This is a genomic window from Burkholderia sp. 28_3, assembly GCF_003253915.1.
Taxonomy (GTDB): Bacteria; Pseudomonadota; Gammaproteobacteria; order Burkholderiales; family Burkholderiaceae; genus Burkholderia; species Burkholderia cenocepacia.
In genome coordinates this window covers 513342-570042 of the sequence record NZ_QKZF01000001.1, presented here as the reverse complement: position 1 = coordinate 570042, position 56701 = coordinate 513342, and the positions used below count along the sequence as shown (strand labels likewise).

50 protein-coding genes and 1 pseudogene (2 of these 51 only partly in view) are annotated in these 56701 nt (G+C 68.6%); 31 read left to right on the top strand and 20 right to left on the bottom strand.

Annotated features, from left to right (window positions below; translation table 11 throughout):
* The 3 genes from DFS13_RS02680 to DFS13_RS02670 form a co-directional block, all read right to left on the bottom strand.
* Positions 1-213, bottom strand: the beginning of a protein-coding gene (locus tag DFS13_RS02680; RefSeq protein ID WP_077187037.1) for an NADH:flavin oxidoreductase. 1023 nt of this gene lie to the left of the window's left edge; the window shows 213 of its 1236 coding nt (coding positions 1-213); the start codon lies at positions 211-213; the stop codon falls past the left edge of the window.
* Between the two features lie 201 nt (positions 214-414).
* The gene (ribBA, locus tag DFS13_RS02675; RefSeq protein ID WP_109342477.1) at positions 415-1539 is read right to left on the bottom strand and encodes a bifunctional 3,4-dihydroxy-2-butanone-4-phosphate synthase/GTP cyclohydrolase II; all 1125 of its coding nucleotides are present in this window, start codon (positions 1537-1539) and stop codon (positions 415-417) included.
* Entirely contained in the window at positions 1536-2474 is a 939-nt protein-coding gene (locus DFS13_RS02670; RefSeq protein WP_060266085.1) for an alpha/beta hydrolase, read from the bottom strand. The genes ribBA and DFS13_RS02670 overlap by 4 nt, the downstream gene beginning before the upstream one ends.
* A gap of 282 nt (positions 2475-2756) precedes the next feature.
* Between DFS13_RS02670 and DFS13_RS02665 the strand changes: the two genes are divergently transcribed.
* Positions 2757-3947, top strand: coding sequence for a LuxR family transcriptional regulator (locus DFS13_RS02665; RefSeq protein ID WP_012493335.1), 1191 nt, complete (start codon positions 2757-2759; stop codon positions 3945-3947).
* A gap of 185 nt (positions 3948-4132) precedes the next feature.
* Here DFS13_RS02665 and DFS13_RS02660 read toward each other — a convergent pair whose 3' ends face one another.
* Positions 4133-4807 carry a cation diffusion facilitator family transporter gene (locus DFS13_RS02660; RefSeq protein WP_069352223.1) on the bottom strand — a complete coding sequence of 225 codons (675 nt, stop codon included), beginning with the start codon at positions 4805-4807 and terminating at the stop codon, positions 4133-4135.
* A gap of 407 nt (positions 4808-5214) precedes the next feature.
* On the opposite strand from DFS13_RS02660, the gene DFS13_RS40735 reads away from it, so the two are divergent.
* Together DFS13_RS40735 and DFS13_RS02650 are read left to right on the top strand one after the other, a co-directional pair.
* Positions 5215-5538 carry a hypothetical protein gene (locus DFS13_RS40735; protein WP_241308664.1) on the top strand — a complete coding sequence of 108 codons (324 nt, stop codon included), beginning with the start codon at positions 5215-5217 and terminating at the stop codon, positions 5536-5538.
* Positions 5539-5817: 279 nt separating this feature from the next.
* On the top strand, positions 5818-6747 hold the full coding sequence (locus DFS13_RS02650; protein WP_111441346.1) for an alpha/beta fold hydrolase: 930 nt from the start codon (positions 5818-5820) through the stop codon (positions 6745-6747).
* Here the strand turns inward: DFS13_RS02650 and DFS13_RS02645 are convergent.
* The 4 genes from DFS13_RS02645 to DFS13_RS02630 form a co-directional block, all read right to left on the bottom strand.
* On the bottom strand, positions 6722-8314 hold the full coding sequence (locus DFS13_RS02645) for a S41 family peptidase (protein WP_241308665.1): 1593 nt from the start codon (positions 8312-8314) through the stop codon (positions 6722-6724). The two genes, DFS13_RS02650 and DFS13_RS02645, sit on opposite strands and share 26 nt — an antisense overlap.
* A gap of 2 nt (positions 8315-8316) precedes the next feature.
* Entirely contained in the window at positions 8317-8688 is a 372-nt protein-coding gene (locus DFS13_RS02640) for a DUF4156 domain-containing protein (protein WP_034202340.1), read from the bottom strand.
* 170 nt (positions 8689-8858) lie between these two features.
* A complete protein-coding gene (locus DFS13_RS02635; RefSeq protein ID WP_034202339.1) occupies positions 8859-9506 on the bottom strand; it encodes a response regulator transcription factor in 648 nt (215 codons plus the stop codon).
* Positions 9503-10960 carry a HAMP domain-containing protein gene (locus DFS13_RS02630; protein WP_111441344.1) on the bottom strand — a complete coding sequence of 486 codons (1458 nt, stop codon included), beginning with the start codon at positions 10958-10960 and terminating at the stop codon, positions 9503-9505. Before DFS13_RS02630 ends, DFS13_RS02635 begins: the two co-directional genes overlap by 4 nt.
* A 289-nt stretch (positions 10961-11249) precedes the next feature.
* Here DFS13_RS02630 and DFS13_RS02625 point away from each other — a divergent pair, with 289 nt between their 5' ends.
* Positions 11250-12269: a DNA-binding protein gene (locus tag DFS13_RS02625; protein WP_111441343.1), complete on the top strand. Its 1020-nt coding sequence runs from the start codon at positions 11250-11252 to the stop codon at positions 12267-12269.
* 83 nt (positions 12270-12352) lie between these two features.
* Here DFS13_RS02625 and DFS13_RS02620 read toward each other — a convergent pair whose 3' ends face one another.
* Positions 12353-13924, bottom strand: a complete 1572-nt coding sequence (locus tag DFS13_RS02620; RefSeq protein WP_077021089.1) for a hypothetical protein — start codon at positions 13922-13924, stop codon at positions 12353-12355.
* A gap of 304 nt (positions 13925-14228) precedes the next feature.
* Between DFS13_RS02620 and DFS13_RS02615 the strand changes: the two genes are divergently transcribed.
* The 7 genes from DFS13_RS02615 (at position 14229) to DFS13_RS02585 (ending at position 22281) form a co-directional block, all read left to right on the top strand.
* Complete coding sequence (locus DFS13_RS02615) at positions 14229-14849, top strand: TetR/AcrR family transcriptional regulator (RefSeq protein ID WP_111441342.1); 621 nt, start codon at positions 14229-14231, stop codon at positions 14847-14849.
* 234 nt (positions 14850-15083) lie between these two features.
* Complete coding sequence (locus tag DFS13_RS02610) at positions 15084-16142, top strand: NADP-dependent oxidoreductase (RefSeq protein WP_111441341.1); 1059 nt, start codon at positions 15084-15086, stop codon at positions 16140-16142.
* Positions 16143-16235: 93 nt separating this feature from the next.
* The gene (locus DFS13_RS02605; protein ID WP_006482784.1) at positions 16236-16535 is read left to right on the top strand and encodes a putative quinol monooxygenase; all 300 of its coding nucleotides are present in this window, start codon (positions 16236-16238) and stop codon (positions 16533-16535) included.
* Between the two features lie 150 nt (positions 16536-16685).
* Positions 16686-17141 (top strand): (2Fe-2S)-binding protein, encoded by a 456-nt coding sequence (locus DFS13_RS02600; protein ID WP_060266106.1) that lies wholly within the window; start codon positions 16686-16688, stop codon positions 17139-17141.
* A 1-nt stretch (position 17142) separates the two neighbouring features.
* Entirely contained in the window at positions 17143-19362 is a 2220-nt protein-coding gene (locus DFS13_RS02595) for a xanthine dehydrogenase family protein molybdopterin-binding subunit (RefSeq protein ID WP_006494851.1), read from the top strand.
* 15 nt (positions 19363-19377) lie between these two features.
* Entirely contained in the window at positions 19378-20682 is a 1305-nt protein-coding gene (locus tag DFS13_RS02590) for a cytochrome c (protein ID WP_006482794.1), read from the top strand.
* 153 nt (positions 20683-20835) lie between these two features.
* Complete coding sequence (locus DFS13_RS02585) at positions 20836-22281, top strand: NAD-dependent succinate-semialdehyde dehydrogenase (RefSeq protein WP_060212434.1); 1446 nt, start codon at positions 20836-20838, stop codon at positions 22279-22281.
* Between the two features lie 200 nt (positions 22282-22481).
* Here DFS13_RS02585 and DFS13_RS02580 read toward each other — a convergent pair whose 3' ends face one another.
* Together DFS13_RS02580 and DFS13_RS40730 are read right to left on the bottom strand one after the other, a co-directional pair.
* Positions 22482-23249 (bottom strand): glycosyltransferase family 25 protein, encoded by a 768-nt coding sequence (locus DFS13_RS02580; RefSeq protein ID WP_012493339.1) that lies wholly within the window; start codon positions 23247-23249, stop codon positions 22482-22484.
* 230 nt (positions 23250-23479) lie between these two features.
* Positions 23480-23761 carry a hypothetical protein gene (locus DFS13_RS40730; RefSeq protein WP_230626806.1) on the bottom strand — a complete coding sequence of 94 codons (282 nt, stop codon included), beginning with the start codon at positions 23759-23761 and terminating at the stop codon, positions 23480-23482.
* Positions 23762-23937: 176 nt separating this feature from the next.
* Between DFS13_RS40730 and DFS13_RS02570 the strand changes: the two are divergent.
* Positions 23938-24426, top strand: a pseudogene (locus DFS13_RS02570) (helix-turn-helix domain-containing protein); the annotation flags it as partial.
* A 309-nt stretch (positions 24427-24735) separates the two neighbouring features.
* Here DFS13_RS02570 and DFS13_RS02565 read toward each other — a convergent pair.
* Both DFS13_RS02565 and DFS13_RS02560 read right to left on the bottom strand, forming a co-directional pair.
* Positions 24736-26166, bottom strand: coding sequence for an amidase (locus DFS13_RS02565; RefSeq protein WP_006492282.1), 1431 nt, complete (start codon positions 26164-26166; stop codon positions 24736-24738).
* A 162-nt stretch (positions 26167-26328) separates the two neighbouring features.
* Positions 26329-27348 carry a helix-turn-helix transcriptional regulator gene (locus DFS13_RS02560; protein ID WP_006494845.1) on the bottom strand — a complete coding sequence of 340 codons (1020 nt, stop codon included), beginning with the start codon at positions 27346-27348 and terminating at the stop codon, positions 26329-26331.
* Here DFS13_RS02560 and DFS13_RS02555 point away from each other — a divergent pair.
* From DFS13_RS02555 to DFS13_RS40190, 6 genes are all read left to right on the top strand, one after another.
* Complete coding sequence (locus tag DFS13_RS02555; protein WP_226245068.1) at positions 27332-28432, top strand: helix-turn-helix domain-containing protein; 1101 nt, start codon at positions 27332-27334, stop codon at positions 28430-28432. The two genes, DFS13_RS02560 and DFS13_RS02555, sit on opposite strands and share 17 nt — an antisense overlap.
* A 110-nt stretch (positions 28433-28542) precedes the next feature.
* Positions 28543-28989, top strand: a complete 447-nt coding sequence (locus DFS13_RS02550; RefSeq protein ID WP_006484235.1) for a VOC family protein — start codon at positions 28543-28545, stop codon at positions 28987-28989.
* A gap of 43 nt (positions 28990-29032) precedes the next feature.
* Entirely contained in the window at positions 29033-29611 is a 579-nt protein-coding gene (locus tag DFS13_RS02545) for a hypothetical protein (protein ID WP_111441340.1), read from the top strand.
* Positions 29612-29831: 220 nt separating this feature from the next.
* Positions 29832-31043: a porin gene (locus DFS13_RS02540; protein ID WP_077021125.1), complete on the top strand. Its 1212-nt coding sequence runs from the start codon at positions 29832-29834 to the stop codon at positions 31041-31043.
* A 406-nt stretch (positions 31044-31449) separates the two neighbouring features.
* Positions 31450-31941, top strand: coding sequence for a peptidoglycan-associated lipoprotein Pal (gene pal / locus DFS13_RS02530; protein WP_006492284.1), 492 nt, complete (start codon positions 31450-31452; stop codon positions 31939-31941).
* A 135-nt stretch (positions 31942-32076) separates the two neighbouring features.
* Positions 32077-32238 carry a hypothetical protein gene (locus DFS13_RS40190; RefSeq protein WP_034202328.1) on the top strand — a complete coding sequence of 54 codons (162 nt, stop codon included), beginning with the start codon at positions 32077-32079 and terminating at the stop codon, positions 32236-32238.
* 91 nt (positions 32239-32329) lie between these two features.
* Here the strand turns inward: DFS13_RS40190 and DFS13_RS02525 are convergent, their stop codons facing one another.
* The 3 genes from DFS13_RS02525 to DFS13_RS02515 are packed head-to-tail and all read right to left on the bottom strand — an operon-like array spanning position 32330 to position 37163.
* A complete protein-coding gene (locus DFS13_RS02525; protein WP_062885519.1) occupies positions 32330-33589 on the bottom strand; it encodes a cytochrome c in 1260 nt (419 codons plus the stop codon).
* Positions 33586-34290 (bottom strand): (2Fe-2S)-binding protein, encoded by a 705-nt coding sequence (locus DFS13_RS02520; protein WP_006483632.1) that lies wholly within the window; start codon positions 34288-34290, stop codon positions 33586-33588. Before DFS13_RS02520 ends, DFS13_RS02525 begins: the two co-directional genes overlap by 4 nt.
* Positions 34287-37163: a xanthine dehydrogenase family protein molybdopterin-binding subunit gene (locus DFS13_RS02515; RefSeq protein WP_069353974.1), complete on the bottom strand. Its 2877-nt coding sequence runs from the start codon at positions 37161-37163 to the stop codon at positions 34287-34289. Before DFS13_RS02515 ends, DFS13_RS02520 begins: the two co-directional genes overlap by 4 nt.
* A 465-nt stretch (positions 37164-37628) precedes the next feature.
* Between DFS13_RS02515 and DFS13_RS02505 the strand changes: the two genes are divergently transcribed.
* The 3 genes from DFS13_RS02505 (at position 37629) to DFS13_RS02495 (ending at position 40987) form a co-directional block, all read left to right on the top strand.
* Positions 37629-39179 carry a sensor domain-containing diguanylate cyclase gene (locus DFS13_RS02505; RefSeq protein WP_012493342.1) on the top strand — a complete coding sequence of 517 codons (1551 nt, stop codon included), beginning with the start codon at positions 37629-37631 and terminating at the stop codon, positions 39177-39179.
* 253 nt (positions 39180-39432) lie between these two features.
* On the top strand, positions 39433-39708 hold the full coding sequence (locus DFS13_RS02500) for a hypothetical protein (RefSeq protein ID WP_006483627.1): 276 nt from the start codon (positions 39433-39435) through the stop codon (positions 39706-39708).
* A gap of 247 nt (positions 39709-39955) precedes the next feature.
* Positions 39956-40987 carry a succinylglutamate desuccinylase/aspartoacylase family protein gene (locus DFS13_RS02495; RefSeq protein ID WP_006483634.1) on the top strand — a complete coding sequence of 344 codons (1032 nt, stop codon included), beginning with the start codon at positions 39956-39958 and terminating at the stop codon, positions 40985-40987.
* A 58-nt stretch (positions 40988-41045) separates the two neighbouring features.
* Here DFS13_RS02495 and DFS13_RS02490 read toward each other — a convergent pair whose 3' ends face one another.
* Positions 41046-42113, bottom strand: coding sequence for a hypothetical protein (locus tag DFS13_RS02490; protein WP_372496225.1), 1068 nt, complete (start codon positions 42111-42113; stop codon positions 41046-41048).
* A 240-nt stretch (positions 42114-42353) separates the two neighbouring features.
* On the opposite strand from DFS13_RS02490, the gene DFS13_RS02485 reads away from it, so the two are divergent.
* From DFS13_RS02485 to DFS13_RS02455, 7 genes are all read left to right on the top strand, one after another.
* Positions 42354-43277 carry a recombination-associated protein RdgC gene (locus DFS13_RS02485; protein ID WP_060211129.1) on the top strand — a complete coding sequence of 308 codons (924 nt, stop codon included), beginning with the start codon at positions 42354-42356 and terminating at the stop codon, positions 43275-43277.
* Between the two features lie 472 nt (positions 43278-43749).
* On the top strand, positions 43750-44310 hold the full coding sequence (locus DFS13_RS02480; RefSeq protein WP_006494834.1) for a GNAT family N-acetyltransferase: 561 nt from the start codon (positions 43750-43752) through the stop codon (positions 44308-44310).
* Positions 44311-44376: 66 nt separating this feature from the next.
* Positions 44377-45330 carry an ABC transporter substrate-binding protein gene (locus DFS13_RS02475; protein ID WP_006483635.1) on the top strand — a complete coding sequence of 318 codons (954 nt, stop codon included), beginning with the start codon at positions 44377-44379 and terminating at the stop codon, positions 45328-45330.
* A gap of 53 nt (positions 45331-45383) precedes the next feature.
* Positions 45384-46433: an LLM class flavin-dependent oxidoreductase gene (locus DFS13_RS02470; RefSeq protein ID WP_062910467.1), complete on the top strand. Its 1050-nt coding sequence runs from the start codon at positions 45384-45386 to the stop codon at positions 46431-46433.
* Between the two features lie 10 nt (positions 46434-46443).
* Positions 46444-47796, top strand: a complete 1353-nt coding sequence (locus DFS13_RS02465; protein ID WP_006494832.1) for an LLM class flavin-dependent oxidoreductase — start codon at positions 46444-46446, stop codon at positions 47794-47796.
* A gap of 62 nt (positions 47797-47858) precedes the next feature.
* Positions 47859-49658 carry an amino acid ABC transporter permease/ATP-binding protein gene (locus DFS13_RS02460; RefSeq protein WP_080431207.1) on the top strand — a complete coding sequence of 600 codons (1800 nt, stop codon included), beginning with the start codon at positions 47859-47861 and terminating at the stop codon, positions 49656-49658.
* A 34-nt stretch (positions 49659-49692) separates the two neighbouring features.
* Positions 49693-50625: an ABC transporter substrate-binding protein gene (locus DFS13_RS02455; protein ID WP_006494830.1), complete on the top strand. Its 933-nt coding sequence runs from the start codon at positions 49693-49695 to the stop codon at positions 50623-50625.
* Positions 50626-50702: 77 nt separating this feature from the next.
* On the opposite strand, the gene DFS13_RS02450 is transcribed toward DFS13_RS02455, so the two are convergent.
* A complete protein-coding gene (locus DFS13_RS02450; RefSeq protein WP_006494829.1) occupies positions 50703-51797 on the bottom strand; it encodes an LLM class flavin-dependent oxidoreductase in 1095 nt (364 codons plus the stop codon).
* Positions 51798-51869: 72 nt separating this feature from the next.
* Positions 51870-52838 (bottom strand): ABC transporter substrate-binding protein, encoded by a 969-nt coding sequence (locus DFS13_RS02445; protein WP_060211131.1) that lies wholly within the window; start codon positions 52836-52838, stop codon positions 51870-51872.
* Between the two features lie 300 nt (positions 52839-53138).
* On the opposite strand from DFS13_RS02445, the gene DFS13_RS02440 reads away from it, so the two are divergent.
* The 3 genes from DFS13_RS02440 (at position 53139) to DFS13_RS02430 (ending at position 56380) form a co-directional block, all read left to right on the top strand.
* Positions 53139-54056 carry a serine aminopeptidase domain-containing protein gene (locus DFS13_RS02440; RefSeq protein WP_006483051.1) on the top strand — a complete coding sequence of 306 codons (918 nt, stop codon included), beginning with the start codon at positions 53139-53141 and terminating at the stop codon, positions 54054-54056.
* Positions 54053-54484 carry a MarR family winged helix-turn-helix transcriptional regulator gene (locus DFS13_RS02435; RefSeq protein ID WP_006483055.1) on the top strand — a complete coding sequence of 144 codons (432 nt, stop codon included), beginning with the start codon at positions 54053-54055 and terminating at the stop codon, positions 54482-54484. Before DFS13_RS02440 ends, DFS13_RS02435 begins: the two co-directional genes overlap by 4 nt.
* Positions 54485-54934: 450 nt before the next feature.
* Positions 54935-56380, top strand: a complete 1446-nt coding sequence (locus DFS13_RS02430) for a sialidase family protein (RefSeq protein WP_060211132.1) — start codon at positions 54935-54937, stop codon at positions 56378-56380.
* Between the two features lie 70 nt (positions 56381-56450).
* On the opposite strand, the gene adhP is transcribed toward DFS13_RS02430, so the two are convergent.
* A protein-coding gene (gene adhP, locus DFS13_RS02425) for an alcohol dehydrogenase AdhP (protein WP_006483046.1) crosses the window boundary here: on the bottom strand, positions 56451-56701 show its 3' end. 778 nt of this gene lie beyond the right edge of the window; the window shows 251 of its 1029 coding nt (coding positions 779-1029); its start codon lies off the right edge, out of view; its stop codon occupies positions 56451-56453.

Sequence of the window (56701 nt, the reverse complement as noted above, 5' to 3'; positions counted from 1 at the left end):
CGTGCGACCGTCGTCGCTGATCGCGCAGTATGCGACGGTCGTCAACGCGGCGCCGCCCTCGGCGATGCGCTCGTGAAAGCGGACGAGCGCTCGCGACGGCACGCCGTTCGGCGTCATCCCTTCGTTGGTGGCGGACTTGATCAGGCGGTTGCGCAGCGTCAACGGGCCGATCTGCAGCGGGCTGAACGCGGTGGTGAGGTCAGCTGATTCCATGGGGCGGACGAAAGGATGGGCACGGCGACCATTGTGCGGCGGCGGGACGGGCGCGCATCGTCCGGGTGGATGAGCCGCGGTGCCGCGCGGCGGCCCGCCGCGATCCCGTCGAGCACGCACGGTGGCTGGCAGGCATCGACGAAACACCCTTCCACGGCAACGAACGGCAGCGTGCCGCGCCCCGGCTTCCCGCGCCGACCCTCACGCCGCCCGCAATGAATTCGCCGGCATCGCCCGCGCGCCTTCCGGATCGTCGTCGCCGAGCGGAATGAACGCCATGATCTCCAGGTCGTGCCCCGACAACGCCGGCAGCCGGAACGGGCTCGACAGCACGTTCAGCCGCCGCACGCCGACGTCGCGCAGGATCTGCGACCCGATTCCCGTCACGCGTCCGTCGCGGCGCGCCGTACCGGCCGGCATCCGCGGCGCGTCGCCACGCAGGTCGCAATCGAGCAGCACCGCCACGCCGCAGCCGGCCGCATCGATGCGCTGCAGCGCGGCGTGCAGCGGCCACGAATGCGCGGAGGGCTCCGCGTCGAGCAGGTCGAGCAGCGAATGGCATTCGTGCACGCGCGCCAGCACGGGCGTCGCCGGATCGGGTTCGCCCCGCACGAGCGCCAGATGCGGCGCGCCGTGCACGGCGTCGCGATACTCGATCGCACGGAACCGTCCCCACGGCGTATGCAGCGGTCGCTCGCCGACGCGTTCGACGAGCGACTCATGCTCGCGGCGGTAATGGATCAGGTCGGCGATCGTGCCGATCTTCAGCCCGTGATGCGCAGCGAACGCCTTCAGCTCCGGCAGCCGCGCCATCGTGCCGTCGTCGTTCATCACCTCGCAGATCACCGACGCGGGCGTGAGCCCGGCCAGCGCCGCGAGATCGCAACCGGCCTCGGTGTGCCCGGCGCGCACGAGTACGCCGCCCGGCCGCGCGGCGATCGGAAACACATGGCCGGGCTGCACGAGATCGTCGGGGCGTGCGCCCGAACGCACGGCCACGCGGATCGTATGTGCGCGATCGGCGGCCGAAATGCCGGTCGTCACGCCTTCGGCCGCCTCGATGCTGACGGTGAACGCGGTGCCGAACGGCGTGCCGTTGTGGTCGGCCATCGGCGGCAACCGCAGTTGCGCGCAGCGTTCGGCGGTCAGCGTCAGGCAGATCAGCCCGCGCCCGAAGCGCGCCATGAAATTGATCGCGTCGGGTGTCACGTGATCGGCGGCGATCACCAGGTCGCCTTCGTTCTCGCGATCCTCTTCATCCACGAGCAGGACCATGCGGCCCGCGCGCAACTCGTCGACGATCTCCAGCGTGCCGGCGAGCGTCATGACGCCTCCGTCGCGTCGAAGGCGCGGCGCAGCGCGTCGGCGCCGAACGTCAGCACGTGCTCGGCCGCGTCGACCGCGCCGAGCATGCTCGCGAAACCGTGCAACTGGCCCGGCCAGCGCACGAGCGTCACCGGCGTGCCGGCCCGCGCGAGACGCAGCGCATACGCTTCGGCCTCGTCGCGCAGCGGATCGAATTCGGCGCTGACGATCGTCGCCGGCGCGACGCCCGCGACATCCGGCGCGGCGAGCGGGCTCGCGAGCGGCGACGCGCGATCGGCGCCGTCGTCGAAGTAGTGGCCCTTGAACCAGCGCATCATGTCGGCCGTCAGGAAATAGCCGTTGCCGAGCGATTCGTACGACGGATGCTCGGTCGCGCAATCGACGACCGGATACAGCAGCAACTGGTGCGCGATGGCGATGCCCGAGCCGCGCAACTGCAGCGCGGCGACCGCCGCGAGATTGCCGCCCGCGCTGTCGCCGGCGACCGCCACCGCGCCGGCGCGGGCGCCGAGATCGCGTGCACTGGCCGCCGCCCAGCGCACGGCGTCGCACGCATCGTGCGCGGCGGCCGGGAAGCGCGCCTCGGGCGCGAGCCGGTAGTCGACCGACAGCACGAGCGTGCGCGCCCGATGCGCGAGGCTGCGGCACAGGTTCGCGTGCGAGTCGATGCCGCACGACACGAAGCCGCCGCCGTGGAAAAACACGGTCAGCGGCAACGGCCCGTCGACGGCGGGCCGATACAGCCGCGCCGGCAATCGACGGCCCGCTGCCGGGATTTGCCAGTCCGCTTCGGCGGCGACGGCATCGCCGGGCGCGAACGCGCCGCCGGCGGCGAGGCTCGCGCGGTACGCGGGAACGGTGAGCTGCGCGAAATCGATCGCGGGGGCGTGGGCGAATGCGGCGAGCAGCGCCTGCGCCTGAGGGTCGAGCGGCATGGGAACTCCTGTCTGAATCGGATGCGGTCTGAATCAGGTAAACCCGTGTCGCGGTTTTCCCTGAGTCCGCGCCGGACGCTTGCCGGCACGGCCTGACGGGCATTCCAGCGCAGCGGGCAGGGCGCCACATCATCCGATCGGACGATGGTTTGCCCGCCCGGATGGCCAATTCTCGCCATTCAGTGAATCTCCCGATGACGCCGGAATTTAGACGCGTCTTAAATCATGGCGGCGCGGCTCGGTCGCACCGCAAACATGTCGTATGGAGGATGGAGCGTGCTGATGGAGACGAGATGGGCTCCGCAAGAGAGCCAGGCAACCAGTGACGAGGCCGACATCGGCGTCGCGGATTTCAGCGAGCTGATGGCGCGCATCTACCAGGGTCCGCTGGAGACGCCGCCGTGGGCCGGCGCGCTCGAGCTCGTCCGTCGCTGGCTGCACGCGAACTACGTGACGCTGATCCTGCGCGCGGCCGCGAGCGATCGCCGCGCGCCGCTGTCCGTGCACGCCTCGGAATTCGGCCCGGTCGTTCCGGGCGACGGCGAGGCGTCGTACAACAACTACTACTATTCGCTCGACCCGTTCGTCGGCCTGCCGGCCGATCGCGTCGTCACGGTCGACGACGTGTTCGGCGACACGGGCTGGCTGTCGAGCGAGCTGTACAAGCAGTTCCTGAAGCCGCAGGACGTGCGCTATATCCTCGGCGCGGACCTGCGCACGCCGTCGGGCGTCGAGTGCCGGTTCCGCGTGTGCCGCAACCATGCGTCGAAGCAGTTCTCCGCGCGCGACAAGGCGGTCTGCGCGCTGCTGCTGCCGCACCTGAAGCGCGCGGTGGAACTGCATTCGCGGCTCGATTCGGCGGAGGTCGAGCGCTCAATCTACGCGAACGCGATCGACCGCATGCAGGTCGGCACGATCGCGCTCGACGAGAACGGCACGATCATCGACATGAACAGCGTCGCCGACGAGATCCTCAAGCAGAACAACGGGCTGACGATCGCGCGCGGCACGATCGAGGCGACCGACGCGCAGGAGAACCGCACGCTGAAGCGGCTGATCCGCCACGCGGTGATGGGGCATCACGGCACAGCCGCGGCAACCGTCGAGGCGATGCCGATCACGCGCAGCTTCGACAAGCCGCGCCTCGGGCTGCTGGTGCGCACGGTGCTGCTGTCCGACTGGTCGGAGGACAACCGGCGCCGGCCGGCCGTCACGCTGTTCCTGCGCGATCCCGATCGCAAGCCGCAGGGCGCGCAGGAAATCATCCGCAAGCTGTTCGACCTGACGCCGGCCGAGACGTCGCTCGCGCTGCTGCTCACCAACGGGCTGACGCTCGAGGAAGCCGCGGACGAATCGGGAATCAGCAAGAACACCGCGCGTACGCACCTGCGCGCGATTTTCTCGAAGACGGGCGTCACGCGTCAGGCGACGCTGGTGCGGATTCTGCTCGGGAGTGTCGTGCCGCTCGGGTGAGTGGTGTAGTCGATGCCGACCGAGCGGCAACGGATGCGTTCGCCCGGCAGTACATCGGCATCGATCGATACGTCACCGGCGTCGCGACGATGGCGACTTGACGCAAAAGAGGCTCGCACCGCGCGAGCCTCTTTTTCATCCCGTGCCGTCGCTCATGCGTATCGATTGGGCGACGGGTCGTGCGGCTACCCGAGTTCACGACCCCGCGTCGAGCGATTCGCCCAATCGGCCCATGCCGGCCACTGCGCGCAGCCGCGCCGGATGAAGGCGACGCCGGTGCGGATCACGAGCGCGCCGATCGCGAGCGCGGCCAGGTCGTCCAGGCGGCCGAAGCCAACCAGCGCCGCACTCATCGCGAGCGCCGCGAGCAACGACGACAGCGCATCGGTCCGCACGTGCCAGCCACTCGCCTCGAGCAGCGCGGAACCGGTCTCGCGCGCCTTGCGCAGCATCCAGCAGGACAGCACGGCCTTGCCGGCGAGCGTGACCGCAACCAGCGCGAGCGCGGTCGCGCCCGGCTGCACGACCGGCGGCGTATCGAACCGGGTCAGCGCATGCCAGATCATTTGCGCGCCGGTGATGGCCAGCAACGCGCCGAGGCCCGCGAGCGCGAGCGGCTCGTAGGTCGGGCGACGCTGCGGCGGCAGGCGCGCGTCGAGCCGGCAGGCGACGAGGATCAGCGCATCGGCCGCAAGGTCGATCGCCGCATGCGCGACGTCCGCGAGCAGCCCCGACGAATGCGCGGACCATGCCGCCGCCGTCTCGACGGCGAGCAGCAGCAGGTTGATCGCGAGGCTGACGACGAGGGCGCGGGACGTGGCTGCGTAGACGTGGGGCGTGGCGCGCGACGGGCGCTGCATGGCGGATCGCTTGTCGGAATCGGGGACGGCTTCGAACGTTACCGGCCTACGGTGGCACGCGAATGACAAGACGAAACGAGGGCGTGGCGCGAGGATTCGGCGCATGGCGATCCGCTGACCGGTCACCCGTCGCGCTCACCGCTTTCGATTGCGCTGAAAAAATTACAGCGCGCGTTCATTTGGTAGCGGATTCGCTGGCATCGGATGACGCTGCCGCGCCGTCGCCGCAGGCCGCCCGATGGAGCGCCGAAGCGCGATGAGCGACGCGGCCGGCTTGCGAGCAGGATCGCGGTTTGCTTTCGCGACAGCCCGGCAGGTTCGCCCGGACCGCGTATCCGAGGTTTTCCCGGCCGCCACCGGCAGCTGCCGGGCGACGAAATTCACCGCCCACTCCCGTGAGCGCCTCAATGCACGACAGCCAGCACCTTCACCCACCCGACACGATGCGTGAGTCCAGCACGATCGTCGTCGGTCGCGTCGTTCATCCGGGACGGGAAAGGCAATTCGATCGCTGGGCGCGCGAGATCGACGCGGCGGCGCGGCGTTACCCGGGGCACCTCGGAAACGTTCGCCTGAGCGATTCCAGCGGCATCAACTACCTGATTTATCGGTTCGACTCGCCGGCGCACCTGCATGCGTGGGAGGCCTCCGCGGAGCGGCGAAAGCTGGTGGCGAAGGGCGACACGATATCGGACGAGCATCGCGATGCCGCGGTCGGCATGGATGCGTGATTCGCGATCGCCGGCAAGCCCGCTACACCGAAGTGGAAAACGTTTCTCGTGACGTGGCTGGCCGTTTACCCGGTCCTGCTGTCGATCACGTACCTACTGAACGCGCTCCTGCCAGCGTCGGAGCGTCCTGTCCAACTCGCGCTCAGCTCAGCGCTGCTGACCGCATCGCTGACCTGGATCATCATGCCGCTCCTCACGAGGCAACTTCGGCCATGGCTGCTCCGGGGCGTGAAGCAGGTCGACAGGCTGGGCGACCGACACAGCAACGGATGACGACCCATGCAGAACGAACGATCCGAACAATCGATGCCAGGGATGCCGGCGCCGGGCCTGCCGGCCGGTTTCGAGCGGCGCTTCAGCCGACGCTATGCGCAGCTCGACGACGTCCGACTCCATTACGTGACCGGCGGCCCGGACGACGGCGAGATGGTGGTCCTGCTGCACGGCTGGCCGCAAACCTGGTACACGTGGCGTCACGTGATGCCGGCACTCGCCGAAGACGGGTATCGGGTCGTCGCGGTCGATTACCGCGGCGCGGGCGAATCCGACAAGCCGCTCGGCGGCTACGACAAGGCGTCGATGGCGGGTGACATCCGCGCCCTCGTTCACCAGCTCGGCGCGACGCGCATCCACCTCGTCGGCCGCGACATCGGCGTGATGGTGGCCTATGCGTACGCCGCGCAATGGCCGACCGAGATCGTGAAACTTGCGATGCTCGACGTTCCGGTGCCGGGCACGCGTATCTGGGACGAAGCGAAGGCCGGCGCCGATCCGCAGATCTGGCATTTCGGCTTGCATCAGCAGCGCGATATCGCGGAAATGTTGATTGCGGGCAAGGAGCGCGCGTACATCCTCGATTTCTACAAGAAGCGAACCCACGTCGCGCTGTCGAACGACGATATCGCCGTCTACGCCGACGCTTACGCGGCGCCGGGCGCGCTACGCGCCGGGTTCGAACTCTATCGCGCGTTTCCGCAGGACGAGACGCGGTTCAAGGCGTTCATGAAGCACAAGCTCCCGATGCCGGTGCTGGCGCTCGCGGGCGACAAGAGCAACGGCGCCAAGGAACTCGACATGGCGAGGGAGCTGGCGCTGGACGTTCGCGGAGCCGTTGCGCCGAATACGGGCCATTGGCTGCCGGACGAGAATCCGGCCTTCCTGACACGCCAGTTGCTCGATTTCTTCAGGGAAGCCGCGTCGGGCCGTTGAAGGCCCGCGCCGTGATGCGTCGCGCTTCGGGCCGCCCTCGCGCGCGGTGGTGGGGTCGGTCGCGCATGGTGCGCCGGGTCCGGTGCGACAGCGCGGCTTCGCCGGCAAGCGCCGCGGCGCGCAACACGGCGCGGCCGTAACCCGAGTCCGACGCATCGTCTGGAATCACGTCGAATTCCGCGTCGGGCCGGATTCCGCGTGCTTCGTATGACACGCCGGCTGCATCGCGCGTCACATGATTCGCGATGCCCATCATCCAGCCGTTCGGCAACCCTTTGCCGAAGCCGCCGGACAGCGCACCCTGCGTGGTCTGGCCGGCCTGGATCGCGTGCGGCAGCGTGCGCATCATCAGCGTCAGGTATTCGCCGGCGCTGACGGTCACGTCGCTCGTCAGCACGACGACGGGCTTCGCATAGCGCACGGCGCCGCCCGGTTCGACATGGAATCGCTGCGGCGCGATGCCGGCCGCCTGCGGGAGCGCACGCGTATAGGCGAGCCGCTTGCGGTCGGCGAAGCGCGCGGCGAGGTCGTGCGCGATCTGCGCCGCGCCGCCCTGGTTGAACGCGAGGTCGAGCACGAGCGCATGCGTCTGCCCGAGCCGCTGGAGCACGACATCGAGCGTGGCGGCGAGCCGGGCCCGATCCTGCTCGATGTCGGCGATCGGGCCGCCCGCAAAGCCGCCCATCCGGTCGATCGCGAGATAGCCAATATTGCCGTCGAGCACGCCCCAGACCAGGCTGCCGTCGAATTCGATGCCGCGCGCATCGGCGCGCAGGAGGCCGAGCCGCGCCTGCGTTTGCCGCGCGTGCCACACGCCGAGCCAGGCCGGAAACGACGTAGCGGGCGCCTCTTGCATCCACGCATGCCGCAACCGGCGGAAGGTCTGCTGCGGTGCGTTTTCGTCGCGCCAGCCGAGCGTGAACGAATCGTTTTCGTCGCTGATGCTGGTATGCGCATCGACCGGTGCGCCGAGCAGCGCATCGAGCACGGGCCCGAGCGCCGCGTCGCTGCCGGCGGCGGCGGCCTGCGGGCGCAGTCGCGCGATACGCGCCGCCCAGTCGATGCCGTAGTCGGCCGCGAACGAATGGAAGTCGAGCAGCAGGGCGGCGACCGCGTCATACGTCGCGAGCGGCGACGGCGCGCCGTTGCCCGTCATGCGACACGCGTCGGGCAGCGCAGCCAGCGGGCGCGCATGCAGCTGCATGCCGTCCGGCGAGTCGGTGAAGACCATGCCGCCGCGCCAGCGTGCATACATCCCGATCAGGCCGGAGACGGCCGCCGTGCTCGCGTTGTACGCGGGATCGCGCCAGCACAGGTTGCCGGTGCGCGTCGTGTTGTAGATGACCGCGCCGTGCGGCCCGATCTCGGCGATCGCGCCGGTGCCGGCAAGCGCCCAGATACCGTGTGTCTGCGGCACGAACGCGCCGTCCTGCCACGCGGCGCGCAGCATCTCGGGCGGCGCGGACGGCAGCCCGCCCGGCACGACGGGCTCGTTGCCGTCGCCGCCGCAGCCGGGCAGCCAGCCGGAGATACCGAGGCTCCATATCAGGGTGGCGAAGGCACGCATCGTCACGCCCCGGCGCCCGGGCAGCGATACACGCTGCCGGTCAGCGTGACGCCGGTCTGCCGCAGGTAGCCGCCGTCGGTACCGTCGAAACTGCCGCTTTGCACGCCGCGCTGCGTGAGCAGCACCACGACGTTGCCGCCGAGCGCGGCCGCGCGGGTCTTCAGGTCGTTGCGCGCCCCGGTCTCGAGCGTCGCATCGGGGATGAAGCCGCCGATCAGGAAGTTGCCGCGGCTGCCGGTCACGTCGCCGAGGTGGCGGCAGGTGCCGCCGGGGTCGCTCGTGACGATACGCACGTCGCGCCCCGCGGCGGAAGGTTCGAGCGGCGCGCATGCCGCCAGCGCGACAGGAAGGCACAACAGCCAGGCAGGTCTCATGTTTTCGCCGTAACGAATGCGCGGAATCGCGCGACAGCGCCACTTTAGGGACGCCGGCCGCGCCGCGCATCGGGCGAAGGTCGCGCGCTGGCGACGGAAAGGATCCGACGAAAGTCGTAGATACGGGGAAGCGCGGTCGACGCGCGGCCGGCACTGGCCGCCCGGCGACGTCAGGCTTTCGGCGCCATCAATCCTTCGCGCCACGCGAGCGCGACGGCCTGCGTGCGGTCGGACAGATGCAGTTTCGACATCACGTTGCCGAGATGCGTCTTGACCGTCTTTTCCGTGATGCCGAGCGTCGCGGCGATGCGCGCGTTGCTGCCGCCCTCGGCCAGGCAGCGCAGCACTTCGAGCTCGCGCGCGGTCAATGCGGCGAACGGGTTGCGCGGCGGCTTGCGCAACGCACCGATCATGCGCTGCGCAATGCCGGGGTGCAGCGTCGGTTCGCCGTGGACGGCCGCATGGATCGCCTGCAGCAAACGCTCGCCGCGCATCGATTTCAGCAGGAACGAATCGGCGCCGGCGTCGATCGCGGCCAGTGCCAGCGCATCGTCGTCGGACGACGTCAGCACCATGATGTGCGTGTCGCCGCTCGCCGCCCGAATCGCACGAATCACCGCCGGCACGCCGGCGTGGCCCATGCCGGGCATCATCAGGTCGAGCAACAGCACGTCGGGACGATGCACGCGTACCTGCTCGACCGTGGACGCGCCGTCGTCCGTTTCCGCGACGATCTCGAACGACGCATCGAGCCGCAACAGGCCACGGATGCCTTCGCGCACGACCGCGTGATCGTCGGCAACGAGGATGGTGGTCATGTGGTCTCCATCGGATTGAAATGGACGGTCACGCGCGTGCCGTCCGCGCCCGACACGATGTCGAGCCTGCCGCCGGGCAGCGCGTCCGCGCGCCAGCGCAAATTGCCGAGCCCCATGCCGACGGGCACGGCGGCCGGGTCGAAACCGGCGCCGTCGTCGCGCACGCTCCATCGCCAGTGTGCCGGCGGACGGGCGGCCGATGCGTGGACAGCATCGCCCGGTTCGCACGCGATGTCGATGCGGCGACAGCCGCTATGGCGCAGCGCATTCGCGACCGCCTCGTGCGTGATCATCAGCAACTCGTGCGCGGCCGCCGGATCGGCATCGAGCGTGCGCGCCGCGGCATCCGGCAGGTCGAGCGACCACGCGATGCCCGAGCCGGCCAGCAAGTCGCGCACCGCGTGCGAAACGGCCGCACGCAGGCCGTCCTCGGCAATCGCGGGCAGGCTGAAGCCGGTCACCACGTTGTCGAGATCCTGCTGCAGGTGATCGGCCAGACGTCGCGCCGCGCCGACGGTCGGCAACAGGTCGGGGTGACGCTGCGCCTCGTATTCCAGCTCGGTCAGCTTGAGGCCGAGCACGAAGCTGCGCTGCTTCGCGGTGTCGTGCAGGTCGCGGGCGATGCGCGTGCGCTCGACCGATACCGCGAGCGCCTTCTGCATGCCGAACGCCCGCGCGAGCGCATCGGCCATCCGGTTGAAATGCGCGGCCAGCGCGCCGAGTTCGTCGCGCGACGCATCGGCGATCCGCGCCGACAGGTCGCCGGCCGCCCAGCGGTCGGCCGCCGCCGTCATCCGCCGCACGCGCCGCACCAGCAACCAGACGAGCAAGCCCGCGAAGCTCGCGCCCATCGCACCGAGATACAGCACGGTGCGGATCAGGTCGTAGGCCGAGGCGTCGTCCGCGATCTCGTAGTGGAGTTGCCAGCCCGGCCAGTAATGGACGCCGATCCGCGCGATCGCGCCGCCGGCCAGCGCGATGCGCGTGACGATGGCCCAGTCGCCGTCACGATGCAGCATCGTGTCGGGCGCCGCCGGGTCGGCCGGTGTCGCCGCGAACGCGTCGGACAGCAGCGGCGACGCGGCCGGCGACGTTTCGCATCCCGCGCCATCCGGCTGCGCGATGCGCACCTGCAACCGGCCGGCGCCGAAGAAGCCCATCATCGGCGCGAAATCCATCACGTCGCGCGCGCCGATTCGTGCGATCTGCCAGAACATCGCGTCGGCCGCGGCGCGGCAGGCGACCGGGTCGCGCAAGTCGACGGCGCCGGTCGCGGCGGCCAGTGCAGGGCGATCGAGATTGCCGAGAAAACGGCGAATGTCGCTTTCCGCATGCGTGCGCCACAACACGCTCGTCAGCACCGACGACAGCACCATCGCGACGAACCCCACGACGATGAACGTCGGTACGAGCTTGACGAACAAGCCGCGAAAGCCGATCCGGAATGTGCGCAACGCGGGCTCCTCGTTCTTTTGTCTTTTACCGTTGCCCCGGCAAAGCAGGGCGGCCAGCTTTCAATCGCGCCATGTTGACGTTTTTTCGCGGCGGTTGCAGCGGCGTTTTTGCCGGGCAACCACGTTGGGGCGAAGACGAGGTGGCCAACAGCTCCCGCGATGGCACATGCGAGGCCATGAACCATCGCACTCGACATTATAGAAATAATGTCAAAACTTAATTGGCGAATGATTGGATATCTAACGGTTTACGTTATATTATTTATAAAATTCCCGACGAAACCCCGCCATGTCCGATCTCGCCGCCGACGAACCCCGCCTGACCGCCGAAATCGAGCGCCTCAAGGCCGACTTCCCGAAAACCCGCGAGCTGTATCGCGAAGCCTGCGCGTTGCTGTTCTTCCGCTTCGGCATCACGCCGACGGCGAACCGCCTGTACCAGCTCGTCCGCAAGGGCAGCATGGGCACGCCGACGGCCGTCCTGGCCGAGTTCTGGGCCGAGCTGCGGGAAAAGAGCCGCGTGCGCATCGAGCACCCGGACCTGCCGGCCGATCTGCAGGCCGCGGCAGGCGAACTGGTCGCGGCGCTGTGGAACCGGTCGAGTACCGACGCGGCCGCCGCACTCGACTCGCTGCGCGCGGAAGTCGAAGCCCAGCGGGCCGCGGCGCAAGCGGAAGTCGCGACGTTGCAGGCCGAACTGGCCCGCACCGAAACCGCGCTGGAGCAACGCACGACCGCGCTGCTGGCCGCGCAGGTCCGCATTCAGGAACTGGAGCAGGCGAAGGCGGCGGACGATGCATCGCGGCAAGCGCTGCAAGCGGATATCGAACGCCTGACAGCCGACAACGCGGAGGCCGATCGCGCACTCGCCGAAGCCCGCGCGGATTTCACCACCCAGCTCGACCGGTTGCGCGACGACGCGGGCCGCGCCGAGGCACGCCTGCGCGCATCGGAGAAGCGGGCGCTTCAGGAAATCGATCGCGAGCGGCTCGCGGCCGCACGATTGCAAAAGGAACTCGACGCAGCGACATCGCGCGCGGAACAGCGCGATGCGCAGCAGCGGAAGGACATGGCCGCGCTACAAGCGCAACTCGGCGACGCGTTGCATCGCTGCGGCGTGCTTCAGGGGCAGCTCGACGGCGCCCTGGCGACCGATGCGGCGCGCAGCAACGAGCTCGACGCGCTGAGGCGCGAGATGGCGGCGCTCGTGCGCCGGCCGCCGTTGCGCGGCGTCAAGACCGTCCCGGCCGCCGAACGGAGCGAGCGGCGGGCACGCATGAGAAAGCGCGCCGACGAAGCGCCGCGCTGACTGCAGGGCCGATCGGCGCCGCATGCGCGAAGCGACGTGGCGCGAGCGGCCGGCCCGACCGACCGCCGGCCGCTGCGCCCCGCTCAACTCCCCACATACCGCGACGGCAGCGGCGGCGCGTCCGCCGGAATCGTCACGAGCGACGTGTTCAGCCAGCCTTGCGGCGTGCCGTTCGACTGCGCATACGCGCCGACGTACGGCATCATCCGCGTCGTCTGATAGACCTGCGGCGTCCAGCCGGCGGGCGCGAGGAAGATCGACGTCGCGCGCTTCTCGCTGTACGCGGATGCGCCGTACGTCGAGATGTTCCACAACGTCTGCTGATACGTCGCGTAGTCGGCGTTGTGGCGCGAGCCGCCGGCCTGCCAGCCTTCGAGCTGGATGAACGTGTTGTACGTGCCGGCGCCCGCGAGCAGGTTGTTCACCGTGCGCCCGTACAGGAACGACAGGATCAGCCCGCAATTCGCCGGCGCGAAATCGTTGCCGACGCTCAGGTAATAGCGGCCCGTCGTGTTCACGACCGATGCGTAGTGCGAATTGCCGATATCCGTCGACGTCGCCAGCCCGCTCGCCCCCATGAAACTGTCGAAGGCCTGCATCGTGACGCCCGCCGGCAGGTCGCTGGTCGCGCTGATCGCGACGAGGTGCGAACCGGCCGCCAGCAGCGTCAGGAACGCGGACAGCGTGGCCGCGTTCCAGTTGCCTTGCGCGTCGACGAACGGGAACGCGCGATAGCCGGTCAGCGAGAAAACCGCCGGGTCGGAGCCGGCCTGCCACGCGATCTGCGGCACCCACATCGTCAGCGGGCCCGCGTTCGACGCGCTCGACACGTACTGCTTCAGCGCATCGATCAATTGCGCATCGGCGCCGGGCAGCACGGTGTACGACGCGCCGTCCTGCCAGCGTCGCACCCATTGCGCGACGAAGCCCGCGAGCTGGCCGCCGGTGAAGTCGGCGGGCGGCACGTAGCCGAGCGAGCCCGTGCCCTGATACGCGGACCGGATCGCCGCGGCCGTGCGCACGTTGCTGCCGAACATGCTGTTCGCGAAATCCTGGCAGTTGTTGGCCGGCGGCGTCGCGAGTTGCGCGAGCGGGACGACCCATGCGCCGTTCGCGGTCGCGACGCCGCGATACAGGTTGAGATTCGCGACCGAGTCGTGGCCGGGAAACGTCGCGGCGTCGGCGCCCGACACGTAGCCGGCCGACGGCGTGACGCTGACGGTGGTCGGCTGCGACCCGAACGGATGCGTGTACGCGATCGCGAACGATGCGTCGCCGCCGGCGAGGCTGAACGATCCCGTGCAATCGCCCCAGCTGTTCGATGCGCTGACGGCGGTCGATTGCCCGGTCGCGATCAAACTTTGCGACGCCTGCGGCGTCGAGCCGCTCTGGCTCGCCGCATTGCCGAACGCGAGCGTGGTCGACGGAATCGCGTTGACGACGTTGATCGTGATCGAGCGATCGGCGATGCCGTAGCTGCGGGCGGACGTATCGGCGGCGCCGGTGGCGGCGAACGACGATGCGGCGGCCGGGCTGTCGTCGCCGCCGCAGGCAGCCAGCGAGCCGACGAGCGGCGACAGGGTCAGCGCGGCGCCGCGCTGGATGAAGCGCCGGCGGTTCGGCGCGGTCGGGCGGACGGGTTTCGAAGCGGTCATGGGGCGTTCCTGGTCACGGGTTCGAGAGGCGGTAACGGTCCGGCGCATTGCACACGTGTGCAATGCCGGCTGCGTCCTCGCGGTCGCCGGCACATGCGCCGCGCGTATTTATGCGGGAGATCGATGAAATGCCTGCGACGAAACCGAGTCGCCGATGTGACGTGCCGCACGCGGACGGCCCGGGCGGGTGAGGGGAGCGCCGGCCAGGCATTGGGTGCGCGACGGGGATCGGGTAAAGTGCCGCTCAACATGCCGGTTCGACGTTACTAGACGACCGGTCTAATCGTTGCTACCATACGCCATCATGAATGCATCTTCAGGCGCCGAAGTCCGCCAGCACATCCTGAACATCGCGAAGCCGATCATGCTCCACAAGGGGTTTTCGGCGGTCGGTCTGAACGAGATTCTCGCCGCGGCGGGCATCCCGAAGGGCTCGTTCTACCATTACTTCGGCTCGAAAGAGGCATTCGGCGAAGCGCTGCTCGAATCGTATTTCGAAGGCTATCTCGCGCATCTCGACAACCTGCTCAAGCAGCAGGCCGGCACGGGCGCCGAGCGCCTGATGACGTACTGGGGCAACTGGCTGCACACGCAATGCGCGGACGATCCGGAAGGCAAGTGCCTCGCGGTGAAGCTCGGCGCGGAAGTGTCGGATCTGTCGGAAGCGATGCGCGCGGTACTGCGGCGCGGCACCAGCCAGATCATCGAGCGGCTCGCGGGCGGCATCGAAGGCGGGCTCGCCGACGGGTCGCTGAGCGGCGTCGACGATCCGTCGTACACGGCCGCGATCCTGTACGAGCTGTGGCTGGGCGCGACGCTGCTGGAAAAGATTCACCGCAACCGCAAACCGCTCGAAAGGGCGATGGCCGAAACGCGGCGCATGCTGAACCTGCCGCCGGCCGCGCACGACGGAGCGCAGTCGTAATCCGGGCGCGCCTGGGCGCGCCTTGTTTTTGCCCTGATTCTAGACGACTGGTCTACTTAATCCTTCATGACGAACGCTTCACGCTGCGTTACGCTGTCCCGATCGTTCCCACCGCCTGCCTGCGAGCGCACCGGCCTGACCGCCGATGCCGCCACGGGCGTGCACTTCCTGCTGGTCCATCCCTGATCCGATCGTGCCCACGAAGCACGTTCATTCCTGTTGACGGAGGCTCACATGCCGCAAAGCAAGACCGCAAACCGCCAGATCATCCTGAATTCGCGCCCGGTCGGCGCACCGACGCCGGACAACTTCCGCGCCGAAACGAGTGACGTGCCGGTGCCCGGCCCCGGCCAGGTGCTGCTGCGCACCGTCTGGTTGTCGCTCGACCCGTACATGCGCGGCCGGATGAGCGACGCGCCGTCGTATGCGCCGCCGGCCGAACTGGGCCAGCCGATGGTCGGCGGCACGGTCAGCCGCGTGGTGTCGTCGAACCTGCCGGCGTTTCGCGAAGGCGATCTGGTCGTCGCTGGAGCCGGCTGGCAGGATTACGCGCTGTCCGACGGACGCGACCTGATCCCGCTCGGCCGCGACTTCGCGCATCCGTCGTACGCGCTCGGCGTGCTCGGCATGCCGGGCTTCACCGCGTACACGGGGCTGCTGAAGATCGGCGAACCGAAGGCCGGCGAAACCGTGGTCGTCGCGGCCGCGAGCGGCGCGGTCGGCGCCGTGGTCGGCCAGATCGCGAAGCTGAAGGGTTGCCGCGTGGTCGGCGTCGCGGGCGGCGCCGACAAGTGCGCGTACGTGACCGGCACGCTCGGCTTCGACGCATGCGTCGACCACCACGATCCGGCGTTTGCCGCGAAGCTGAAGGACGCGTGCCCGAACGGCATCGACGTCTATTTCGAGAACGTCGGCGGCGCGGTGTTCGACGCGGTGTGGCCGTTGCTGAACGACCATGCGCGCGTGCCCGTCTGCGGGATCATCGCGCATTACAACGACGCGGCCTACGACGACAAGGCGCTGTCGACCGGCCGTGATCGGGTGCCGGCGCTGATGGGGGCGATCCTGCGCAAGCGCATCCGCGTGCAGGGTTTCATCATCCTCGATCATTATGCGACCGGCTATGCGCCGTTCCTGAAGGACATGAGCGAATGGGTCGCGCAGGGCAAGGTGAAGACGCTCGAGGACGTCGTCCCCGATCTCGCCGACGCGCCGCAAGCGCTGATCGGCTTGCTCGCCGGCAAGAATTTCGGCAAGGTCGTCGTGCGTGTCGGCCCGGACAAGCTGGCCTGATCCCTCCGCTCGACCACCTACCACCGTTGCACGCTGGCGTCGCCCGACGCCGGCTTGTGGCATGCTCGTTTCCGTTTGCAAAGGAGTGAAAAAATGGCGCTTCACGTGATTGCTTCGCTGTTCCTGAAACCCGAACACGCGCAGGCCGCCGAGGCCGAGCTGCGCAGCATGGTCGCCAAGACGCGCACCGAACCGGGCAACCGGCGCTACGACCTGTTCCGCGAACAGGACGGTTCGCCGAACCTGCATCTGTACGAGATCTACGACGATCAGGCGGCATTCGACGCACACCTCGCGAGCCCGTATTTCGGCGAATTCCGCACGAAGTCGGCCGACTGGTTCACCGCACCGCCGGTCATCAAGGTGCTGTCCGGCATCGACGTGGCCGAGTAACGACGCAGCACGCCACACCACCGCCGCGGCCCGCCCGCACCCGGGCCGCGCGGCACCCGTTGCGCACGACGCAACGGCGATGACGACGACCACACGGCGCAGCGCGCCTTGTTCGCGCCGCTTCCCCAATACAACGGCCCCGGAGGCTGAATGATCACCCTCAACATCAACGGCGAAAACCGCTCGGTCGACGCCCCCGACGACATGCCCTTGCTCTGGGTGCTGCGCGACGTCGTCGGCCTCACCGGCACCAAGTTCGGCTGCGGGATCGCGCAATGCGGCGCGTGTACCGTGCATCTCGACGGTGTCGCCGCGCGTTCGTGCGTGCTGCCGGTCGCCGCGGTCGCGGGCCGCAAGATCACGACGATCGAAGCCGTCGGCGCGACGCCGGCCGGCCACAAGGTCCAGCAGGCCTGGCGCGAGCTCGACGTCGTCCAGTGCGGCTACTGCCAGTCGGGGCAGGTGATGGCCGCTACCGCGCTGATCGCATCGAACCCGAACCCGAGCGACGCCGACATCGACGCGGCCATGGCCGGCAACATCTGCCGCTGCGGCACGTACAACCGGATTCGCGCCGCGGTCAAGCAAGCCGCGAAGGAGGTCTGACATGTCGCGAGGACTCCTCGAAGCAGGCCGGGCCGGCGCGGGCGTGTCGCGCCGCGGGTTTCTGAAACTCGGCATGTCGCTCGGTGCCGCGGCCGGCGGCGGCTTGCTGCTCGGCTTCAGCCTGCCGGCCGCGGGCGACGATGCACGCCGTTCGGTGATCGGCGGCGACGCGGCCGAACCCGCGGCGCCCGGCGTGTTCGCGCCGAACGCCTTCGTGCAGATCGACCGCGCCGGCAAGGTCACGCTGGTGATGCCGAAGGTCGAGATGGGGCAGGGCGTCTACACGGCGCTGCCGATGCTGATCGCGGAAGAACTCGAAGTGCCGCTGTCGAGCGTGACGCTCGATCATGCGCCGCCGAACGAGAAACTGTTCCTCGATCCGTTGCTCGGCGGCCAGCTCACCGGCGGCTCGACGTCGGTGCGCTACGCGTGGGAACCGATGCGCCGCGCGGGCGCCACCGCGCGCACGCTGCTGGTCACGGCCGCCGCGAAACAATGGAACGTCGATCCTGCCACTTGCCGCGCGGCGAACGGCGAGGTGCAGCATCCGCCGAGCGGCCGGCGCGCATCGTACGGCCAGCTGGCCGACGCCGCGGCGAAGCTGCCGGTGCCGAAGGACGTCGCGCTGAAGCAGCCGGCGGATTTCAAGCTGATCGGCACGCCCGCGAAGCGCCTCGATTCGCCGGAGAAAGTCGACGGCACCGCGCAGTTCGGGCTCGACGTGCGCCTGCCCGGCATGCTGTATGCGGTGATCGTGAACAGCCCGGTGTTCGGCGGCACGGTCGCGAGCGTCGACGACACGGCCGCGAGGAAGATCCCCGGCGTGCGCCAGGTCGTGCGCGTCGACAACGCGGTCGCGGTGGTCGGCGATCACACGTGGGCCGCGAAGCGCGGTGCGTCGGCGCTCGTCGTGAAGTGGAACGAAGGCGCGGGCGCGAAGGTGTCGACGAAGGATCTGTTCGCGGATCTCGCGCAGGCGGCGGCGAACGGCAAGGGCGCGGTCGCACGCAAGGAGGGTGACGTCGGCAAGGCGTTCGCGAACGCGAAGACGCGCGTCGACGCCGTCTACGAACAGCCGCTGCTCGCCCACGCGACGATGGAGCCCGTGAACTGCACGGTGCACGTGCGCGGCGACGGCTGCGAGATCTGGGTCGGCACGCAGGTGCCGACCCGCGCACGCGACACGGCGCAGCAACTGACCGGGCTGCCGCCGGACAAGATCGTCGTGCACAACCACCTGCTCGGCGGCGGGTTCGGCCGACGGCTCGAAACCGACATGGTCGGCCAGGCCGTGAAGGTCGGCAAACAGGTCAACGCGCCGGTGAAGGTGATCTGGACGCGCGAGGAAGACGTGCAGCACGACATGTACCGGCCGTGCTACTACGACAAGATCTCCGCCGGCCTCGACGCGAACGGCAAGCCGGTCGCGTGGCAGCACCGGATCGTCGGCTCGTCGATCATGGCGCGCTTCGCGCCGCCCGCGTTCAAGGACGGCGTCGATCCCGACGCGGTCGAGGTTGCGGCCGAACTGCCGTACGACCTGCCGAACCAGCTCGTCGACTACGTGCGCCAGGAGCCGCGCCACGTGCCGACCGCGTTCTGGCGCGGCGTCGGGCCGACGCGCGGCACGTTCGTCGTCGAGAGCTTCATCGACGAACTGGCCGCGCAGACCAAGACCGACCCGGTGCAATACCGCCGCGCGTTGCTCGACAAGACGCCGCGCGCCCGCAACGTGCTCGACGTCGCGACGAAGGCGGCCGGCTGGGGCGCGCCGCTGCCGAAGGGGCAAGGGCGCGGCGTCTCGGTGATGCACGCGTTCGGCAGCTTCTTCTCGATCGTCATCGACGTCGCGGTGGACGGCGGCGAGGTGCAGGTCAAGCGCGCCGTGTGCGCGGTCGATTGCGGGATGTTCGTCAATCCGAACACGATCGAGGCGCAGGTGCAGGGCGGCATCATCTTCGGGATCACGGGCGCGCTGTACGGCGAGATCACGATCGAGGACGGCCGCGTCGTGCAGACCAACTTCACCGACTACCGGATGATGCGCATCAACGAGGTGCCGCCAATCGAAGTCCATCTGGTGAAGAGCGGCGAAGCGCCGGGCGGAATCGGCGAGCCGGGCACGGCCGCGACCGCGGCGGCGCTGTCGAACGCGATCTTCGCGGCCACCGGCACGCGGCTGCGCAAGCTGCCGGTCGGCAACCAGCTGAAAACGGCCTGAGGGGAGGGGAACATCATGCGACATCTCACCCTGAACCTGAACACGCTCCGCGCGTCGTTGCTCGCGCTGTCCGCACTGGTGGGCGGCACGGCCGCGCATGCCGCGCAGCCGGCGCCCGCCGACAGCGCACTCGTCGCGCGCGGCGCGTATCTCGCGAAAGCCGGCGACTGCGTCGCGTGCCATACCGCGCCGCGCGGCACGCCGTTCGCGGGCGGCCTGAAGATGGTCACGCCGATGGGCGCGATCTACACGACCAACATCACGCCCGACCCGGAGACAGGTATCGGCGGCTATACCGAAGCGGATTTCGCCGGCGCGTTGCGCAAGGGCGTCGCGAAGGACGGTCACAACCTGTACCCGGCGATGCCGTACCCGTCGTACGCGAAGCTGAAGGACGACGACGTGAAGGCGCTGTATGCGTACTTCATGCACGGCGTCGAACCGGTGAAGCAGGCGAACCGGCCGTCCGACATCCCGTGGCCGCTCAACATGCGCTGGCCGCTCGCGTTGTGGAACGCGGTGTTCCTCGACACGACGCCGTACGCGGACAAGCCGGCCAAGGACGCGATGTGGAACCGCGGCGCGTATCTCGTGCAGGGGCTCGGGCACTGCGGGTCGTGCCACACGCCGCGCGGTGTCGGCTTCCAGGAGAAGGCGCTCGACGAAAGCGGCGCGGCGTTCCTGTCCGGCGCGTCGATCGACAACTGGTTCGCGTCGAACCTGACCGGCGAGCACAACACCGGGCTCGGCCGCTGGAACGAGGCCGACGTCGCGCAGTTCCTGAAGACCGGCGCGAACCAGCACGCGACCGCGTTCGGCTCGATGGTGAGCGTGATCAACCACAGCACGCAGGAACTGACCGACGACGATCTGGCTTCCATCTCGCGCTACCTGAAATCGCTGCCGGCGGCAGGCGGCACGGGCGCGCCGCCGTACCGCTATGATCCGAAGGCGACGCAGGTCGCGCTGGGCCGGCCGGCAGCCGATCCGGGCGCGAAGGTGTATAACGCTTACTGCCTGCATTGCCACGGGGCGGACGGGCGCGGCTATGCACCGTTGCTCGCGCCGCTCGCCGGCAATCCGAACGTGCTCGAGGCCGATGCATCGTCGCTGATCAACGTGACGCTGAACGGCAGCGACACGCTCGTGATCGGTGGCGTGCCGTCCGCGTATCCGATGCCGGCGTTCTCGAACCAGTTGAACGACCAGCAGGTCGCCGACGTGCTGACGTTCATGCGCGCCGGCTGGAACAACGGCGCGCCGGCCGTGCAGGCGGCGGACGTCGCGAAACTCCGCAAGGCGACGGCGGCCGCGCACTGAGCGCGGCGCGCCGCGAAACGAGGGCAGGCCGGCGTGCCTGCCGTCGATGCCGCCGGGTGCGTGCCTGCCCCGGCGGCTCGGCTTTTTCTGTCAACCGGCGCGTGGCCGTTCGCGGCAGCGCGCGTTTTATCGACGCAATGTAGGGGTGTCTGGATGGCTAACGTGACTTATACGGATACGCAACTGCTGATCGACGGCGAGTGGGTCGACGCCGCGAGCGGCAAGACGATCGACGTCGTGAACCCGGCGACCGGCAAGCCGATCGGCAAGGTGGCCCACGCGGGCATCGCCGATCTCGACCGCGCGCTCGCCGCCGCGCAGCGCGGCTTCGAGGCATGGCGCAAGGTGCCCGCGCACGAGCGCGCGGCGACGATGCGCAAGGCGGCCGCGCTGGTGCGCGAACGCGCGGACACGATTGCACAGCTGATGACGCAGGAGCAGGGCAAGCCGCTCACCGAAGCACGCGTCGAAGTGCTGTCGGCGGCCGACATCATCGAATGGTTCGCGGACGAAGGCCGCCGCGTGTACGGCCGGATCGTGCCGCCGCGCAACCTCGGCGCGCAGCAGACGGTCGTGAAGGAGCCGGTCGGCCCGGTCGCGGCGTTCACGCCGTGGAATTTCCCGGTCAACCAGGTCGTGCGCAAGCTGAGCGCCGCGCTCGCGACCGGCTGTTCGTTCCTCGTGAAGGCGCCGGAAGAAACCCCGGCATCGCCGGCCGCGCTGCTGCGCGCGTTCGTCGATGCGGGCGTGCCGGCGGGCGCGATCGGCCTCGTGTACGGCGATCCGGCTGAAATCTCGTCGTACCTGATTCCGCACCCGGTGATCCGCAAGGTCACGTTCACGGGTTCGACGCCGGTCGGCAAGCAACTGGCCGCGCTCGCGGGCCAGCACATGAAGCGCGCGACGATGGAGCTGGGCGGCCATGCGCCGGTGATCGTCGCCGAGGATGCGGACGTCGCGCTCGCGGTGAAGGCCGCCGGCGGGGCGAAGTTCCGCAACGCGGGGCAGGTGTGCATTTCGCCGACGCGCTTCCTCGTGCACAACAGCATCCGCGACGAATTCACGCGCGCGCTGGTCAAGCACGCCGAAGGGCTGAAGGTCGGCAACGGCCTCGAGGAAGGCACGACGCTCGGCGCGCTGGCGAACCCGCGGCGCCTGACCGCGATGGCGTCGGTCGTCGACAACGCGCGCAAGGTCGGCGCGAGCATCGAAACCGGCGGCGAGCGGATCGGCGCGGAAGGCAACTTCTTCGCGCCGACCGTGATCGCGAACGTGCCGCTCGAAGCGGACGTGTTCAACAACGAGCCGTTCGGCCCCGTTGCCGCGATTCGCGGTTTCGACAAGCTGGAGGAGGCGATCGCCGAGGCGAACCGTCTGCCGTTCGGCCTGGCCGGCTATGCGTTCACGCGTTCGTTCGCGAACGTGCATCTGCTGACGCAGCGCCTCGAAGTCGGGATGCTGTGGATCAACCAGCCGGCGACGCCGTGGCCGGAAATGCCGTTCGGCGGCGTGAAGGATTCCGGCTACGGGTCGGAAGGCGGGCCGGAAGCGCTGGAGCCGTATCTCGTCACGAAGTCGGTGACGGTGATGGCCGTCTGACGGTCGGTTGAGTGTGGGCGCGCCGCGATGCGTGCGGCGCGCCCGCTTTGCGGATGTCTCGATGCCAGTTGGGGGCGCCGTTCATGGGCGACGGTCGGCGGCTCGATGCCGGTTTAGAAAGGGCGGGTTCGGCTCGATGATCGCCCGGACTGGCGACGGCGCGCCGACGCGCCGGGTGCCGCCGCTTTCAATCGCAGGTCTCACGCGTCAATCGTTTTTCGCTCGTCAAGCGTTATCGGACTCGACGGACGGTGCTTCTTGGCGTACGCGCGTGCCGCTATACGATCGACCTTCCGGTGATATTTGGCTTTCAGCCGTTGTACGAGCGTGCGGGCGTCTGAGCGATCGAGGATCGTGGTCGGTGCGCCGGTGTCCTGGACGAATTGCGGTTCAGTGACAAACATCCGCTGCTCGTGTTCCCAATTGCGATCGAACGCGATATCGATGGCGTGCAAAATCCTGGACGTGTAATCGAGCATGGCTTCGGCTGCTTCGCGCGTGATCATGTAGCACTGCAAACCGACCGGGCTTTCCATCCACATCAGCTTTGTACCGCTCGACAGGTGTGCGTATTCGGTTTGCTCGCGTCTGTTGAGCCACATCAATCGCACCATGTCCCAGTGCTCGCGCGTGGCGTACAGTTCTTCGGTCGCGGATTTGAAGCCATCCAGTAACGCCACGTCGTCCTCCATGATGCAGCACGCGTTGCTCCCCGACTCCACAAGTTGTCGCCAGACAGCGCGATGACTGAGATAGCAACCGAGTTCGCCCGGTGACAGCAGCCAGCCGTAACGGCGAAGGCGGGCGCCGGTGTCGTACCCGGGGATACCGTGGCCGCAGCCTTTGAGTTCGAAGGCGTCGAAGAAGCGCGCATTGATATTTTGTTTCGCGAATTCCTCGACCATTCCTGCGCGGCGATCGTGTGCGCGCGCGAGTGAAATGCAGACGTATGACAGACCCCGTGTCATGCGAAATAACCCCGTAATAATTGAAAGCGTTTGGTCGGAAGATATCACACGCGTTACAACGCCCGAACTTCCTGCGTCGGCAGTTCAAATATTTCGGCGGTATCTGCGGGTGGGTCGATGCCTGTCCAGGGCGGCCCAGAATGCCATGCGCGCGGTAGAGCCAGCGCGAGCGCGCCACTTGGCGAGCACGGTCGCGAACGTGTCCATGAACACCGACTCATGGCAGCATTTCATCGAGCGGAACGTCCAGCGCGGATGTTCGCGCGTAGCAGCGACGGCGGGTTGACGCGCGTGCAGGCTGCCGCCGATTCATGGGCTGTGCTGTGCGCTTCGAGCGCCAGCAGGCGCAGGACTTCGAGGCGATGCCGCGGAATCGGCGAGCGGCCGGCGACGTAGTTCCGCACGGTGCGAATGCAGCAGCGGAGTGTTTGGGCGATTCGAGCGATAGACAGGCCATCGGTGAGCGCGAGCAAATCGGCTTGCGCGCCGTGACGGCAGGCGGCGGCATTCATAGGCGTTGCGGGCGGTGAACTACCGGTTTTCGCTAGCAACTCAATTTTACATAACGTGAATTATCGACAGTTTGTGTGTAGGTCCCAAGTTCAGATGTCGCGTTTCCGCTAAATAGAAATGTCGCGTTTGGACCTCGGTAAGCTTGCCGGCTCCCTGTCAGATCATGGAGCCGGCGATGCACCGAACAGCACTGGTGACATTGAGCATGCGAGAACTCGACCGTCTGAAGGTAATCCAGGCCGTAGTGGATTTGGGCCTGAAGCCTGGCCGCGCGGCCGAACGCCTGGGCCTGACGGTCCGGCAGATCGAGCGGTTGGTGATTCGATACCGGGAGTCTGGCGCGGTGGGCCTGACCTCGCGCAAGCGTGGCGGGCCTGGCAACCGGCGGCTGGATGCGGAGTTGGTCCAGTGGGCCGTGACGATCATCCGGGATCGCTACGCCGATTTTGGGCCGACACTGGCGTGCGAGAAGCTCCGGGAATGCCACGGCATCCAGCTCGCCAAGGAAACGGTACGGCGGCTGATGACGGAAGCTGGTTTGCGGGTGCCGCGCCGACAGCGACCACCGAAGGTTTATCAGCCGCGAGCACGCCGGGCGTGCCTGGGCGAACTGATCCAGATCGACGGCAGCGACCATCGGTGGTTCGAGGAACGGGCGCCGGCAAGATGTCGGGCATAGGGAGCGCCGTGAAGACTTGACGAGTTCTGATGAATCGGCGCGCTGCCGACAACGGCCGGCATGCGCCCCTCTACCCTATTCTGCCGTGCTCCGTGACGCCGCCGGTGGAATTGCGTCCGATCCTGGTGGACTCCGTTCCGGGTGTTCATGCGACAACCCCAGCCTCGGACATCCGCCCACATCGTCGACATGTCGCGACAAGCCCCCGTCAACTGCGACAACGACTCGCCATCCGCGCGCTGCTGCCGAGCACCCGATCGCGACATCGCACGCGGCCGCGTCGACCGCCGGCCATCAACCGCCGGCTGCATGCACGCGCGGCCGCCGCGTATGCCATCCGAGCGTCTGCTCCAGCGTGGCCGCGACCTGCAGCAACACCGCTTCGCTGCCCATCGGCCCGGCGAGCTGCACGCCGACGGGCCGGTCGCCCGACCAGCCGGCCGGCAGCGAAATCGCCGGCGTGCCGGTGATGTTGAAAAGCCCCGTGAACGGACAGTAGTCGAACAACTTGTCGCACCAGCCGCGCGCGTCGAGCGTCGCATCGTTCTGGTCGAGATGGCCGAGTTCGACCGTCGGCATCCGGGTGACCGGCGTGACCAGCACGTCATAGCCGCCGAAAAACCCGCCGACGTCGCGCGACAGCACATTGAACTGCATCAGCATGCGTTGCAGGTCGAGTCCCGACAGCCGGCGCCCGTGCTCGATGCATGCATGCGTGCACGCTTCCACTTCGCGCGGATCGTACGACCGCCCGAGCGCATCGGCGGCGCCCAGCGCGGCCGACGCAAGGAACGCCGTCCACGCGGTGCAGCTCGCCGACGCAAGCGCTTCGGCGTCGTACGCAGGTACGGCCACGTCGACGTCGTGGCCAAGCTGTTCGAGCGTGCGCGCCACCTGCTCGGCCGCGGCGACGCAATCCGGATGCGTGACGCCGGCGCCGGGCATGCGCGTCGCCAATGCCACACGCAGCCGGCGTGCGGGCGTGCGGATCGCGTCGGCATAGCGTTCGTGCGGCCGCGCGATATCGAACATCGCACCGGTCTCCGGGCCTTCGACCGCATCGAGCATTGCCGCGCTGTCGCGCACCGTGCGCGTCACGGCGAACTCGATGCCGAGACCGAACAACGGCAGGTTGTAGTCCGGGCCGACCGGCGTACGGCCGCGCGACGGCTTCAGCCCCACGAGCCCGCAGGCGGCCGCCGGCACGCGGATCGACCCGCCGCCGTCGTTCGCGTGCGCGGCCGGCACGATGCCCGCGGCCACCGCCGCCGCCGAGCCGCCGCTCGATCCACCGGCGCTGTACGCGGGGTTCCACGGGTTGCGGGTCGGCCCGTGCAGCAGCGATTCCGTCGTCGCGTTGAAGCCGAGTTCGGGCGTCGTCGTCCGGCCGAAGGTCGCAAAGCCCGCCCGCTTGAAACGCGCCATCAGCTCGCTGTCGGCAGGCGGCACGTAGCGCCCGGCCAGCAGCCGCGAGCCGCCGTCGTTCGCGACGCCGCCCGCATGCAGCACGAGATCCTTGATGAGGAACGGCACGCCGGCGAACGGCCCGTCCGCCGCGTACTCGAGCGGCTGCTCGAAAGTTTCGATGATCGCGTTGATTTCCGGGTTGACGCGCGCGGCGGCGGCTTTCGCCGCCTGCATCGCTTCGTCGGCGCTGACATGGCCGGCGCGGATCTCGGCGGCCAGGCCGGTCGCGTCGTAACGTACGTATTCCTCGATATTCATGGGCGTTCTCCTGCGTTCGTCGGGGGTGACGGATGTCATGATGGGCGGGACTGCGGTGAAGCGACTTCATTGAAGCCCGCGAAAAAACCATCCGAAATCGTTCAGATGAACGATGGGAACGTGCGGCAGGAATGCGGCGAACAGCGGGAAAACGCGGCGCGCTTACGCGAGCGCGCCGTCATCGTCGAGCACGCGGATCAGTTCGCTCTTCGTGGTCACGCGCAGCTTCACGTACACGCGGCGCAGATGATGCCGCGCCGTCGCCGGCGCGATGCCGAGGCGTTTCGCGACGCCCTTGTACGTGCAGCCGTCGCAGAAGATGCGCGCGACCGCCAGCTCGCGCGGGCTCAGCACGGCGCCGACGCCGGCCGCCCGCGCGCGCACCAGCACGTAATCGCCGAGCCGTTCGCTGTGCAGCCGGATACGCGCGCCCGACAACGCAGGCGGCGGCGGCGTGGCGTCGAACAGTCGGGCTCTCGCGTCGTCCGGCAAGCCGGTGCGATCCCACGACGGCCATTCGAGCGCGGCGAGCGCGAGGAACGCGTCGTCCGCGTACTGCAGCACGCCATGCGCATCGAACAGCGCGGAAGCCGCGCCGCCCGTCGCGCCATCGGTCGCGTGCATCCAGTGCAGGCGGTTGCATTCGAGCGCCGACGCCATGTGCTCGATCGCGAGTTCAAGCAGGTTCGCGTCGGCCGCGTCGAAGCGGCGATGCGTGCGGCGATACAGCGACAGGTGCGTGGCGCGTTGATTCCCGGCGTCCACGCACACGGCGAACAACACCTGTGCGATGCCCTGCGCCTTGCAGAACCGCCGCATCGTGTCGTTCAGCGGAACCGTCGACGTCGACGCGACGACGATCTTCTCCGACGATGTTTCCGCCAGTCGCGCCAGCGGATCGCGCAGCTTGACCTGCTCCCAGTCGTGCATGAAGCCCGGACGCAGATTGTGCAGGTACGCGCTGTGCGGCAACGGGCCGTCGGGCCGCAGGCTCGAATGGCCGAACCATGCGCCGTCGAAGTCGATGTGCTCGTTCAGCAACAGCAGGAGCCGGCGGTCGAATTCGTCGACGCGCGTGGCTTGCGGCAACCGGTAGAGCGGCAACAGCAGGCGGCCGACGCGCCGTGCAAGCGCGGCGCCTCGTGGCGGGATTGAGCGGGGGCGGATGGCATCGCGGGTCACTCGTCGTCTCCTGTCGCGTCGTCCGGGCGGCCGTGCTGTCGTGGTCGGCGCCGCCGTTTGTCGGGCGATTCTGGCATTTTTGCGGATCGCCGGCCACCGGTCGGAATCCGCTATCCGATACCGTTCGCGGCTGTCGTTCGGCGTGGGCGGACCGTCGCCGACGCGTTTGTGCGCCGATCGTCCGTGCCCGTCGGTTGAAACCGACCTTGCGCCCCCTACCCGATTCGTTTGTAGAATCGGCGTGTTCGCCGTCCACGACACGGGACAAGACATGATCCTCAGCCGCCGTCCCGCCGGATACCTGCGGCCCTTCATCGACTCGGTATGGGCATCGTATCCGCCGTTTTCGATCCGGGACGAACGTTGCCGCGAGCGCGTGCTGCCGACCGGCGCGGTACACATCGCGATCCGGCTCGATGCCGAGCCGTTGCGGCTATTCGACCGCGTCGAAGACGACACCGGCCGCACGGTCGGCGTCGCCGTGGTCGGCGGCGCACGGGCGTGCGCGTACCTCAAGGACGTCTCCGCGCCGGTGCCGACCGTCGGTGCGCTGATCCGTCCGGGCGCGGTCCGGCTCGTCACCGGCGTGCCGGCGTCGGCCTTCTACGGCCTGCACCTGTCGCTCGACGATCTGTGGGGCGCCGACGCTGCCAGCATCCGCGACCGGCTCGGCGAAGTCGCTTCCGCCGCCGCGCGGCTGGATCTGTGGGAAACGCTGCTGAGCGCACGGCTGCCGCGCGTGACCGGCATCGACCCGGCCATCGCCGCATCGATCGCGCAATTGAATCGTGGCACGGCGGTCCGCACGATCGTGCAGCAACTCGGCTGCAGCCATCGTCACTTCATCGCACAGTTTTGCGAGGCGGTCGGCATGCCGCCGAAACGCTACGGCCGCGTGCGCCGCTTCGCGCAACTGCTCGACGGCTTGTCGGCGGCGCCGCCGGCATCGTGGGCCGATGCCGCGGCGGCGGCAGGCTATGCCGATCAACCGCATTTCAATCGCGAATTCCTCGAGTTCGCCGGATTGTCACCGGAACAGTACCGGCAACGCGCGAGCGCGAACGGTTTTCACGTACCGCTCTGACTGCTGACGCACGACCGCCACGGTCGCCGCGGCGGTCAATTTTGTTCAAGACCGGGCGCCGGACGCCCGATAGGATCGAGCCACACCCACACCACCCACCGGAGGGCACCATGGCGATTCACGAAGTCTTTCCGTATCTGCGCGCCAAAAGCGCGGAAGACGCCATCGCGTTCTATGCGAAGGCATTCGGCGCGCAGGAGAAATTCCGGCTCGTCGAGCCGTCGGGGCGCATCGGACACGCGGAATTGCAGCTCGGGCCATGCACGCTGATGATCTCCGACGAGTTCCCGGAATACGATCTGTTCGCCCTCGACCCGGACGGCAACGCGCCGATGGTGCTCCATCTGCATGTCGACGACGCCGACGCGACGATCGCCGCCGCCGTCGCGGCCGGCGCGCGCGTGACCCGCGCGCTGCAGGACCAGTTCTACGGCGAGCGTTCGGGCAGGATCCGCGATCCGTTCGGTTACGACTGGCTGATCGGGCATACGATCGAAGCGGTCGAACCCGATGAAATGCAGCGGCGTTACACGGCGCTGATGTCCGGCGATCAGTGAGCATTCCGGACAGCGTACCCCGAACGATCCCCCGATATCCGCGATGCACTACCACCCCGACGACATCAGCCGGCTTTTCCTCGGTGTGCCGACGCTGCAGTTGAACCGCCCCGCGCCCGCCGAGCGGTTTCTCGCCGCCGCCGTCGCTACCGGCGCCGAACTCCGGCAGGTGCTGCGCGACTACCCGCAGGTCCGCTACCAGCCGCTCGACTTCCACTATCTGTGTCAGCAAAGCCTGTCCGCGCTGGACGACGCGCTGCTGGCCGACCTGACACGCGACATGCGGCACGGCTGGCGCGGCGCGCACTGGGCCGCGCTGCTGATCGCGTTGTCGGGCGACGCGCGCTATCTGCCGCACCTCGACGCGGCCAGGCGCCATCGCGGCGTCGAATGGGCCGCCGGGCTGGCCGCAGCCGCCTCGGCCGCCGATGCGCAATCGTCGGCCTGCCGTTGCTGCCGGTCGATCGTGCAGTTGCGTGCGCAACTGGCCGAGTTGCCGCGGGTGGTCGTCCGGTTGAGACCGTGGCCCTCGCCGGCAGCGCTCGAAGCGAGGACCAACGCCGTGCGCGCCGCCTTTCGAAGCGGCGGCGCCGACGCGGCGCTGCCGATCACCCGCCGCTAGACAGCTCGGCACGCAATCGCGCGATGGCGCGCTGAACCCGCACCCCGCCCCGCACGCCCCGCCTTTCCGACCGCCGCCCCCGCCGTCGACGCATCGCGATTCCGCGCGATTCCGCACAGGACCTTTCCTGTGCAACGCCTTAATCGACCGCCGCACGATCTCCAATAATGGCCGCTCGATCCATCGGCCGCCAGGCCGGACCCACAACAACAAAACTCCTATGCATTCCTGCCAAATGAACCCGCAGGCCGGCGCACGCGTCGCGGGGACCGTCATTGCCGCCTGCCTGAGCAGCTTCGTGCCGAATGTCGCGCATGCGCAGAGCAGCGTGACGCTGTACGGCCTGATCGACACGTCGATCACCTACTCGACCAACCAGCGCACGCGCGGCGCCGGCTCGCCCGGCGGCGGCAGCGTCGCGATGACGAGCGGCGCGCTGAATGCGTCGCGCTGGGGGCTGCGCGGCCGCGAGGATCTCGGCGGCGGGATGGCCGCGGTCTTCGCGCTCGAAAACGGCTTCTCGGGCACCACCGGCAAGCTGTCGCAGAAAGGCGTCGACCTGTTCGGCCGCCAGGCGTGGATCGGCGTGAGCTCGAAAACGGCCGGCACGCTTTCCTTCGGCCGCCAGTACGACCTGATCCTCGATTTCGTGACGCCGCTCGGCGCGTCCGGCCCCGGCTGGGGCGGCAACCTCGCCGTCCACCCGTACGACAACGACGATTCGAACCGCAACCTGCGCATCAACAACGCGGTGAAATATACGAGCCCGACGGTTCGCGGGCTGACGTTCGGCGCGATGGTCGGCTTCTCGAACACGGCCGGCCAGTTCTCCAACAATGCCGTGTGGAGCACGGGCGTGTCGTATGCGAACGGGCCGCTGAAGCTCGGCGCCGGCTACCTGAAGATCAGCCGCGACCGCAACGCGCCGAACCCGGACGGCGCGCTGAGCACGGTCGACGGCTCCGCGACGATCACGGGCGGCAACCAGCAGATCTGGGCCCTGGCCGGCCGGTATGCGTTCGGGCCGCACTCGGTCGGCGCCGCGTGGTCGCATTCGGCCACCGACGGCGTGACGGGCGTGCTCCAGGGCGGCAACATCGCGCCGCTGAAAGGCGAATCGCTGGTGTTCGACAACTTCTCGATCGATGGACGCTACTTCGTCACGCGCGCGTTGAGCGTCGCCGCCGCGTACACGTACACGATGGGCCGCTTCGACACCCGCACGGGCCAGACGCGTCCGAAATGGAACCAGGTCGTCGCGCAGGCCGACTACGCGCTGTCGAAGCGCACGGATGCGTATCTCGAAGGCACTTACCAGAGCGTGAGCGGCGGCAACGGCAATCCGGCGTTCAACGCGACCGTCTGGACCTTGACGCCTTCGGCGAACAGCAACCAGGTCGTCGTCGCGCTGGGGTTGCGGCACAAGTTCTGACGAATGCGGCCTCGCGCGGCCGCCCGGCTGCATCCGACGAGCACGTCACCCGTCACCCGATCGCCGTGATCGACACGAGAAAGGCCGCGCCCCGTGCGCGGCCTTTTCGCTGTGGCGGGCGTCGGGTACCGCGTACGGCGCGCGGAAGCAAGAATGCCTCCCGACTGTCGCATTTGCGCAAAAAATGCGAAGAAACTGGTCACGTTGTGACATTTTTCCTAATCTGTTTGCAGCGACGCCGCGATTCGGCGTTCCGGTCGCAACATTCTTTCATCTGGCGCACCATCGGCTTACGAGCCTGCATCACGGCAACGGAGCCGGACCTTTCGCGCCATGGCGGCCGGACAGCTGCGTGCGGACGGCACGCAGCCACGCTTTCAACGCAGTCAACCGCTGGAGACGAACGATGAGCAAAATGAACCGAATTGCGGTCCTGGCAACTTTCGTACTGCTGGCCGGTTGTCACAACGCGGCGAAAACGCCCGAGAATGCCGGCGCGGCACCGGAGCCCTCGAGCGAAACCGTCGCGACGGTGACGGCCGACGATCTGAACAATCCGAACAGCCCGCTCGCCAAGCGCAGCATCTACTTCGATTTCGACCAGTACTCCGTGAAGCCTGAATTCCAGTCGCTGCTGCAGGCGCACGCCGACTACCTGCGCAGCCACCCGGCGCGGCACGTGCTGATCCAGGGCAACACCGACGAGCGCGGCACGTCCGAATACAACCTCGCGCTCGGCCAGCGCCGCTCGCAGGCCGTGGCGAGCGCGCTTCAGACGCTCGGCGTGCCGGCCACGCAACTCGAGGCCGTCAGCCTCGGCAAGGAAAAGCCGGTCGCGCTCGGCCACGACGAGGAAGCGTGGGCGCAGAACCGCCGCGCCGATCTCGTCTATCGTTGATCCGGCGTCGCCGCGGCGGCGGCGATACGCAAAAAGCATGGAATAAACGCGCCGCCGAAACGTCTTCTCATCGCGCAGCCGCGCGGTTCACGCGAACCGCCTTTCCCGTGGCCTGCGCGCTGCAAGGAGATTGCAATGAAATCGGCAACGTTGGCCGCGGCGCTCGTCGCGGCGCTGGTGCTCGTGCTGTCGGCGGGCTGTACGTCGTCGGGCAGCGGCGTGTCGCAAGGACCCGGCATGAGCCGGTATGGCGGCTCGGGAGGTAGCGGAGGCGGCGGAGGGGGCGGCGGCTACTGACGCGCCGCCGTCAGGAAAACGGGGCGGCGCATCGCGCACGGGCACCGGAAACCGGCTGCCTCGTGCGCGACGCCCCGCCCCGGGGCGCGACTCAACGCATCGCCTTCACGTCGGCCGGCGTGACGCTCGCCGGCTGGCCGCCCCACGTCGCGCGCAGGTAGTTCGCGAGCTGCGCGAGTTCGTCGTCGCTCAACGTTTTCGCGAAACCCGGCATCGGCTGCAGGTTTTCGAAACCGGCGAACTTCTGCTCGTCGATGCCGTCGAGCATCGCGACCAGCAGGTTGCGCGGATCGCCCTGGCGCACCGTCGAGTTGCCGTTCATCGGCACCGCCACGTGCGGCTTGCCTTCGCCGTTGAAACCGTGACAGCCCGCGCAGACCGCGAGATACACCGAGCGGCCGGCGGCCAGTTGCGCGGCATCGGCCGATACCGGCTTCACCGGTTGCGGCGCGGGCGGCGTATCGCCGAGCAGGTACACCGACAGTCCGCGCAGGTCGTCCTTCGTCAGGTACTGCGTGCTCAGGTGCACGACCGGATACATCTCGCCGAACGCCGAGCCTTGCGGCGCGATGCCGACGCCGAAGAACGTCTGCAGGTCGGTGCCCGTCCAGCCGCGCGCGGCGAGGCCGGCCGGCGTGATGTCGGGCGCGGCCACGCGGCCGAGCGCGGCCCCCGCGAACGGCTTCGCGCCGTCGAGCTGGCCCGTGAAGGCGCGCGGCGTGTGGCATTCCGCGCAGTGGCCGAGCGCGCCCGCGAGATAGCGGCCGCGCTGCCAGTCGGCGGATTGCCCGGTCGACGCATCCGGCAGGCTGTCCTTCAGGAACAGCATGTCCCAGAAGACCATGCCGAAGCGCAGGTTGTACGGGAACTTGAGTTCATGCGCGCGGTTTTCCTGCGCGACCGGCTTGACCGTCTTCAGGTACGCGAACATCGCGTCGGCGTCGGCACGCGTGAGCTGCCGGTACGACGTGTACGGCATCGACGGATACAGGCGCTTGCCCGGCGCCTTGCCGTCGTGCAGCGCGGCATAGAAGTCGTCCGCGCTCCAGTTGCCGATCCCGTGATCCTTGTCGGGCGTGATGTTCGAGCCGTAGAACGTGCCGAACGGCGATTCGAGCGCCGCGCCGCCGGCGAACGGCGCGCCGTCCTTCGCGGTGTGGCACGCCGCGCAGTCGGCGGCCTTCACGAGATAGCGGCCGCGCGCGACCGGGTCGGCGCCGGGTGCGCCGGACGCCGCGTTCGAGGCCGGCGCGTCGTGGCCGCCGCACGCGGCGAGCAGCAGCGCACAGGCCGCTGCGAGCGCGGGCAGGCGCGCGGCCCGCGCGACACGATGAGCGAGTGTGCGGTTCATGCGGCGTCCTTCACGAGTCCCGGCGTCGTCAGCACCACGTCCTTGACGGCTTCGTAGTAGCGGACATAGCCCGTGCAGCGGCAGAGATGCGCGTCGAGCGCGTCGGTGATCGTGCGTTCCACGTCGGCCTTCGCGATCGGCTCGCGCTTCAGGCGTTCGATCAGCACGGTCGCCGCGTTGACGAAACCCGGCGTGCAGTAGCCGCACTGGAAGCTGAAGTGTTCGAGGAACTTCTGCTGGATCGGCGACAGCTCGACCACTTCGCCGGCTTCGTTGCGCTTCGCGTGGCCTTCGATCGTGCGGATCGAACGGCCGTGGAAGAAGTGCGCGCCGGTAATGCAGGTGCGCATTTCCTCGCTCGTGCCGTCCGGCTGGTCGACGATCACGACGCACGCATGGCAGATGCCCTGCCCGCAGCCGAGCCGCGACCCGGTGAGGCCCGCGTACTCGTGCAGGAACTCGATCATCATCAGACCTTCCGGCACCTGCATCGGACCGACGGTCTTGCCGTTGATCCTGACCGACAGCGGTTTCTGCTGGAACCGGACGAGCGGACGCTCGACTGCGGCCGCGGCCGATGCCGGCGCAGCCGGGGCAGCGGGAACGGACGCCGATGCGGCCGAAGTTGCCGCCGGTGCGGAAGCGCCAGTCGCAGCCACGCTGGCGCTCGCGGCCGAAGCCGCGGTTTGGGCGGTCGTCATGCGAGCACCTCCTGAATCTTTTGCGGGGTCACCGGCAGGTCGGTGAAACGATGGCCGATCGCGTGCGCGATGCCGTTCACGATCGCGCCGACGACGGGGATCATCACCACTTCGGCGACACCCTTCGGCGGATCGGTCTCGGACAGCGGCGGCAGCATGTCGCCCGTCTGCGTCCAGACGGCGACGTCGGACGCGCGCGGCAGCTGGTAACGGTTGAAGTTCCACGTCCCGTTGCCCGGGCCGTCCTCGTAAAGCGGCAGGTACTCGTGCAGCGCATGGCCGATACCCATCGCGAGACCACCTTGCAACTGGCCCGACACGAGCTGCGGCGAAATCTGGTTGCCGCATTCCATGATCGAATGGTGCGTGAGCAGTTCGACCTTGCCGGTCGCTTCGTGCACGGCCAGCTCGACGAGCGTGCCGACCGCCGTGTAATACGTGACGGCCGCGTTGTTGCGGCTCGTCGGCGGGATGAACACGCGCTTGCGGTCCAGCACGCGGTAGCCGTTCGCGGTCGGCGGCAGCGTGCCGCGCAGCGCGGTCGCGCCGGCCGGCGCGGCGGTGCCCGGGATCGGACCGTCATCGCCCGTCTTCGGCGCGCCGACCCGCAGCGACAGCCCGTCGATCGGCAGACGCTCGACCGCGCCACCTACCTCGAATTCCGCATCGGTCCACTGCCAGCGGTTGAACACGTGCACGACGGCGCCGGTCGGCAGGCCGAGCGCGTGCGCCTGCTTCGCGAGCTGTTCGAACGTCAGCGGCTCGAGGCCGTCGGCGGTCAGCTTGCCGTCGACCCAGCGCGCATCCTCGATGCGGATCGTGTACGGCGCGGCCTGGCCGCCGCCGAGGCCGCGCGTCCAGATCGACATCGCGGCCGGCCACAGCCCGTAGCGGAACACGGCGCGCGCGGCTTCGCGCGTGCTGTGCGTGAAGTAGTACGCGGAGTTCGTCGCGCTCGACGGCGACGCATAGCCCGGCGACCAGCGCGGGTTCGCGCTCAGGCGGTCCTGGTCGGCCTGCGACATCAGGTACGGGTCGCCGCTCGTCTCGACCGGCAGGTCCGGCCATTCGGTCACGGCCACGCGCACGTCGGTCGCCGGACGGCCGAGCCATTTCGCGACCGCGACGGCCTGCGACGTCGACATCCCGGTGCCGATCTCGGCCGCGGTGTGCTGCAGCGACACCTTGCCGTGCTCGTCGAATTCGACCTTCGCGAACGACGCTTCCGCGCCCGTGCCGAAATCCTTCTGCACGCACGCGAAGCCGACGCCGTAGCGCTTGCCCGGATGCGCGGCCTCGAATTCGGCCTTGCGCGCGGCGCGACGCGTCCACAGCGGATGCTGCTTCGCGCGCTCCAGCACTTCGTCGACGCGCAGCGCGCCGGCGGGAATCGCGCCCTGCGTGTTCTTCATCCCCGAACGCAGCGCGTTGCGCAGACGGAAGTCGATCGGGTCGATGTTCAGTTGCGCGGCGATCTCGTCGACCGCCATCTCGGTCGCGGCCATGCTCTGCAGCGTGCCGTAACCGCGTGCGGAGCCGGCATCGATCGCGCGCGACGCGATCGCGACGGCCGCCAGGTCGCTCTTCGGGAAGTAGTAGATCGATTGCGCGGCGGTGGCGCCGACCATCGCGACCGACGGCGAGAAGTTCGAGCGACCGCCGCCGTTCGCCTCGAAGTCGCCCTTGAACGACTGCAGCAGGCCCGTGTTGCGGTCGACCGCGATCCGGTAACGCATCTTGAACGCGTGACGCTTCAGCGACGTCTGGAACTGTTCGTAGCGGTCGTTCGCGAAACGCACCGGGCGGCCGTCCGCGTACAGCGCGCAGACGAGGCCGTAGAACGGCACGTTGAAGTGGTCCTTCGAGCCGTAGCCGACCGTGTAGCACGGATGCACGAACAGCTTCTTCACCGGGAAGCGGCATTTCGCGACCATCGCGGCCGCGTTCTCCGACACTTCGAGCGGCGACTGGGTCGGCACGACGAGGTGCAGCGATTGTGTCGCGGCGTCGTACCAGCAGTTCGCGTTGTCGGGTTCGAGCGCGGCCGTATCGACCGACTGCGTGTTGTATTCGCGATCGAACACGAGCCAGTCGGCCGACGGATGGTCGAGCTCGCTGGCGATCTGCCCGGCGAGGAACATGCCCTGCTCGTCGAGCTTGCCGTGCTCCTTGCCGTCCGGCCAGACCGGCAGGTGCTTGCGCATCATGCTCGGGAAGATCGGCGCGTCCTTCAGGCTCGAATAGACGTCGTCGTCATAGGCCGTCTTGCCGCCCACGCGCACGTAGCGGAAGGTGCCCCACGGATCGCGCTCGAGCGGGCCCGTGACCGCGCCGTAGCGGATCACGTCGTCGCGGAACTTCAGCGCGTTCTTCGCGAAGCGGAAGCGCGCGAAGTCGTGATAGATCAGGATCGCGACCGCATGGCCGAGATACGCGGGCGTCTTGCCGGCCGGCAACAGCATGTCGTCGCCGTAGAACGCCGGGAACGCGACGCCGTCGCGCGCGAGATCGTCGGCCGTGACCACGCGGTCCGGCTTCAGCTCGTCGCCGAGCAGCGACAGGTCGAAACCTTCGTACGTGCGGTCGGCCTGCGTGACGCGCAGGATCAGCGCGTGCGACTGCTGCTGCGGCCAGTGCGGCATGTCGGCGGCGCGTACGTCGCGGGCGAACACTTTCGAGCCCGTGACCTTCGCGATGCCGTCGATGCGGAATTGGGGGATGCCGGTGACGCTATCCCACTTGACGGGGGTGAGGAGTTTTTCTTCGAAGAGCGCCGCGAACGCGCGGCTGCCGATGGGCGCGACATACACCGCGACGCCCGCCAGCACGCTGGCTTTCAGAAAACCCCGCCGTGACAGGCCGTGGTTTTTCATTGGGGGGAACCTCCTGATGCGGCTCGGACGGCGATCGGGTGTCGCGGCGTTCGGAGCGGCGCGCATTCTGGCATTGTTTTTGATATATCGCCTATAGTATTTCTCGCATGAAATACTTATTGGATTTCTTATAACGGGATTCAGCCGGGCTGCGGCGGGCGGTCGCGGGCGCGAATCGCCCGCCGTGCGCGTGCGGCCGGCGGCCGCCACGCAGGCTGCCCGCGTCTCCTGCCGGTCGCCGCACATCGTTCCGTTCGCAACGATGCTGCCTTCGCGCCGCCGAATCCGCAAGCCTCTCGCAACCGTGGTTTACGACTACCGCGCGAAGCGGTGCGCGGCGCCGTCGGGCGGCCCGCGCCGCCGGTTTTTCATGGTAATGTCGTGCGCATCCGGCTCGGCCGGGCGTCCGCCACGTGCCGTGCGGGCGTCGCCAGCCATCCCGACATCGTGTCGAGGTCAACGACCATGGCAGTCAGGGCCTCTCTCCTGAACTCCGTTCTCGCCACTCCCCCCTCCGGCAACCACCGCGTGACGGCCGCGCTGCGTCCGTCGATGCTCGTCACGCTGTTCGAGGACGTGCGCCCGATGGCGCTGTCCGGGCTCGCGAGCGGCTTCGTCGCGGCCGTCGCGCTGATCCGGCTGCAGCAGCTGTGGTGCCTCGCGTGGCTCGTCGTCGACGTCGGCCTGCTCATCGCGCGCCTGTCGATCGCACGGGCCTACACGGTGCGGCGCAACGCCGGCGACGATCGCGCCGAATACTGGGCGAGGCGCTATGCGCCGGTGTCGCTCGTCGCGTGCTTCGTGCTCGGCCTCGGCGTGATGGGCTGCGTGCAGGCGGCCGACGTCGAGCTGGGCACGCTGTCGGTGATGGTCGCGGGCGGCGTGTTCGGCGGGATCGCGTCGCGCAATTCGGCGCTGCCGCGGCTCGCGATGACGCAGGTCGTGCTCGGCGTGCTGCCGATCGGCGTCGGTGCGCTGCTGGCCCCGCGGCCGGGCGCATGGCTGCTGGTGCCGCCGCTCGCGATCTATCTCGCGGCGATGCGCACGGTCGTGCAGCGCCACTACCGCGTGCTCGTCGCGCTGATCGCCGCGCGCCAGCGCAACGCCGAACTGGTCGCGCGCTTCGACGCCGCCCTCACCTACATGCCGCACGGCCTGTGCATGATCGACGGCGACAGCCGCGTGATCGTCGCGAACCGGCGCACCGCGCAACTGTTCGGCTCGCCACGCGAGATCATGCTCGATACGCCGCTGCCGGCCGTGGTCGCCGCACTCGGCGCGAACGCCGCGACCGATCCCGGCGGCATCGGCCTCGCCGCGCAATGCGACAGCTGGCTGAGCCGCAACGAGCCCGCGCCGTTGGACATCGCGCTCGCCGACGGCCGCCAGCTCGAACTGACGCGCCACCGCGTGCCGGACGGCAACGCGGTGATCATCGTCGAGGACGTCACCGCGCGCCGCCAGACCGAACAGCACATCCGGCACCTCGCGCGGCACGACGCGCTGACCGGTTTGCCGAATCGCCACGAGCTGCACGCGGCGCTCAAGCGGATGCTCGCGCGCCGGCCGCGGCTGCCGAGCCCGGCGTTCGCCATCATGTATCTCGACCTCGACGGCTTCAAGTCGATCAACGACCGCTTCGGCCACCAGGCCGGCGACGAAGTGCTCACGCAGGTCGCCGAACGGCTCGGCAAGACGCTGCCGCCGGGCGAGCTCGCGGCTCGCATCGGCGGCGACGAATTCGTCGTCGCGATCGACGACACGACGATGCACGCGTGCTCGATCCTCGCCGCGCGGATCATCCGGCAGATTTCGGCGCCGTATGGGTTGTCGAACGGCGAGACCGTCTGCATCGGCATCAGCATCGGCATCGCGCTCGACGACGGGCACGGCTCGCCCGACGAACTGATCCGGCAAGCCGACAGCGCGCTGTACGACGCGAAGTCGGCCGGCAAGGGCATCTACTGCTTCTATTCGAGCGGCAGCCGCCGTATGGCGCCGGCCACCGCAAGCTGAGCCCGTGACGCGCGCGCCGCGCATCAACTTTCCGTGCCCGCTGCGTTCTCCCGACGATTCAATTCCGAAACGCTTTGCCGGTCCGCACATGACGCCGTGCGTTCGCGTGTCACGTGACGTGTTCCGTAACATCGCCATCCGACGCGCCGCAAGATGACTGCAGAAGCCCGCACGATCGAGGCCGGGCACGGCATTTCGCGGCTGGCACTCTTATTGCTCCTTGATGGGGAAAGAACGTTTCAGGGAGCCCAACATGAATACCGTCGACGTGCTCGCACGAACCGAAATCATCGACGAACAGGCCGTGATCGACGGCGCATCGCTGATCCGCCGGCTCGTGTCCGAGCGCCGGATGCCGGCCGCGCGCGAAGCCGCCTGCATCGACAATCCGCCGCTCACGCTGTACGGCGCGTTTCGTCAGGGCGTCGCCGATCACGCCGCGCGACGCGCGAACCCGTATCGCGCCGGCAGCCGTTTCTGGGCACTGTGGGAAGAAGGACGTCTCGAAGCTGAAACATCCGGCCGGTAAGCGCGTCGCGCGCGCCGGCCCTGTCACGACAGGGGCTGGCGCGAAAGCCGGCACGTCAATGCAGCCGGCCGGCGCGCCGGCATGGCTTCATCGCTGCAACATCGCGCGCGCCCGCGTATGGTCCCGGCAAGACACGGCCGTGCGCCCGTCCGCGGTCACGCGCTGCCTGGCCGATCCCGCCCGCCGCGCCGCGCGGCGCCGGTTTCCCCTATAAGATGGCAGATTCCGTTCATCGAACGACGCTGCCATGACTTCCTCTCCTGCTCGAAACCCCATTCACTGCGAAATCGATCTCGACGCGCAAGGCAAGCACGCGGGCTACCTGCGGCTGCCGCACTCCGTGCACCGTTCCGCATACGGCTGGCTGCCGATCCCGATCGCGTCGATCCGCAACGGCGACGGCCCGGTCGCGCTCGTAATGGCCGGCAACCACGGCGACGAGTACGAAGGCCAGATCATCGTGTCGCAACTGATGCGCGAGATCGAACCCGACATGGTCCGCGGGCAGTTGATCCTGCTGCCGATGGCGAATTTCCCGGCGGCGGATGCGGGCCTGCGCGTGTCGCCGCTCGACGAAGGCAACCTGAACCGCAGCTTTCCCGGCGACCCGACCGGCACGCCGACGCAGATGATCGCCCACTACATCGAGCACGCGCTGCTGTCGCGCGCGCAGTATCTGGTCGACCTGCATTCGGGCGGCAGCTCGCTGCTGTACCAGGGCGGCAACATGCTCGCGATCGATCCGCTCGACGCCGACGAAGCCGAGAAGCTCAACGGGCTGCTGGTCGCGTTCGGATTGCACAATGCATTGCTGCACGCGCCGAATCCCGTGCATTCGGCGTCGGCCGCGCGCCGGCAAGGCGCGATCTCGATCGTCACCGAACTCGGCGGCGCCGGGATGGCCGATCCGTCGCTGATCCGGCTCGGTCGCCACGGACTGCTGCATTACCTCGGCTATATCGGGCTGTTGCACGGCGCGCTCGTGCCCGACGCGCCGCCGACCGTCACGCGCTTCATGCGCGTCGACGGCGATCGCCATTTCGTCTATGCGTACGAGCGCGGGCTGTACGAGCCGCTCGTCGAGCTCGGCGACCAGGTGAAGGCCGGGCAGCCGGCCGCGTGGGTGCATTTCCCCGATACGCCGTTGCGCGAACCGGTGCTGCACCGGTTCAACGGCGACGGCGAGGTGGTGTGCAAGCGCGTGCCCGCGCAGGTGCGGCGCGGGGATTGCCTGTTTCAGCTCGCGGAGCCGTCGACGCCGCCGCGCGTCATCGCGTGAGGCACCCGACTGACGCGTTCACGACCGTCGTACGCTGCCAGTGCGGACACGCCGACCGTCAGTCGGACGACACCGGCGACTCGTTTCCCTGCGTAACACCGCATTGATGGCAATGCGGAAAGAAGAAGAAATTCCGGCCACCGCATTCGCACACATTGAAAAGCCTCAATCCGCAATGGACGCAGAACGTGGAGTCGTTGCCGCCGAGACTCCATTGTTTGTCGCATGACGGGCAGCGCTTTTTTTCGAGCGACCGGACGGCTTTTTCGTATCCGATCGTGCGCGCGCGTTCGCCCTGATCCTGCTGCAATTCGAGCCGTTTGCGCTCGGCATAGCGCTGAAACGCCTTCATCATGTAAAGACCGGCGAATACCGTGAGCACGATGCCGACCAGGACCCGGACATAGCCGCCGAAATTCGGCAGGTACGGCACCAGTTCAATGAAAAACGCGCTCAGCGCAAACAGGCCGAAACCGTACACGAACGGCCAGTAGCGCGCGTTGCGGTAGCGGATGAACAGCCAGGTCGCGACCAGCAGTATCGGCAACGTCAGCGCCAGCCGCAGCCCGAACACCTGCATCTCGTAGCGCCGGGTCGCGTCGTCGAAGCGCCGTTCGGCTGCTGTGTCCGCTTCGGCGATTTGCGTGTCGACTTGCGTCTGCTGCGACGCCAGCGCCCGTTGCTGGTCGCCGATCGCATCGATCTGATGCTGCCAGTTGACGACCACTGCCTGCAGCGTATCCAGCTTGCGCGTTCTCGCCACGATGTCCGGGTCCCTCGCACCGTCTCCCGTCACCGCGCGAGTGGCCAGCCAGTTGCGGAAACTTTCCTTTTCGGCCGCGTACGCCTTCGCGGCGCGGCCGCGCGCCACTTCCATCGTGTCGACCTTCTCGGCGAGCGCATCGCGCTGCGCCTGCAACTGACGCCGCGCCGCGTCCAGCCGCGCTTTTAACGGAGCGTCGGCGAATTGCTCGATGACCGGCGGACCACCCCGAGGCGCGAACGCCATGTCGCGAATCACGAGACTGCCGAGCATGTTCAGAAAGACGGCGAAGATGATCGCGATCACCCATGACGCGAGTCGCAGGAGCCGCGCAGGGCTGGTCAGGCCGTCGCCGGAAGTCATCATGGTTTTTCCTTCCTTGTTGTTGGAATGGTTTCCATTGGTATCAATCTTGATGCAACCGTCGATTCTCTCTTTGTCGTCGGTTGCCGTGCGGCGCCGCGCTGATGCCGAATGCCGATCCTAAACGGTCGGCCCCCATTCGCGCTAGCGGACAAGTCCCCTCGACATTGGCGTCGAATCTCCGCCACTGACCGGCAATCGCCCCCGTCAGATAGAATGACGCGCTTTGCCCGTACGCCTATGTGGTTCAAGAATCTCCAGCTTCACCGTCTTCCCCCGCCCTGGGCCGTTACTGCCGACCAGATGGAAAAATGGCTCGCGCCTCACGCATTCCAGCCGGGCAGCAGCGTCGAAATGCAGCGCGTCGGCTGGGCGTCGCCGCGTGACGACGGCGCGCTCGTGTATTCGGTCAACCGGCAGATGCTGCTGGTGTTTCGTGCCGAAAAGAAACTGCTGCCGGCGTCGGTCGTCAATCAGGTCACCAAGGCCCGTGCGCTCGAACTCGAAGAGCAGCAGGGCTTCAAGGTCGGCCGGAAACAACTGCGCGAACTCAAGGAACAGGTGACCGACGAACTGCTGCCGCGCGCGTTCAGCATTCGCCGCGATACCCGCGTGTGGATCGATACGGCGAACGGCTGGCTCGTCATCGATGCGGCGGCCCAGGCGCTCGCCGACGACGTTCGCAGCCTGCTCGTCAAATCGATCGACGGATTGCCGCTCGCCGGCGTTCAGGTGGCGCGCTCGCCGGTCGCCGCGATGACGGACTGGCTGCTGTCCGGCGACGCGCCGGGCGGATTCACCGTCGACCAGGACGCCGAGTTGCGCTCGAGCGGCGAAGGCGGCGCCACCGTACGCTACGTCGGCCACGCGCTGGAAGCGAACGACATGCGCCGGCACATCGAAGCCGGCAAACAATGCATGCGCCTCGCGATGACCTGGGACGACCGGATCTCGTTCGTGCTGACTCCGTCGCTGACGATCAAGCGGGTCACGCCGCTCGACGTGATCAAGGAGGCGGCGGACCCCACCGCGCAGAACGACGACGAGCGCTTCGATTCCGACTTCACGCTGATGACGGGTGAATTGGCGCGGATGCTGACCAGTCTCGTCGATATCCTGGGCGGGGATCGGCAGGACTCGATTCCTCAGCCGGCAGCAGCCTGAACAGCGTCGTCGAGGGTCGTCGCCGCGCGACGACGCGACAATTCAAGGGGGACCGTCGCCATCATGGCGACGGATCGCGGCCGGGGGCGCGGCCGTGAAAAGCCTGCCCCCATCAGCATGAGGCATGACCGGCAGGCGATCGAAACGACGACACCCCGCCAATCCACGGCGGCCCTTCCCCGTCGTCCACACCGCAAACGGGCACGGCTCGCCCACGCCCGCTCGCCCCACCCCACGCCCCCTGCAAGCCTTCTTACGCCTTCCGCGAAATCCTTATCGAAATTGCTTCGTTCGCCTTTGCCGGCCGCGCCGCTAACGTGTTCAAAACGGCGGCGGCACGCCGGATGCCTCGCATCGGGCACGACAGCCGCCGCCATCACGACAACTGCGTCGCGATAACGGAACAGACCGGACGGGCCGCGTGCCCGCACCCCGCCAGGAACGTCCGCATCGCGCGCCATTCGCGATGCCCATGGCCACGAACGACCGCATCATCGACACGACGCCGCTCGACGTCCGCGCGCAGCCGCTGATCGACGCGCTGATCGACGAGTATTCGATCCGTTACGACGCGTACCGCCCCGACAGCCGCGCGTCGGCCCGCGACGAACTCGCACGCTACCCGGCCGAACTGTTCGCGCCGCCCGAAGGCGCGTTCGTGCTGTTGCTGCGCGACGGCGAAACGATCGGCGGCGGCGCGTTCAAGCGCTACGACGCACGGACCGCCGAACTCAAACGCATCTGGACGCGCACCGACCTGCGCCGCCAGGGCCTCGCCCGGCGCATCGTCGAAGCGCTCGAACTGCGCGCCGCGCAGCAGGGCTACCAGCGCCTCTACCTGACCACCGGCTTTCGCCAGCCCGAAGCGTGGGCGCTGTACGACCGCACCGGCTATACGCGGCTGTTCGATTCGTCGATCGATCCCGAAGCGTATTTCCATCTGCGCTTCGGCAAGGATCTCGTCGATCCGTCGCGCACGTCGACGCTGGCCGACCTGTGGGCGCCGGTGCCCGAACCGGTGCTGCCGCGCTGAGTGCACGACGTCCCGCATTCCATCTCGCCCATTCCGCTTTCCACGCTTCCACGACAGGACGTCTTCATGCATCGAGCCGTACCGTTTTCATCCCGTGCCGTGCGCACGCTGGCCACCGCGCTGATCGGCCTGAGCGCCTTCGCCGCCGCGACGGCTGCAGCCGCCGCGACGTTCGACCTGAGCCCCGAACAACGCGGCCGCCCGCGTGGCACCGCCGATGCGGCGGTCGAGCGCGCGGTGCCCGCGTCATTCAAGTTCGCCGACCCCGGCACGCTGACGATCGGGATCGCGCCGAGCCTGCCGCCGATCAGTTCGTATGCGACCGACGCGCGCACGGTGATCGGCTTCGACGCCGACGTCGGTCAGCTCGTGTCCGACAGCCTCGGCCGCAAGCTGAAGATCGTCGCGCTCGCGTGGGCCGACTGGCCGCTGGCGCTCGAATCGGGGAAAGTCGACGCGGTGATCTCGAACGTGACCGTCACCGAGGAGCGCAAGCAGAAGTTCGATTTCTCGACCTATCGCAAGGATCAGGTCGGCTTCTACGTCCGCAACGACAGCAAGATCCAGGCGATCCGCGAGCCGAAGGACGTCGCGGGGCTGCGCATCGTGACCGACGCCGGCACCAACCAGGAAAAGATCCTGCTCGCCTGGGACCGCGAGAACGTCGCGCACGGGCTGAAACCCGTGCAGATCCAGTATTACGACGACCAGGCGATGCGCATCGTCGCCGTGCAGTCGGGCCGCGCCGACGCGGTGTTCAGCGTGAACTCCGTGCTCGCGTATCAAAGCGCGCAGCAAGGCAAGACGCGGCTCGTCGGCGCGATCAGCGGCGGCTGGCCGCGCACGGCCGACATCGCGATCGCGACGCGTCGCGGCAGCGGCCTCGCCGAGCCGCTGACCGTCGCGCTGAACGGGCTGATCAAGAGCGGCCGCTACCAGCAGGTGCTCGACCGCTGGAACCTCGCGTCCGAAGCGATCGACCAGTCGCGCACGAATCCGCCCGGGCTGCCGAAGAGCTGAGCGCCGCGCGCCCGCAACCGTCCATCCACGCTCACGCAGGAACGCCGCTCACCATGTCTTATTCGCTTTCGTTGCTGGACAAGAGTCCGATCGCCGACGGCGCGAGTGCCGCCGATGCGCTGCGCTTCACCACGACGCTCGCGCAACGCGCCGAACAGCTCGGCTACGCGCGCTTCTGGGTCGCCGAACATCACGGCACGCCGGGTTTCGCGAGCTCGGCGCCGGAGATCGTCGTCGCGCACCTGCTCGCGCACACGTCGCGCATCCGCATCGGCTCGGGCGGCGTGATGCTGCAGCACTACAGCCCGTTCAAGGTCGCGGAGACCTTCAAGCTGCTGGCCGCGCTCGCGCCGGGCCGCGTCGATCTCGGCATCGGCAAGGCGCCCGGCGGGCTGCCGCTGACCACGCGCGCGCTGCAGTGGTTCCACGACAAGGCGCGCAAGCCCGATTTCGCGGGGCAGCTCGCGGCGCTCGACGCGTTTCTCGGCTGGGGCGTGGCCGAGGATCATCCGCTCGCCGGCGCGGTCGCGATGCCGGTGCCGCCGCAGTTGCCCGAACGCATCCTGCTCGGCGGCTCGCCGGACAGCGGCGCGCTCGCCGCGCGCAACGGCTGGCGTTTTTGCTACGCGGGCCATTTCAACGGCGACGACGCGAATCTCGAACGCTCGCTCGACGCCTACCGCAGCGCGGGCGGCGAGAAACCGCTCGTCGCGCTGTATGCGGTCGCCGCGCCGACCCGCGACGAAGCCGAACGACTGATCGGGCCGCTGAAGATCTTCAAGCTGCAGTTCGCGGGCGGCCAGAGCTTCAACCTCGCCAGCGCGCAGGCAGCCGCGGAATTCGCGCGGCAAAGCGGCGCATCCGACTACCGGATCGACGAGCTGCGCCCGACGGTGCTGGCCGATACGCCCGAGCGCGTGCATCGCGCGCTCGACGCGCTGAGCCGTCGGCTCGACGTCGATGCGTTCGTGATCGATTCGCCGGTGTCCGACTACGCGGCGCGACTCGCATCGGCCGAATGGCTCGGCGGCGCGCTGTCCACCACGCCGTTGCAGGCGGCCCTCGCGGCCGACCGCTCCCTCTCCCCTGACCAGAACGCGTGACATTCCCATCATGACGACCCGACGATCGATCCCCTTCGGCCTGATGCTGCAAGGCGCAGGCAGCCACATGAACGCGTGGCGGCATCCGAGCAACCCGCCCGACGCGAGCATCAACCTCGATTTCATGATCGGCGTCGCCCGCAAGGCGGAAGCCGCCGGCATCGCGTTCGCGTTCGTCGCGGACGGCCTCTACATCAACGAGAAGTCGATCCCGCATTTCCTGAACCGCTTCGAGCCGCTGACCGTGCTGTCGGCGCTCGCGGTCGCGACGAAGAAGATCGGGCTCGCGGGCACGATCTCGACGTCGTACAGCGAGCCGTTCACGGTCGCACGCCAGCTCGCGTCGCTCGACGCGATCAGCGGCGGGCGCGCCGGCTGGAACGTCGTGACGACGCCGCTCGAAGGCACCGCGAAGAATTTCGGCAAGGCGCACCCGGATCACGAACTGCGCTACGAAATCGCCGACGAATATCTCGACGTCGTGCAGGGCCTGTGGGACAGCTGGGACGACGATGCATTCGTGCGCGACCGCGCGAGCGGCCGCTTCTTCGATCGCGACAAGCTGCATACGCTCGATCACCACGGCCGCTTCTTCCAGGTCGCGGGCCCGCTGAACATCCAGCGCTCGCCGCAGGGGCAACCGGTGATCTTCCAGGCCGGCTCGTCCGACACCGGGATCGGCCTCGCGGGCAAATACGCGGATGCCGTGTTCACGCATTCGCCGTCGATCGACGAAACGGCCGCGTTCACGCGGCGCGTGAAACAGAGCGCGATCGAGCACGGGCGGCAGGCCGGTGACGTGAAGATCTTCCCCGGCGTCGGGCCGATCGTCGGCCGCACGGCCGCCGAAGCGGAGGACAAATACCAGGCGATCCGCGACCTGCTGACGATCGACGAGGCGCTCGCGTACCTCGGCCGCTATTTCGATCACCACGACTTCACGCAGTACCCGCTCGACGCGCCGTTCCCGGAACTCGGCGAGCTCGGCCGCAACAGCTTCCGCTCGACCACCGACCGGATCAAGGCCGATGCGAAACGCAAGGGCCTGTCGCTGCGCGAGACCGCGCTCGCGGTCGCGACGCCGCGGCCGAACTTCATCGGCACGGCCGAGCACGTCGCCGACGAACTGATCCGCTGGCACGACGCGGGCGCCGGCGACGGCTTCATCCTCGGTTTCCCGGTGCAGGCGCAGGGCGTCGACGATTTCATCGAACTCGTGATTCCGGTGCTCGAGGCGCGCGGCCGCTACAGCCGCGACCTGCCCGGCGCGACACTGCGCGATCACCTCGGTCTGCCGCGCAAGGCGAGCCGCTACGCGGCGCCCGGCGCCGCACAGGAAGCGGCGGCCGAAGCGCACGCCTGACGCCGCCGCGCCGCCCGTGCGCGGCGCGCCCGCCGATCGATCGATTCGAGGATTCCCACGACATGAGCGACACGACCCATCTCGGCGGCGCGCTGCCGCCGCTCTCTTCCCCCGGCGCTCGCGAGCCCGGCACGCGTTTGCGGATCGTGCCCGCGCGCCACCGGTCGCGCACGGCCGGCACCGTGCTCGCGCTCGTGCTGATCGTGCTCACGCTGCATTCGATTCTCGGCAACCCGCAGTGGGGCTGGCCGGTGTTCGCCGAATGGTTCCTGTCGCCGCCGGTGCTGTCGGGGCTCGCGCGCACGCTGGTGCTGACGCTGCTCGGCGCGGTGTTCGGCTTCGTGCTCGGCGCGTTCGTCGCGCTGGCCCGGCTGTCGCGGTCGCGCCTGCTGTCCGCCAGCGCATGGACCTTCGTGTGGCTGTTCCGCTCGATTCCGCTGATCGTGCTGCTGCTGATCCTGAACAACCTCGGCTACCTGTACGAGCACGTGCGGCTCGGCGTGCCGTTCACCGACATCGTGTGGTTCGACACGCCGACGACCGACCTCATCAGCCCGTTCCTCGCGGCCGTGCTCGGCCTCACGCTGAATCATGCGGCGTTTTCCGCGGAGGTGATCCGCGGCGGCATTCTCGCGGTCGACCAGGGCCAGCTCGAAGCCGCCGCCGCGCTCGGGCTGCCGCGCGGCCGCCAGACGTCGCGGATCGTGCTGCCGCAGGCGATGCGCGCGATCCTGCCGACCGCGTTCAACGACCTGATCACGCTCGCGAAAGGCACGTCGATGGTGTACGTGCTCGCGATGCCGGAGTTGTTCTACACGGTGCAGGTGATCTATCGCCGCAACCTCGAAGTGATTCCGCTGCTGATGGTCGCGACCGTCTGGTACCTGATCATCCTGACCGTGCTGTCCGCGATCCAGGTACAGGTCGAGCGGCACTATGCACGCGGCGCGCTGCGCAACCCGCCGCCGTCCGTGGTCACGTTCGCGCTGGCGCGCATCGGCGGGCTGTGGCGGCGTGTCACGTCGCGCCGCACGGCCTCGATCGCCCGTGCACGAGGCGAGGCCGGCCCGTCTGCCGATACCGTGGCCGCGGTGTCGCGCACCGGCGGCGAAGTGGCCGTGCATGGCGTGTCGAAGCAGTTCGGCATGCAGTGCGTGCTCGACAACGTGTCGTTCGTCGCGCCGCGCGGCAGCGTGACCGTGATCGTCGGGCCGTCCGGCTCCGGCAAGTCGACGCTGCTGCGCACGATCAACCATCTCGAACGCGTCGACGACGGCTTCATCGACATCGACGGCGAGCTGATCGGCTATCGCCGCGACGGCGACGTGCTGCACGAGCTGAAGGAGCGCGACGTGCTGAAGCGGCGCACGGCCGTCGGCATGGTGTTCCAGAACTTCAACCTGTTCCCGCACCTGACGGTGCTCGAGAACCTCATCGAAGCGCCGGTCGCCGTCGCCGGCGTGACGCGCGATGCGGCCGAGCACAGCGCACGCGCGCTGCTCGCGCGGGTCGGCCTCGCGGATAAGGCCGATGCGTACCCGCGCCAGTTGTCCGGCGGCCAGCAGCAACGTGTCGCGATCGCGCGGGCGCTCGCATTGCGGCCGAAGGTGCTGCTGTTCGACGAGCCGACGTCGGCGCTCGATCCCGAACTCGTGAACGAAGTGCTCGACGTGATCAAGGAACTCGCGCGCTCGGGCACGACGCTCGTGATCGTCACGCACGAAATCGGCTTCGCGCGCGAAGTGGCGGACAACGTGCTGTTCATGGAACGCGGGCGCATCGTCGAGGCCGGGCCGCCCGCCGCCGTGCTCGATGCGCCGTCGCATCCGCGCACCCGCGCGTTCCTGTCGCGGGTGCTGTGATGCGCGCAGCTTCCGACTTGCGGGGTGCCGCACGATGACCGATCGACGCCAGTTCATCACGGCCGCGCTGCTCGCGGCATCGGGCCTGCCGTGGCAGGCGGCACGCGCGGCGGCGGCCACCGCCGACCTCGACCCGCGCCAGGCCGGCCGCCCGCGCGCCGGCCCCGACGACGCGGCCATCCGCGCGGCCAGCGGCTACCGCTGGGTGCGCGACGGCGCGTTCACGGTCGCGATCTCGCCGCACGCACCGCCCGTGTCGACCTATGCGACCGACGCGCGCACCGTGGTCGGCGCCGATCCCGACTATGCGCAGCTCGTTGCCGACGCGCTCGGCCGCACGCTCGTGCTGCTGCCGATCGCGTGGGCCGACTGGCCGCTCGGGCTGACGTCCGGCAAGTACGACGCGGTGATCTCGAACGTCGGCGTCACCGAGAAGCGCAAGGAGAAATACGATTTCACGACCTACCGGCTCGGGCTGCACGGCTTCTACGTGCGCACCGCCAGCCCGATCGCGAAGATCGCGGAGCCGAAGGACATCGCGGGTTTGCGGATCATCACCGGCGCCGGCACGAGCCAGGAGCGCATCCTGCTCGAATGGAGCAAGCGCAACGTCGCGCAGGGGCTGAAGCCGGCCGAGCTGCTCTATTTCGACGACGATGCGACGGCGCGCGTCGCGCTGCTGTCGGGCCGCGCGGATGCGGAGCTGAACCCGAACGCGTCGCTCGCGTACGAGGCCGCGCGCACCGGCAAGATCCGCCGCGTCGGCGTCGTCAATGCGGGCTGGCCGGCGAATGCGGACGTCGCGATCGCGACGCGCCGCGGCAGCGGGCTCGCGCCGGCGCTGACGCTCGCGACCAATGCGCTGATCGGCAACGGCCGCTACGGGCAGGCGCTCGCGCGCTGGGGTTTGCAGAGCGAGGCGATCGCGCGGGCGGAGACCAATCCGCCGGGGTTGCCGTCGTTCTGAGCGTTCAAGGCAAGCGCCCCGGCATGCGTGATGGCGATGCCGGGGCGCGTCAACGTGCGGCAGTTCGGCGGGTTCGCCTACGCCGGCACCGCCGCCTGATAGCGGTCGAGCTCCGCAACATGCGCGTGAATCGCCGGGATCAGGTCGCGCCCGTAGGCCAGCGCATCGTCGAGCGGATCGAAACCGCGAATCAGGAACGTCGATACGCCGAGCCGGTAGTACGCGCCGAGCGCACGCGCGACCTGCTCGGGCGTACCGACCAGCGCGGTCGAATTCCAGCGCGCGCCGGTCAGGTTCGCAACGCCCATCCACAGCCGTTCGTCGAGCACGTCGCCCTGCGCGGCGGCGGCCATCAGCCGCTGCGAGCCCGCATTCTGCGGCGCGTGACCGGCGATCGGCTGACCGTTCGCGAGCCGCGCCGCACGCACGCGTTCGCGGATCGCCTCGGCCTTTTCCCACGCGGCCGCCTCCGTATCCGCGACGATCGGCCGGAACGACACGCTGATGCGCGGCGCCCGCCCGAACGGCGCGGCGGCGGCCCGCACGCGCGCGATCTGCTCGCGCACCGCGTCGAGCGGCTCACCCCACGTCATGTAGACATCCGCATGCTCGCCCGCGACGGCGAGCGCGGCCGGCGACGAGCCGCCGAAATAGATCGGCACATGCGGCCGCTGCGCGCCCTTCACGACCGGCGACGCCCCGCGCAGCCGGTAGAACGCGCCGTCGTGATCGACCGGCGCATCGGCCAGCCAGATCCGTTTCAGCACGTCGAGATATTCGCCGGTGCGGCGATAGCGGGCATCGTGCGGCACGAAATCGCCGTCGCGCTGCAGATCCGCATCGTCGCCGCCGGACACCACGTTCAGCGCCAGCCTTCCGCCGCTGAACACGTCGAGCGTCGCTATCTGCCGCGCGGCGGCCGACGGCACGATCACGCCCGGCCGGTGCGCGAGCAGGAGACGGATGCGCGCGGTCGCGGCGGCCGCGAACGACGCGACGATGAAGCCGTCCGCCGCGTTGCTGAAATGGCCGATCAGGATCTGGTCGAAGCCGGCGGCTTCGTGCGCCTGCGCGAAGCGGCGCACGTAGTCCGGCTGGACGGCCGCGCCGCCCGGTACGTCGACCTCCGCGCCGGGTGTCGCGGTGATCATGCCGATGATGTCGACTGGCATGTCGGGATGTCCTCGGGTATGTCGATCGGGAAGCGCGGGAATCGTAACGATCGCCGCGCGGTCACTGCGCGGTCACTGCGCGGCGGCCGTCTTTTGCGCGGGTACCGCGAACGCGCCCGCATACGAGCGGTCGAGCAGCTTCGACGTGTCGTACGCGGCCGGAATCACACCGGACTTGTGCAGGAAGTCGGCCGTGTTCTGCGCGTCCTTCGCGGCCGTCTCGTCGACCGGGCCGACGCGCTGCCGAGCATTGTTGAGCCAGCGATACGCGACGTCGGGTTCGAGATTCGCGCGTTTCGCCCACAGGTCCGCGTACTCGCGCGGATGGCTGTCGACCCACTGGCGTGCGGCCACCACGCGCCGCAGGAAATCGGTGATCTCCGCGCGCTTGCCCGAGGCGGCCTGCTCGTTCGCGGCGACGAAGCTCAGCGCCGGCATCAGCCCCTGCGCGGTCGTCACGGGCCGCGCGCCCTGCCGTAACGCCAGCGTGCTGACGAACGGCTCCCACAGCGACACCGCATCGACCGAACCGTTCGCGAGCGCGTTGGTCGCGTCGATCGGCATCAGGTACGCGTACTTCACCGAATCGGCGCGCAGGCCCGCGTGTTCGAGCGCGCGCAGCACGAGTTGCTGGCTCCAGGCACCGCGCCATACCGCGATGGTCTTGCCCTGCAGGTCGGCCACGGTGCGCACCGGCGAGTTTTTCGGCACGAGGATCGCGACGCCGTCGAGACTCTGCCGCGACACCGCGACGACCTTGACCGGCGCGCCGCGCGCGGCCAGCGTGAGCAGCGCGGAATCGCCGAGGAAGCCGAGGTCGATCGCGTTGCCGTTCACGCTTTCGGCGACCGGCGCGGCGGCCTGGAAGTGCTTCCATTCGATCGTGTAAGGCAGGTCCTTCAGCACGCCGGACGCTTCCATCGATGCCTGGATGTTGAAGTAGTTCTGTTCACCGACGCGCAGCGTGACGGTGTCCTTGGCGATGCCCGGCTGCGCGGCAAGCGCCAGCAAGAGCGCCGTGACGATTCGGCTCAGCAACATGATCTCCCGGAAGGTTGGCGGGCGGCCGCGCGACGGCGACGCCCTTGGTCCGCCGTGCGCGACCGCCGGCGGAACGGATGGAACCGGTGAAGATACGTCGATCCACTTCATGACACAAACGCAATATTCTTCTATGCAAAGATGCAAATATTTTATGAAGCACGCGCGTGCGGCCGCCGCTTCGCCGCCGGCCGCCGCCGCCGCGTGAAGTTCGAACGATTCCTCGATAGATATTTCGCACGCGAAACACATTACCGACTATATTTCGCATACGAAATAACTGCCCGAGCGAGGACGGCCATGACCTCCGAACCCATCGAATTTTCCGCCGCCGACGGCTACGTACTGCACGGCACGCTGTGGTCGCCGGACGCGCCGCCGCGCGCGCTGGTCCTGATCCATCCGGCGACGGCCGTGCCCGAGCGGCTGTATGCGGGCTTCGCGCGCTTCCTGACCGAGCGCGGTTTCGCGGCGCTGACCTACAACTATCGCGGCATCGGCGCATCGCGGCCCGCGCGGCTGCGCACGCTGCAGGCCCGCATGCGCGACTGGATGGAGCTCGACGTGGGCGCCGCGACCGCGTGGGCCCGGCACGCGCATGAAGGGCTCCCGTTGCTGGCGGTCGGCCACAGCGTCGGCGGACACGCGATCGGGCTGTCCGGCGCGACGACGCATCTGCGCGCGGCCGTGCTCGTCGCCGCGCATGCGGGCAGCACGCGGCTGATCGCGCAGGCGGCCGAACGCGTGAAGGTGCGGCTGATCCTGCGCGTGCTCGGCCCGCTGACGTCCGCGCTGCTCGGCTACGTGCCCGGCAAGCGGCTCGGGCTCGGCGAGGATCTGCCGGCCGGCGTGTTCCGCGAATGGAGCCGCTGGACGACGCTGCCGCACTACTTCTTCGACGATCCGACGCTCGGTGCGGCCGAGCGCTTCTCGAAGCAGCAGTTGCCGATCCTCGCGCTCGGCTTCGACGACGATCCGTGGGCGAATCCGGCCGCGATCGGCCTGCTGGTAAGCTATCTGACCCGCGCGAAGGTCGAACGCCGCCAGATCGATCCGCGTGCGGCGGGCAGCGGCCCGGTCGGGCACATGGGCTTCTTTCGCAGCCGGCCCGGCACCGTGCTGTGGCCCGACGTCGCCGACTGGCTCGCGCAGGCGCTCGACACGCCGCGCGCCGCGGGCCGCCCCTCCCTTTCCATTGCAGCCGGGAACCCAGCTTGAGCGAAGACCGACGACTGTTTTTCATGTTGAACATCGGCCAGCGGCGCGTGCAGCGCTGGATCGACCGCAAGGCCGAAACCGAGACGCGCGCGAGCGCCGCGCAGGCCGGCGTGCTGTTCTGTCTCGCGAAACAGGACGGCGCGCTGATCGGCGAAGTCGGCGCGACGCTGCAACTTGCGCCATCCGCGATGACGGGCCTCGCCGACCGGATGGCGAAAGCCGGCCTCATCACGCGTCATGCCGATTCGGACGACGGCCGCGCGACGCGGCTGTACCTGACCGACGACGGCCACGCGGCACTCAAGCGTGCGCGCGTGCTGCTGCGCGAACTCAACGGCAAGCTGTGCGACGGGTTTTCCGACGACGAACTCGACGTCGTCGCGCGCTGGCTGCATGCGTTGCAGGAGCGCTTTCCGGCGGAGCGCTGAACCGCGCTTCACGCGCGCGCGGCCGGCGTGCGCGCGCATCAATCGCAAGCGATTGCGATTCGCGTTTTCGATTCGATTTTCATGCCGCGCAACGGCAAAACTTGCGGGCCCGATGCGCGCTTTCGGCAACGCTTTCCGGCTACGTCCTGTTACAAAAAACCGCCTGTCGCGCGGCATTCGAATCGCCTACATTGCAATCCACTTCGACACATTCGTCGCATGCCCGGACTGGCTTTCCCGTCGGGTCGACATCGCAGACACACCCGACAAGCAATGAAAAGAAGAGGAGTCTTAACCGAAGCGCTGGCGGCATCCAGCGCACGCGGATTGCGATGACTGAAACGGCATGCTGAACGGCACGCAACGACACGCGGCATGATTGCCGCGCCCCGGCTCGCGTTGTCTCGTCGTGCCCCGCCATCGCATTCGCCCCTCACCGAGGAGTCGTCCATGCGACGCATGATCGTGTCCCATCCGCTTGTCACCTGCCTGTCCGCCGCGATGGCGCTGGCCGCCGCTGCCGCGGCGCACGCCGAACCCGTCGTCGTCTCCGGCCCCAGCCCGTTCGCCGCGTGCACCATCGGCGGCCCGGGCACCAACTACGTGAATGCAGAAGTCGAACCGTGGCTCGCGGTCAACCCGGCGAACCCGAACAACATGATCGGCGTGTGGCAGCAGGACCGCTGGTCGAACGGCGGCGCCCACGGGCTCGTCGCCGGCTACACGTTCGATGCCGGCGCGACCTGGGCGCGCACGCCGCAGCCGTTCAGCGCATGCGCGCCGGGCGGGCTGAAATACGAGCGCGCGTCCGATCCGTGGGTATCGTTCGGGCCGGACGGCACCGCGTATTCGGTATCGATCTCGTTCAACCAGTCGAACAACGCCAACGCGGTCGGCGCGTCGGTCTCGACCGATGGTGGGCAAACGTGGAGCAGCCCGGCCGTGCTGATCGCGAACGACGAACCGACGACGCAGTTCTTCAACGACAAGGAATCGGTGACCGCCAACCCGGTGAAGGCCGGCACCGCGTACGCGGTATGGGACCGTCTCGAGCTGCCGAACGGCAATCCGTACGCGAACCTGCACACGAAGGCGTACCGCGGGCCGACGCTGTTCTCGAAGACGACCGACGGCGGCAAGACGTGGAGCGCCGCGAAGGTCATCGTCGACGTGCCGTCGCGCCAGCAGACGATCGGCAACCAGATCGTCGTCGATCCGAAGAGCGGCACGCTCTACGATTTCTTCGACCTGATCCAGCCGCCGTTCAGCAAGGCGGCCGGCAAGGTCGCGTTCATCAAGTCGACCGATGACGGCGCGACGTGGACCCAGCCGCAGGTGATCGCCGGACTGCAGACGGTCGGCGTCACGGATCCGAACACCGGCGAACCCGTGCGCACCGGCGACATCATTCCGGAACCCGCGATCGATCCCGCATCCGGGCAACTCTATGTCGTGTGGCAGGACAGCCGCTTCAACGGCGGCGCATACGACGAGATCGCGCTATCGACGTCGAAGGACGGCGGCGCGACCTGGAGCACGCCGCAACAGGTGAACACGCCGACCGGACGCCCGGCGTTCAATCCGTCGGTGCGCGTCGACAACACGGGTGCGGTGATGGTCACGCACTACGACTTTCGCGACCTGCAGGCCGGCAACACGACGACGCTGCCGACCGGCTTCTGGCGCAAGATCTCGCACGACGGCGGCGCCACGTTCGCCGACGAGCGGCGCGTCGGCGGCCCGTTCGACATGAAGCTCGCGCCCAATGCCGAAGGGTTCTTCATCGGCGACTACCAGGGGCTCGACGTCCTTCCGTCGTCGTCGTTCCATCCGTTCTTCGTGCAGACCAACGCGGGCAACCTGACGAACCGCACCGACGTGTTCTTCGCGCCGTAACGCGAGCCCGACCATCTCGCCGCCGCCCCGCCGCCATGCGTCGCGCGGCGGCGGGCGCAGGTCCCGCGCCTCAATGCATGTCGGTCAACACGATGCGCCCGTCGACCTTCCCTTCCCGCAGCTTCGCGAATACGTCGTTGATGTTGCCGAGCCGGTCGCGGTGGATGTGCGCGCGCACCAGGCCGTCCGCCGCGAAATCGAGCGATTCCTGCAGATCGCGCCGCGTGCCGACGATCGACCCGCGCACGGTGATGCCGTTCAGCACGGTCGAGAAGATCGGCAGCGGGAAATCGCCCGGCGGCAAACCGTTGAGCGCCACCG

What these genes read in the sequence shown, in the direction of transcription:
- ribBA (WP_109342477.1), bottom strand. Translation starts at nt 1,539, where the DNA reads ATGACGCTCGCCGGCACGCTGGAGATCGTCGACGAGTTGCGCGCGGGC.
- DFS13_RS02670 (WP_060266085.1), bottom strand. Translation starts at nt 2,474, where the DNA reads ATGCCGCTCGACCCTCAGGCGCAGGCGCTGCTCGCCGCATTCGCCCAC.
- DFS13_RS02665 (WP_012493335.1), top strand. Translation starts at nt 2,757, where the DNA reads ATGGAGACGAGATGGGCTCCGCAAGAGAGCCAGGCAACCAGTGACGAG.
- DFS13_RS02660 (WP_069352223.1), bottom strand. Translation starts at nt 4,807, where the DNA reads ATGCAGCGCCCGTCGCGCGCCACGCCCCACGTCTACGCAGCCACGTCC.
- DFS13_RS40735 (WP_241308664.1), top strand. Translation starts at nt 5,215, where the DNA reads ATGCACGACAGCCAGCACCTTCACCCACCCGACACGATGCGTGAGTCC.
- DFS13_RS02650 (WP_111441346.1), top strand. Translation starts at nt 5,818, where the DNA reads ATGCAGAACGAACGATCCGAACAATCGATGCCAGGGATGCCGGCGCCG.
- DFS13_RS02645 (WP_241308665.1), bottom strand. Translation starts at nt 8,314, where the DNA reads ATGCGTGCCTTCGCCACCCTGATATGGAGCCTCGGTATCTCCGGCTGG.
- DFS13_RS02640 (WP_034202340.1), bottom strand. Translation starts at nt 8,688, where the DNA reads ATGAGACCTGCCTGGCTGTTGTGCCTTCCTGTCGCGCTGGCGGCATGC.
- DFS13_RS02635 (WP_034202339.1), bottom strand. Translation starts at nt 9,506, where the DNA reads ATGACCACCATCCTCGTTGCCGACGATCACGCGGTCGTGCGCGAAGGC.
- DFS13_RS02625 (WP_111441343.1), top strand. Translation starts at nt 11,250, where the DNA reads ATGTCCGATCTCGCCGCCGACGAACCCCGCCTGACCGCCGAAATCGAG.
- DFS13_RS02620 (WP_077021089.1), bottom strand. Translation starts at nt 13,924, where the DNA reads ATGACCGCTTCGAAACCCGTCCGCCCGACCGCGCCGAACCGCCGGCGC.
- DFS13_RS02615 (WP_111441342.1), top strand. Translation starts at nt 14,229, where the DNA reads ATGAATGCATCTTCAGGCGCCGAAGTCCGCCAGCACATCCTGAACATC.
- DFS13_RS02610 (WP_111441341.1), top strand. Translation starts at nt 15,084, where the DNA reads ATGCCGCAAAGCAAGACCGCAAACCGCCAGATCATCCTGAATTCGCGC.
- DFS13_RS02605 (WP_006482784.1), top strand. Translation starts at nt 16,236, where the DNA reads ATGGCGCTTCACGTGATTGCTTCGCTGTTCCTGAAACCCGAACACGCG.
- DFS13_RS02600 (WP_060266106.1), top strand. Translation starts at nt 16,686, where the DNA reads ATGATCACCCTCAACATCAACGGCGAAAACCGCTCGGTCGACGCCCCC.
- DFS13_RS02595 (WP_006494851.1), top strand. Translation starts at nt 17,143, where the DNA reads ATGTCGCGAGGACTCCTCGAAGCAGGCCGGGCCGGCGCGGGCGTGTCG.
- DFS13_RS02590 (WP_006482794.1), top strand. Translation starts at nt 19,378, where the DNA reads ATGCGACATCTCACCCTGAACCTGAACACGCTCCGCGCGTCGTTGCTC.
- DFS13_RS02585 (WP_060212434.1), top strand. Translation starts at nt 20,836, where the DNA reads ATGGCTAACGTGACTTATACGGATACGCAACTGCTGATCGACGGCGAG.
- DFS13_RS02580 (WP_012493339.1), bottom strand. Translation starts at nt 23,249, where the DNA reads ATGACACGGGGTCTGTCATACGTCTGCATTTCACTCGCGCGCGCACAC.
- DFS13_RS40730 (WP_230626806.1), bottom strand. Translation starts at nt 23,761, where the DNA reads ATGAATGCCGCCGCCTGCCGTCACGGCGCGCAAGCCGATTTGCTCGCG.
- DFS13_RS02565 (WP_006492282.1), bottom strand. Translation starts at nt 26,166, where the DNA reads ATGAATATCGAGGAATACGTACGTTACGACGCGACCGGCCTGGCCGCC.
- DFS13_RS02555 (WP_226245068.1), top strand. Translation starts at nt 27,332, where the DNA reads ATGGCATCGCGGGTCACTCGTCGTCTCCTGTCGCGTCGTCCGGGCGGC.
- DFS13_RS02550 (WP_006484235.1), top strand. Translation starts at nt 28,543, where the DNA reads ATGGCGATTCACGAAGTCTTTCCGTATCTGCGCGCCAAAAGCGCGGAA.
- DFS13_RS02545 (WP_111441340.1), top strand. Translation starts at nt 29,033, where the DNA reads ATGCACTACCACCCCGACGACATCAGCCGGCTTTTCCTCGGTGTGCCG.
- DFS13_RS02540 (WP_077021125.1), top strand. Translation starts at nt 29,832, where the DNA reads ATGCATTCCTGCCAAATGAACCCGCAGGCCGGCGCACGCGTCGCGGGG.
- pal (WP_006492284.1), top strand. Translation starts at nt 31,450, where the DNA reads ATGAGCAAAATGAACCGAATTGCGGTCCTGGCAACTTTCGTACTGCTG.
- DFS13_RS40190 (WP_034202328.1), top strand. Translation starts at nt 32,077, where the DNA reads ATGAAATCGGCAACGTTGGCCGCGGCGCTCGTCGCGGCGCTGGTGCTC.
- DFS13_RS02525 (WP_062885519.1), bottom strand. Translation starts at nt 33,589, where the DNA reads ATGAACCGCACACTCGCTCATCGTGTCGCGCGGGCCGCGCGCCTGCCC.
- DFS13_RS02520 (WP_006483632.1), bottom strand. Translation starts at nt 34,290, where the DNA reads ATGACGACCGCCCAAACCGCGGCTTCGGCCGCGAGCGCCAGCGTGGCT.
- DFS13_RS02515 (WP_069353974.1), bottom strand. Translation starts at nt 37,163, where the DNA reads ATGAAAAACCACGGCCTGTCACGGCGGGGTTTTCTGAAAGCCAGCGTG.
- DFS13_RS02505 (WP_012493342.1), top strand. Translation starts at nt 37,629, where the DNA reads ATGGCAGTCAGGGCCTCTCTCCTGAACTCCGTTCTCGCCACTCCCCCC.
- DFS13_RS02500 (WP_006483627.1), top strand. Translation starts at nt 39,433, where the DNA reads ATGAATACCGTCGACGTGCTCGCACGAACCGAAATCATCGACGAACAG.
- DFS13_RS02495 (WP_006483634.1), top strand. Translation starts at nt 39,956, where the DNA reads ATGACTTCCTCTCCTGCTCGAAACCCCATTCACTGCGAAATCGATCTC.
- DFS13_RS02490 (WP_372496225.1), bottom strand. Translation starts at nt 42,113, where the DNA reads ATGACTTCCGGCGACGGCCTGACCAGCCCTGCGCGGCTCCTGCGACTC.
- DFS13_RS02485 (WP_060211129.1), top strand. Translation starts at nt 42,354, where the DNA reads ATGTGGTTCAAGAATCTCCAGCTTCACCGTCTTCCCCCGCCCTGGGCC.
- DFS13_RS02480 (WP_006494834.1), top strand. Translation starts at nt 43,750, where the DNA reads ATGGCCACGAACGACCGCATCATCGACACGACGCCGCTCGACGTCCGC.
- DFS13_RS02475 (WP_006483635.1), top strand. Translation starts at nt 44,377, where the DNA reads ATGCATCGAGCCGTACCGTTTTCATCCCGTGCCGTGCGCACGCTGGCC.
- DFS13_RS02470 (WP_062910467.1), top strand. Translation starts at nt 45,384, where the DNA reads ATGTCTTATTCGCTTTCGTTGCTGGACAAGAGTCCGATCGCCGACGGC.
- DFS13_RS02465 (WP_006494832.1), top strand. Translation starts at nt 46,444, where the DNA reads ATGACGACCCGACGATCGATCCCCTTCGGCCTGATGCTGCAAGGCGCA.
- DFS13_RS02460 (WP_080431207.1), top strand. Translation starts at nt 47,859, where the DNA reads ATGAGCGACACGACCCATCTCGGCGGCGCGCTGCCGCCGCTCTCTTCC.
- DFS13_RS02455 (WP_006494830.1), top strand. Translation starts at nt 49,693, where the DNA reads ATGACCGATCGACGCCAGTTCATCACGGCCGCGCTGCTCGCGGCATCG.
- DFS13_RS02450 (WP_006494829.1), bottom strand. Translation starts at nt 51,797, where the DNA reads ATGCCAGTCGACATCATCGGCATGATCACCGCGACACCCGGCGCGGAG.
- DFS13_RS02445 (WP_060211131.1), bottom strand. Translation starts at nt 52,838, where the DNA reads ATGTTGCTGAGCCGAATCGTCACGGCGCTCTTGCTGGCGCTTGCCGCG.
- DFS13_RS02440 (WP_006483051.1), top strand. Translation starts at nt 53,139, where the DNA reads ATGACCTCCGAACCCATCGAATTTTCCGCCGCCGACGGCTACGTACTG.
- DFS13_RS02430 (WP_060211132.1), top strand. Translation starts at nt 54,935, where the DNA reads ATGCGACGCATGATCGTGTCCCATCCGCTTGTCACCTGCCTGTCCGCC.